Annotated in this window: 54 protein-coding genes and 1 other RNA gene (1 of these 55 running past the window's edge); 45 read left to right on the top strand and 10 right to left on the bottom strand. The window is 31.2% G+C overall.

Features of this window, described 5'->3' with window-relative positions:
- The 9 genes from coaBC to FD06_RS04590 form a co-directional block, all read left to right on the top strand.
- On the top strand, positions 1-750 hold the 3' portion of the coding sequence (gene coaBC, locus FD06_RS04630) for a bifunctional phosphopantothenoylcysteine decarboxylase/phosphopantothenate--cysteine ligase CoaBC (RefSeq protein WP_056966391.1). 450 nt of this gene lie to the left of the window's left edge; 750 of the gene's 1,200 nt are visible here — the last part of the coding sequence; its start codon lies off the left edge, out of view; its stop codon occupies positions 748-750.
- A 12-nt stretch (positions 751-762) separates the two neighbouring features.
- Positions 763-3,183, top strand: coding sequence for a primosomal protein N' (gene priA, locus FD06_RS04625; RefSeq protein ID WP_082605297.1), 2,421 nt, complete (start codon positions 763-765; stop codon positions 3,181-3,183).
- A 15-nt stretch (positions 3,184-3,198) separates the two neighbouring features.
- Positions 3,199-4,155 (top strand): methionyl-tRNA formyltransferase, encoded by a 957-nt coding sequence (fmt, locus tag FD06_RS04620; protein ID WP_056966389.1) that lies wholly within the window; start codon positions 3,199-3,201, stop codon positions 4,153-4,155.
- Positions 4,145-5,479, top strand: a complete 1,335-nt coding sequence (gene rsmB / locus FD06_RS04615; protein WP_056966492.1) for a 16S rRNA (cytosine(967)-C(5))-methyltransferase RsmB — start codon at positions 4,145-4,147, stop codon at positions 5,477-5,479. The genes fmt and rsmB overlap by 11 nt, the downstream gene beginning before the upstream one ends.
- A 16-nt stretch (positions 5,480-5,495) precedes the next feature.
- Complete coding sequence (locus FD06_RS04610; RefSeq protein WP_056966387.1) at positions 5,496-6,245, top strand: Stp1/IreP family PP2C-type Ser/Thr phosphatase; 750 nt, start codon at positions 5,496-5,498, stop codon at positions 6,243-6,245.
- Positions 6,238-7,719 carry a Stk1 family PASTA domain-containing Ser/Thr kinase gene (gene pknB, locus FD06_RS04605; protein ID WP_056966386.1) on the top strand — a complete coding sequence of 494 codons (1,482 nt, stop codon included), beginning with the start codon at positions 6,238-6,240 and terminating at the stop codon, positions 7,717-7,719. Before FD06_RS04610 ends, pknB begins: the two co-directional genes overlap by 8 nt.
- A 77-nt stretch (positions 7,720-7,796) precedes the next feature.
- Positions 7,797-8,690: a ribosome small subunit-dependent GTPase A gene (gene rsgA / locus FD06_RS04600; RefSeq protein ID WP_056966384.1), complete on the top strand. Its 894-nt coding sequence runs from the start codon at positions 7,797-7,799 to the stop codon at positions 8,688-8,690.
- Positions 8,691-8,700: 10 nt separating this feature from the next.
- Positions 8,701-9,351 (top strand): ribulose-phosphate 3-epimerase, encoded by a 651-nt coding sequence (rpe, locus tag FD06_RS04595; protein WP_054657118.1) that lies wholly within the window; start codon positions 8,701-8,703, stop codon positions 9,349-9,351.
- Positions 9,352-9,353: 2 nt separating this feature from the next.
- Entirely contained in the window at positions 9,354-9,998 is a 645-nt protein-coding gene (locus tag FD06_RS04590) for a thiamine diphosphokinase (RefSeq protein ID WP_056966382.1), read from the top strand.
- A gap of 49 nt (positions 9,999-10,047) precedes the next feature.
- Here FD06_RS04590 and rpmB read toward each other — a convergent pair whose 3' ends face one another.
- Positions 10,048-10,233 carry a 50S ribosomal protein L28 gene (gene rpmB / locus FD06_RS04585; protein ID WP_054657116.1) on the bottom strand — a complete coding sequence of 62 codons (186 nt, stop codon included), beginning with the start codon at positions 10,231-10,233 and terminating at the stop codon, positions 10,048-10,050.
- 231 nt (positions 10,234-10,464) lie between these two features.
- On the opposite strand from rpmB, the gene FD06_RS04580 reads away from it, so the two are divergent.
- From FD06_RS04580 to rplS, 18 genes are all read left to right on the top strand, one after another.
- Positions 10,465-10,830: an Asp23/Gls24 family envelope stress response protein gene (locus tag FD06_RS04580; protein WP_054657114.1), complete on the top strand. Its 366-nt coding sequence runs from the start codon at positions 10,465-10,467 to the stop codon at positions 10,828-10,830.
- Between the two features lie 16 nt (positions 10,831-10,846).
- Complete coding sequence (locus tag FD06_RS04575) at positions 10,847-12,532, top strand: DAK2 domain-containing protein (protein WP_056966381.1); 1,686 nt, start codon at positions 10,847-10,849, stop codon at positions 12,530-12,532.
- A gap of 57 nt (positions 12,533-12,589) precedes the next feature.
- A complete protein-coding gene (gene recG, locus FD06_RS04570) occupies positions 12,590-14,620 on the top strand; it encodes an ATP-dependent DNA helicase RecG (RefSeq protein WP_056966379.1) in 2,031 nt (676 codons plus the stop codon).
- Between the two features lie 14 nt (positions 14,621-14,634).
- Positions 14,635-15,675, top strand: coding sequence for a phosphate acyltransferase PlsX (gene plsX, locus FD06_RS04565; RefSeq protein ID WP_054657242.1), 1,041 nt, complete (start codon positions 14,635-14,637; stop codon positions 15,673-15,675).
- Positions 15,676-15,729: 54 nt separating this feature from the next.
- Entirely contained in the window at positions 15,730-15,978 is a 249-nt protein-coding gene (acpP, locus tag FD06_RS04560; protein ID WP_054657112.1) for an acyl carrier protein, read from the top strand.
- Positions 15,979-16,046: 68 nt separating this feature from the next.
- Positions 16,047-16,736 carry a ribonuclease III gene (gene rnc, locus FD06_RS04555; RefSeq protein WP_054657110.1) on the top strand — a complete coding sequence of 230 codons (690 nt, stop codon included), beginning with the start codon at positions 16,047-16,049 and terminating at the stop codon, positions 16,734-16,736.
- A gap of 19 nt (positions 16,737-16,755) precedes the next feature.
- A complete protein-coding gene (gene smc, locus FD06_RS04550; RefSeq protein WP_056966377.1) occupies positions 16,756-20,286 on the top strand; it encodes a chromosome segregation protein SMC in 3,531 nt (1,176 codons plus the stop codon).
- 3 nt (positions 20,287-20,289) lie between these two features.
- Positions 20,290-21,699, top strand: a complete 1,410-nt coding sequence (gene ftsY, locus FD06_RS04545; RefSeq protein WP_056966375.1) for a signal recognition particle-docking protein FtsY — start codon at positions 20,290-20,292, stop codon at positions 21,697-21,699.
- A gap of 20 nt (positions 21,700-21,719) precedes the next feature.
- Complete coding sequence (locus FD06_RS04540; RefSeq protein ID WP_056966374.1) at positions 21,720-22,061, top strand: putative DNA-binding protein; 342 nt, start codon at positions 21,720-21,722, stop codon at positions 22,059-22,061.
- 14 nt (positions 22,062-22,075) lie between these two features.
- Complete coding sequence (gene ffh, locus FD06_RS04535; RefSeq protein ID WP_056966372.1) at positions 22,076-23,518, top strand: signal recognition particle protein; 1,443 nt, start codon at positions 22,076-22,078, stop codon at positions 23,516-23,518.
- 72 nt (positions 23,519-23,590) lie between these two features.
- A complete protein-coding gene (locus tag FD06_RS04530) occupies positions 23,591-24,739 on the top strand; it encodes an ATP-binding protein (protein ID WP_056966368.1) in 1,149 nt (382 codons plus the stop codon).
- Positions 24,736-26,004, top strand: coding sequence for a DUF2201 family putative metallopeptidase (locus tag FD06_RS04525; protein WP_056966367.1), 1,269 nt, complete (start codon positions 24,736-24,738; stop codon positions 26,002-26,004). The genes FD06_RS04530 and FD06_RS04525 overlap by 4 nt, the downstream gene beginning before the upstream one ends.
- Before the next feature lie 41 nt (positions 26,005-26,045).
- A complete protein-coding gene (locus FD06_RS04520) occupies positions 26,046-26,342 on the top strand; it encodes a hypothetical protein (protein WP_054657088.1) in 297 nt (98 codons plus the stop codon).
- A 102-nt stretch (positions 26,343-26,444) separates the two neighbouring features.
- Positions 26,445-26,720, top strand: a complete 276-nt coding sequence (rpsP, locus tag FD06_RS04515) for a 30S ribosomal protein S16 (protein WP_056966365.1) — start codon at positions 26,445-26,447, stop codon at positions 26,718-26,720.
- A 16-nt stretch (positions 26,721-26,736) separates the two neighbouring features.
- Positions 26,737-26,994 (top strand): KH domain-containing protein, encoded by a 258-nt coding sequence (locus FD06_RS04510; RefSeq protein ID WP_056966364.1) that lies wholly within the window; start codon positions 26,737-26,739, stop codon positions 26,992-26,994.
- A 57-nt stretch (positions 26,995-27,051) separates the two neighbouring features.
- Positions 27,052-27,576 carry a ribosome maturation factor RimM gene (gene rimM, locus FD06_RS04505; RefSeq protein ID WP_056966362.1) on the top strand — a complete coding sequence of 175 codons (525 nt, stop codon included), beginning with the start codon at positions 27,052-27,054 and terminating at the stop codon, positions 27,574-27,576.
- Positions 27,566-28,321, top strand: a complete 756-nt coding sequence (gene trmD, locus FD06_RS04500; RefSeq protein WP_054657240.1) for a tRNA (guanosine(37)-N1)-methyltransferase TrmD — start codon at positions 27,566-27,568, stop codon at positions 28,319-28,321. The genes rimM and trmD overlap by 11 nt, the downstream gene beginning before the upstream one ends.
- 117 nt (positions 28,322-28,438) lie before the next feature.
- A complete protein-coding gene (rplS, locus tag FD06_RS04495; protein WP_056966361.1) occupies positions 28,439-28,795 on the top strand; it encodes a 50S ribosomal protein L19 in 357 nt (118 codons plus the stop codon).
- A gap of 54 nt (positions 28,796-28,849) precedes the next feature.
- On the opposite strand, the gene FD06_RS04490 is transcribed toward rplS, so the two are convergent.
- On the bottom strand, positions 28,850-30,265 hold the full coding sequence (locus tag FD06_RS04490; RefSeq protein ID WP_056966359.1) for a C69 family dipeptidase: 1,416 nt from the start codon (positions 30,263-30,265) through the stop codon (positions 28,850-28,852).
- 128 nt (positions 30,266-30,393) lie between these two features.
- Here FD06_RS04490 and FD06_RS04485 point away from each other — a divergent pair, with 128 nt between their 5' ends.
- Positions 30,394-30,582 (top strand): 2-hydroxymuconate tautomerase, encoded by a 189-nt coding sequence (locus FD06_RS04485; protein ID WP_054657086.1) that lies wholly within the window; start codon positions 30,394-30,396, stop codon positions 30,580-30,582.
- 23 nt (positions 30,583-30,605) lie between these two features.
- Entirely contained in the window at positions 30,606-32,105 is a 1,500-nt protein-coding gene (glpK, locus tag FD06_RS04480; protein WP_056966356.1) for a glycerol kinase GlpK, read from the top strand.
- Positions 32,106-32,153: 48 nt separating this feature from the next.
- Here the strand turns inward: glpK and FD06_RS04475 are convergent, their stop codons facing one another.
- Positions 32,154-32,942 carry a Cof-type HAD-IIB family hydrolase gene (locus FD06_RS04475; RefSeq protein WP_237757237.1) on the bottom strand — a complete coding sequence of 263 codons (789 nt, stop codon included), beginning with the start codon at positions 32,940-32,942 and terminating at the stop codon, positions 32,154-32,156.
- A gap of 122 nt (positions 32,943-33,064) precedes the next feature.
- Here FD06_RS04475 and FD06_RS04470 point away from each other — a divergent pair, with 122 nt between their 5' ends.
- Positions 33,065-34,408 carry an RsmF rRNA methyltransferase first C-terminal domain-containing protein gene (locus FD06_RS04470; RefSeq protein ID WP_056966352.1) on the top strand — a complete coding sequence of 448 codons (1,344 nt, stop codon included), beginning with the start codon at positions 33,065-33,067 and terminating at the stop codon, positions 34,406-34,408.
- A 26-nt stretch (positions 34,409-34,434) separates the two neighbouring features.
- Here FD06_RS04470 and fni read toward each other — a convergent pair whose 3' ends face one another.
- From fni to mvk, 4 genes are read right to left on the bottom strand one after another with little or no spacing between them, the layout of a single operon-like run.
- Positions 34,435-35,472: a type 2 isopentenyl-diphosphate Delta-isomerase gene (gene fni, locus FD06_RS04465; RefSeq protein WP_056966350.1), complete on the bottom strand. Its 1,038-nt coding sequence runs from the start codon at positions 35,470-35,472 to the stop codon at positions 34,435-34,437.
- A 21-nt stretch (positions 35,473-35,493) separates the two neighbouring features.
- Positions 35,494-36,570: a phosphomevalonate kinase gene (locus FD06_RS04460; protein ID WP_054657238.1), complete on the bottom strand. Its 1,077-nt coding sequence runs from the start codon at positions 36,568-36,570 to the stop codon at positions 35,494-35,496.
- Between the two features lie 25 nt (positions 36,571-36,595).
- On the bottom strand, positions 36,596-37,576 hold the full coding sequence (gene mvaD / locus FD06_RS04455; protein WP_056966348.1) for a diphosphomevalonate decarboxylase: 981 nt from the start codon (positions 37,574-37,576) through the stop codon (positions 36,596-36,598).
- Positions 37,577-37,591: 15 nt separating this feature from the next.
- Entirely contained in the window at positions 37,592-38,536 is a 945-nt protein-coding gene (mvk, locus tag FD06_RS04450; RefSeq protein ID WP_056966347.1) for a mevalonate kinase, read from the bottom strand.
- 172 nt (positions 38,537-38,708) lie between these two features.
- Here mvk and FD06_RS04445 point away from each other — a divergent pair, with 172 nt between their 5' ends.
- Genes FD06_RS04445 through FD06_RS04435 form a run of 3 tightly spaced genes read left to right on the top strand, consistent with a single transcriptional unit; the run spans position 38,709 to position 42,552 of the window.
- A complete protein-coding gene (locus FD06_RS04445) occupies positions 38,709-41,249 on the top strand; it encodes an exonuclease domain-containing protein (RefSeq protein ID WP_056966345.1) in 2,541 nt (846 codons plus the stop codon).
- A gap of 19 nt (positions 41,250-41,268) precedes the next feature.
- Positions 41,269-41,772: a cell wall elongation regulator TseB-like domain-containing protein gene (locus tag FD06_RS04440; RefSeq protein WP_056966343.1), complete on the top strand. Its 504-nt coding sequence runs from the start codon at positions 41,269-41,271 to the stop codon at positions 41,770-41,772.
- A 54-nt stretch (positions 41,773-41,826) separates the two neighbouring features.
- Positions 41,827-42,552 (top strand): DnaD domain protein, encoded by a 726-nt coding sequence (locus FD06_RS04435; RefSeq protein ID WP_056966341.1) that lies wholly within the window; start codon positions 41,827-41,829, stop codon positions 42,550-42,552.
- A 162-nt stretch (positions 42,553-42,714) separates the two neighbouring features.
- On the opposite strand, the gene FD06_RS04430 is transcribed toward FD06_RS04435, so the two are convergent.
- Both FD06_RS04430 and recU read right to left on the bottom strand, forming a co-directional pair.
- Entirely contained in the window at positions 42,715-45,051 is a 2,337-nt protein-coding gene (locus FD06_RS04430; protein ID WP_082605294.1) for a PBP1A family penicillin-binding protein, read from the bottom strand.
- 1 nt (position 45,052) lies between these two features.
- Positions 45,053-45,670, bottom strand: a complete 618-nt coding sequence (recU, locus tag FD06_RS04425) for a Holliday junction resolvase RecU (RefSeq protein ID WP_056966339.1) — start codon at positions 45,668-45,670, stop codon at positions 45,053-45,055.
- A gap of 94 nt (positions 45,671-45,764) precedes the next feature.
- Between recU and FD06_RS04420 the strand changes: the two genes are divergently transcribed.
- From FD06_RS04420 to FD06_RS04405, 5 genes are all read left to right on the top strand, one after another.
- Positions 45,765-46,325: an SLOG family protein gene (locus tag FD06_RS04420; protein ID WP_054657064.1), complete on the top strand. Its 561-nt coding sequence runs from the start codon at positions 45,765-45,767 to the stop codon at positions 46,323-46,325.
- Between the two features lie 75 nt (positions 46,326-46,400).
- Positions 46,401-46,769, top strand: coding sequence for a cell division regulator GpsB (gene gpsB, locus FD06_RS04415; protein WP_056966337.1), 369 nt, complete (start codon positions 46,401-46,403; stop codon positions 46,767-46,769).
- A gap of 15 nt (positions 46,770-46,784) precedes the next feature.
- Positions 46,785-47,163: RNase P RNA component class B (rnpB, locus tag FD06_RS07515), an RNA gene on the top strand.
- Between the two features lie 86 nt (positions 47,164-47,249).
- The gene (locus FD06_RS04410; protein WP_056966335.1) at positions 47,250-48,380 is read left to right on the top strand and encodes a THUMP domain-containing class I SAM-dependent RNA methyltransferase; all 1,131 of its coding nucleotides are present in this window, start codon (positions 47,250-47,252) and stop codon (positions 48,378-48,380) included.
- Positions 48,381-48,389: 9 nt separating this feature from the next.
- A complete protein-coding gene (locus FD06_RS04405) occupies positions 48,390-49,511 on the top strand; it encodes an NAD(P)/FAD-dependent oxidoreductase (protein ID WP_056966333.1) in 1,122 nt (373 codons plus the stop codon).
- Here FD06_RS04405 and FD06_RS04400 read toward each other — a convergent pair.
- On the bottom strand, positions 49,508-49,897 hold the full coding sequence (locus tag FD06_RS04400; RefSeq protein WP_056966331.1) for a ribonuclease HI family protein: 390 nt from the start codon (positions 49,895-49,897) through the stop codon (positions 49,508-49,510). The genes FD06_RS04405 and FD06_RS04400 overlap by 4 nt on opposite strands.
- A gap of 38 nt (positions 49,898-49,935) precedes the next feature.
- Between FD06_RS04400 and FD06_RS07675 the strand changes: the two genes are divergently transcribed.
- Genes FD06_RS07675 through FD06_RS04365 form a run of 7 tightly spaced genes read left to right on the top strand, consistent with a single transcriptional unit; the run spans position 49,936 to position 57,575 of the window.
- On the top strand, positions 49,936-50,316 hold the full coding sequence (locus FD06_RS07675) for an EbsA family protein (RefSeq protein WP_056966329.1): 381 nt from the start codon (positions 49,936-49,938) through the stop codon (positions 50,314-50,316).
- Positions 50,317-50,345: 29 nt separating this feature from the next.
- Positions 50,346-52,004, top strand: coding sequence for a formate--tetrahydrofolate ligase (locus tag FD06_RS04390; RefSeq protein ID WP_056966327.1), 1,659 nt, complete (start codon positions 50,346-50,348; stop codon positions 52,002-52,004).
- Between the two features lie 17 nt (positions 52,005-52,021).
- Positions 52,022-52,465 (top strand): signal peptidase II, encoded by a 444-nt coding sequence (gene lspA / locus FD06_RS04385; RefSeq protein ID WP_054657058.1) that lies wholly within the window; start codon positions 52,022-52,024, stop codon positions 52,463-52,465.
- Positions 52,466-52,481: 16 nt separating this feature from the next.
- Positions 52,482-53,396: an RluA family pseudouridine synthase gene (locus FD06_RS04380; RefSeq protein WP_056966325.1), complete on the top strand. Its 915-nt coding sequence runs from the start codon at positions 52,482-52,484 to the stop codon at positions 53,394-53,396.
- A 20-nt stretch (positions 53,397-53,416) separates the two neighbouring features.
- Positions 53,417-53,950, top strand: a complete 534-nt coding sequence (gene pyrR / locus FD06_RS04375; RefSeq protein WP_054657054.1) for a bifunctional pyr operon transcriptional regulator/uracil phosphoribosyltransferase PyrR — start codon at positions 53,417-53,419, stop codon at positions 53,948-53,950.
- 42 nt (positions 53,951-53,992) lie between these two features.
- Positions 53,993-55,066: a carbamoyl phosphate synthase small subunit gene (locus FD06_RS04370; RefSeq protein ID WP_056966323.1), complete on the top strand. Its 1,074-nt coding sequence runs from the start codon at positions 53,993-53,995 to the stop codon at positions 55,064-55,066.
- 7 nt (positions 55,067-55,073) lie between these two features.
- Positions 55,074-57,575 carry a carbamoyl phosphate synthase preATP-grasp domain-containing protein gene (locus FD06_RS04365; RefSeq protein ID WP_056966321.1) on the top strand — a complete coding sequence of 834 codons (2,502 nt, stop codon included), beginning with the start codon at positions 55,074-55,076 and terminating at the stop codon, positions 57,573-57,575.
- The last annotated feature ends 96 nt before the right edge of the window (positions 57,576-57,671 follow it).

The following is a 57,671-nucleotide window of genomic DNA, read 5'->3' as shown; positions in this document are numbered from 1 at the left end:
GATAGTGGTGAATTAGCTGAAGGCTACAGTGGAAAGGGTAGAATGCCAGAGCCTGAGGCCATCTTAGAGTTTATAATTGGTAATAAAAATAATCATAAATTAAATGGTAAACACTTCGTGGTGACTGCTGGTGGAACTAGAGAACCAATTGATCCGGTAAGATATATAACTAATAAATCTTCTGGTAAAATGGGGTATGCCATAGCAAGATCACTTATTAAACAAGGGTGTGATGTAACTTTAATTAGTGCCCCTACTAGTTTAGAAATTCCAAAAGCAGTTAAATATGTACCAGTGCAATCTAGTTCTGACATGGAAAAAGCGGTCTTAAATCATTTTAAAAAAGCCGATGGTTTAATAATGTCGGCGGCAGTGTCAGATTTTAAAGTTGCTAAGGTAGCTAATCAAAAAATTAAAAAAACATCATCAGACGACTTTGAACTACATCTGATTAAGACACATGACATATTAAAAGAAGTTGCTAAAATCAAGCAAAATCATCAAATAACAGTTGGTTTTGCTGCAGAAACTGAAAACTTAATTGATAACGCAAGTAAAAAATTAAGAACTAAAAAATTAGATTTATTAATTGCAAATGATGTTTCCAGAGAAGACGTTGGATTTAATAGTGACTTTAATCAAGTAACGGTTATTAATGATGATAATACAAAAATAGCTATACAAAAGTCTACTAAAGAAGAAATAGCTGATCAAATCGTTCAAATAATATGTAAAAAGATTAACAAGTAAGGTGGTTAAAGATTGAAACTAGCCGAAATAATAGTTGATGTTCCAACGATGCAAACAGACAAGCCTTACACATACATGATTCCAAAAGATTTAGAAAATCAAATTAGCGTGGGTTCACGGGTGGCAGTACCTTTTGGTCGTGGTGCTAGAAAAGTTCAGGGAATTATCGTAAGCATTGTTGAAAAGTTCAGTTTGCCAGATAATTTTAAATTAAAGGAAATATCTAAAGTGATGGATTTGAACGCCGTTTTAAACGATGAACTTTTAAAATTATCAAAATGGTTAGCTCAAACAACTTATTCTTTTCGTATAAATTGTATTGATACAATGCTACCTAGTGCCATGCACGTCAAATATAAACGAGTTGTTAATCTAATCGATGATAATATAAATGATGCTGAGATTTTGCAACTATTTAAAAAATCAAAATCAATTGATTTTGACGATATTGATTCGGACAAGCATTTGGTTAATAAATTAATGCAGCTCAAGAAAAATAATCAGGTATCTTTAGAATATTTGGTTAATGATAAAGCTATTTCAAAAAAAGAATTATTTATAGAAAAAAACATTACCGATGAACAAATCAAAGATATAATTCCTAAATTACGCAAGAATTCTACTAACCAACTAAGGTTATTAAAAGTCTTATTGGATGAAAAAAGTTTAAATATTAAGCAAACTGAATTGACTAAAAAATATAAAATATCGAATTCTACAATTAATACGGCTATTAAAAATCAATGGATAACTAAAAAGCAAGTAGAAATATATCGTAATCCGTATAAGAGACCGGTGACTAGAAATTATCCACTAAAGTTAAATGATGATCAATTTGTTGCGGTAAACACAGTTGCTAAATCAGTTAAAAAACATGAAAATAAAGTCTTTTTGCTAGAAGGAGTTACTGGTTCTGGTAAAACAGAAGTTTATTTACAAACTATACAAAAAGCGTTGGTTGACGGTAGAAACGCTTTAATGTTAGTTCCTGAGATATCTTTAACACCACAAATTGTCAATCGAGTAAAAGGGAGATTTGGTGAATTAGTTGCGGTTTTACACAGCGGTTTATCAAAGGGTGAACGATATGATGAATGGCGAAGAATTCATGAGGGAAAAGCTCAAGTTGTAGTTGGGGCTCGCTCAGCTATTTTTGCCCCTTTACAAAACATTGGTGTAATCATAATGGATGAAGAACATGACCCTAGTTATAAACAAGATGACAATCCACGCTATCAAACGCGAGAAGTAGCTAAATGGCGAGCTAAATACAATAATTGTCCAGTTATATTAGGTAGTGCAACTCCATCGTTGGAATCACGAGCACGAGCTTCCAAGCATGTTTATGATTTAATAAAATTACCCCATCGAATTAATAATCAAAAACTGCCAGCAGTAAGTATTGTTGATATGCGTGAAGAATTAGCTAACTCAGGTCAAGAAGATTTTTCAGCACCATTAATAAATGCAATTAAACAAAGAATTTTAAATAATGAACAAGTCGTTTTAATGTTAAATCGTCGTGGCTTTTCATCATTTGTAATGTGCAGGGATTGTGGCTTTGTTTTGAAATGTCCTAATTGTGATATATCTTTAACTTTGCACATGGATACTTTTAGCATGAAATGTCACTACTGTGGACATGAAGAGGCCATTCCTAAAATTTGTGCAAATTGTAGAAGTCGAAAAATTAGGTATTATGGTACAGGTACACAAAAAGCACAAAAAGAGTTACTAAAACTAATTCCAGAAGCTAAGGTACTTCGTATGGATGTTGATACTACTCGTAAAAAAGGGGCACATGAAAAATTATTACGCCGTTTTGGGAATCATGAAGCTAACATTTTATTAGGTACACAAATGATTGCTAAAGGATTGGATTTTCCAGATGTAACTTTAGTGGGAGTCTTGAATGCAGACACTTCACTTGATTTACCAGACTTTAGAGCAAGTGAACGAACTTTTCAGTTATTAACGCAAGTGAGTGGGAGAGCTGGACGAGCTGAAAAATCTGGGCAAGTATATATTCAAACTTTTAATCCGGATAATTATGCAATTCAGTTAGCTAAATCGCAAAACTATGAGCAATTCTATGTTAAGGAAATGGGTATTAGACATTCAATGAATTATCCACCCTATTATTTTACGATTAAAATTACTGCTAATGGGAATCAAGAGCAACAGGTAGCCAGCAAAATACTTGAAATTAGTAGGTATTTAAAGGCTAGACTAAATAGTAATGCCATCTTCTTAGGCCCATCACCTAGTAGTATTGCTAAAATTAAAAATCAATATTATTATCAAATTATTATTAAATATAAAAATGAGCCTAAGATGCATGAATGTTTGGAGTTTATTTTAAATTACTATCAAAAAGATGCCCAAAAAGGCTTATATGTAAATATTGATTCAGAACCATTAAGTTTTATGTAGGAAGGAATTAAAAAAATGAAATCTATTGTTTTTATGGGAACTCCAGGCTTTGCAGTTCCAATTTTAAAGAGTTTAGTTGAAAATGCCGAATATGATGTTAAATATGTAGTTACACAACCTGATCGACCATTTGGTAGAAAGCGAAAATTAAAGCCATCACCGGTGAAAGAAACCGCTTTAGAATTAGACATTCCAGTTTTACAGCCTGAGAAAATCAGTGGTAGCCCAGAAATGGATAAGATTGTTGAGTTATCACCAGATTTTATTATAACGGCAGCTTTTGGCCAATTTTTACCAGTTAAACTTTTAAATGCTGCTAACATTGCTGCTGTGAATGTGCACGGTTCATTATTACCTAAATACAGAGGTGGCGCACCGGTTCAATATTCAATCATGAATGGCGATGAAAAAACGGGTGTATCTATTATGTATATGGTTAAAAAAATGGATGCAGGGGATGTTTTAGCACAAAAAGAAATAAAAATTGAACCAGATGACGATACAGCTTCTATGTTTGAAAAACTTAGCTTAGTTGGTCGTGATTTATTACTTGAAACTTTACCAAAAATTGAGAATGACAGTGTTAAACCCATTGTTCAAGATGAAAATAAAGTTGTTTTTTCACCTAATATTACTAGAGAACAAGAATTACTTGATTTTAGTAAAACCGCTTTTGAAATTGATTGTAAAGTTAGAGCATTAAGACCAGATCCAGTAGCATATACTACTATGCTTGGTAAAAGAACTAAAATATTAAAGACTAAACCTTTAGCTACTAATACAGAAATGAAACCGGGAATGGTGGTCAACAAAACTAAGCATGCGTTGGAAATTGCTACGGGTAACTCTGATGTTATTGCAATTTTAGAACTACAACCATCTGGTAAACCTAAGCAGTCTATTACGGATTACTTAAATGGAGTTGGAAAAAATATAAAAGTTGGGGATATGGTAATTGATAATGCAGAATAATCCAAGACTATTAGCAGTTAAAACTTTAAGTAAAATTTCAAATGGTGCTTATTCTAATTTACAGTTGAATCAAGTTATTAATAACAGTAATATGAGTAATCTTGATATTAGATTAATGACCAACATTGTGTACGGAGTTGTTCAACATCGATTAACTTTAGAATTTTATTTAGATGCGTTTGTAAGTAATCAAAATAAGTTAGATGCGTGGGTAAGGGAATTATTGTATTCGGCAATTTATCAAATGGAATATTTAGATAAAATTCCTAATCGAGCTATTTTGAATGAAAGTATCAATATAGCTAAGCAATTAGGACACGCTGGAATTCGTAAGATGGTTACAGGAGTCTTACATGCAGTTATTAATAAGGGCTTACCAAGTTTTGATAAAATTAAAGATAATGTTAAAAAATTATCTATTAAGTATAGCGTTGCTGAATGGATCATAAATGAACTTACTCAGCAGTTAGGATTAGATAAGACTATTTCTATTTTAGAAAGTATTAATTCCCCATCAAAACAGTCAGTACGCTTTAATAGTACTCTAACGGATAAAAATACTATTAAAAATGAATTGGAAAGCGAAGGCTATGAAGTAGAAGACAGTATAGTTTCTAACAATGGATTACTGGTCAGCAAAAAATCAGCTGCTAAAAGTGAACTATTTAAAAACGGCAAAATTACTATTCAAGACGAAAGTGCGATGTTGCCAGTTGATTCAATGCAATTTAAACCATCCGACTGTGTACTGGATGCTTGTTCTGCACCAGGCGGTAAAACCATTCAAATCGCAGAACAATTAGATAATAAGTTGGGCGGTAAAATATATGCTTTTGATTTACATGAAAAACGTTTAGTTAAAGTTAAAGAAAATGCTAAACGTATGCATGTAGATGCAGTTGTGCAGACTAAAGCTCTAGATGCTCGTAAAATTGACAAAGAATTTGATGATGAATATTTTGACAAAATTTTAATCGATGCACCATGTTCTGGAATTGGATTAATCAGAAGAAAACCAGAAATTAGATATGAAAAGCAGTTATCAGATGTTAAACATTTAGCTTCGATTCAATTAGATATTTTAAATGCAGTAGCTTGTAAGTTAAAACACAAGGGTGTTTTAATTTACAGTACTTGTACTATTTTGAATCAAGAAAACGTAGATGTTGTAAACGCATTTTTGGAAAAGCATCCTGAATTTGAGCTTTTACAAACTGATAAACATTTAATTATCAATAATAAAAATCAAGAAAAATGGTTGCGAGTTTTTCCAGATGATTTTAATTCTGATGGCTTCTTTGTATGCAAACTAAGAAAGATATAGTTGGGAATGGCTGTTTATGAGAGTTGCTTATAAGTCTATTACAGGTAAAGTAAGAAGTAATAATGAAGATTATGTAGGTGTTTTTACTAATAAGAAAAACATTAAGCTGGGATTATTGGCTGATGGCATTGGTGGAAATCGCGGTGGAGAAGTAGCTTCTAAAATGGCGGTTTTAAATATGGGCGAAGAATTTAAACATACTGATTTTGAGGATTACGATAGTGCATACAGCTGGCTACGTTCACAAATAGATTTAGCTAATGCTCAAATTCTAAATACTTCTAAGAAATTTGATAGTCTCAAAAATATGGGAACTACCGTGGTTGCAACTATTATATTTAACAATCGTTTTTTGATAACTAACTTAGGTGATAGTCGTGGATATTTAATGCATGGCAATAAATTTATTCAGTTAACTGAAGATCATTCCTATGTTAATGAGCTAGTAAAAAGTGGTGAATTAACACCGCAAGATGCTATTAAGTCGCCACTAAAAAATGTAATCGTTAAAAGTCTAGGTATATCAAATGATTCAGAAGTTAAAATTAGAGATTTTCCATTTAATTTAGAGGACCAAGTATTAATTTGTAGCGACGGGTTAACTAACATGTTATCCGATAGCGAGATAAAGAAGCAACTTGCTCTAAAAATAGGTGTTTCGGAAAAGTGTGAGCAGTTGGTGAATTCAGCCAACACTAATGGTGGAACCGACAACATTAGTGTTTTGATTGTTCATAATGAAAAGGGGAGATTACAAGATGCGTAAGGGATATATTTTAGACTCACGCTATCGAATTATTTCCTGTATTGGCGAAGGTGGCATGGCAGATGTTTATTTAGCTGATGATTTGTTAAAACACCGTAAAGTCGCTATCAAAACATTACGATTAGATTTCCGTGATAATCCTCGAGCTAAAAAACATTTTAAATATGAGCAACTAGCAATTACTAAATTACATGACTCTCACGTAGTACAAGTTTTTGACATCGGTAAAAGTGAGGGAATTCAATATATTGTTATGGAATATGTTGATGGTATGAACTTAAAAGAATATATCAAAAAAAATTACCCCATAAGCAATAGTCGAATTGTTAAAATTATGCGCCAAATTTTATTAGCAGTTAGAGAAGCGCACTCTCATAACATTATTCATCGAGATTTAAAGCCGCAAAATATTTTAATCGATAAAAAAGGCCATGTTAAAATAACTGATTTTGGGATAGCAGTAGTTTTATCCAAATATTCAATGACTCAAACTAACTCTATTGTTGGATCTATTCATTACTTATCACCTGAACAAGCGATGGGTGAGATGGCTACTAAAAAATCAGATATTTATTCTTTAGGAATCATATTATATGAGCTTTTAACTGGAGATGTACCCTTCCATGGGGATACAGCAGTTTCTATCGCATTGCAACATTCGCATACTCCAATCCCATCACCAAAAGGATTAAATAACAAAATTCCACAGTCATTAGAAAATGTAGTTTTAAAAGCCACTGCTAAACAACAAGAGTGTAGATATAACTCAGTACACGATATGTATAACGATGTAAAGTCATCGCTGTCGGCTTTTCGTAGACACGAAAAAAAGGTTATAAATAGTTTAGACAAAAATAGTGATTACGATGAAGAAGATGATGCTACTAAGGTACTTAATTTAGATGATATTGGCATTAAAAGTAACGATACTCAGCATGCCGGCGAAAAAAAATCTCATGATAATAATCGTCGTAAAAAATTAATATTTATTTACGGTTCTTTAATTTGTTTCATAGCAATAATTGAATGCTTTATATTTTTCTTTTTCTTTTCTAGAGTCAATGTTCCCAATGTTAATAACCTGACTAAAAATCATGCTGAAAAATTAATTAAACGTAAGCACTTATTTGTCAGCAAAATAGAGTATAAAAGAGATAGTTCTGTTGAATATAACCATGTGATAAAGACTAATCCAGGAAATGGAAAGTCTATTTTTAATAATTCAGGGGTTAAGTTGATTGTTAGTAGCGGTCCTAAAACTATAAGCGTTAAAAATTATGTTGGTGAAAACATAATTTTTGCTAAAAAAGAACTAAAGCAAATGGGTTTTAAAGTTAAAATATTCTATGATTACAATAGTGATATTGGAATAAATAAAATTGTAAAACAAAGCATTAATCCTAATACCCCTGTAGCGGACTTTAATAAAACTATGGTTTTTATAGTGGCTAAAAAAAGTTCATCTATGATGTAAGTGTGTTTAATAATGAATTTATGTAACATTTCTTTTATAATGATAGTTGAAATATATGAAACTTGAGAGGTGATTTATTGAAAAAAGGTAAAATTTATCAATCACTAAGTGGTTTTTATGATGTTTTATGTGATGAAAAGATATACAGAACTAGGGCTCGCGGAAACTTTCGTAAGAAGAAGATAACGCCTACAGTTGGTGATGATGTTGAATTTCAAACTACCAATGAAAATGAAGGGTATTTACTTAACGTATTGCCAAGACGAAATTCATTGGTCAGACCTCCAATAGCTAACATCGACCAGGCTTTGTTAGTGACTTCGGCGGTTGAACCTGATTTTTCATATAACCTTTTAGACAGGCAATTAGTTTCGTTAGAAATAAATAACATTAAGCCCATTATTTACTTTACAAAGTTGGACTTATTAGATGATTCTAAAATGGAAAATTTCAAGAAAATTCAACAAAGTTATGAGAAAATTGGATATCAAACTATTCTGCCAAGTTTAATGGATAAAGAGAAATTAGATTCATTATTCCATGAAATTTTGAAGAATAAAGAGACTGTTTTCATGGGGCAAACTGGGGCTGGTAAGTCAACGTTGCTAAATCAAATTTCTCCAGGCTTACAATTGCAAACTGGCGAAATTTCTAAAGTTTTGAATAGAGGTAAACACACCACTAGGAAAGTAAGCCTTATGAAAGTTAATGGCGGGTTGGTAGCTGATACACCAGGATTTTCTTCGTATGATGTATTAAATATAGATGCACAATATTTAAGAAATTATTTTCCAGAATTTAAAAACAATGCTCATGAATGTAAATTTAGAGGTTGTGTGCACATCAATGAACCTAATTGTAAAATAAAAGAATTGTTGTCTGATGGTTTGATTGAACAGACTAGATATGACAATTATTTAAATTTATATAATATAATAAAAGACAGAAAACCTATTTATAATAAAAAGTGAGGAATTAGAAATGATAAAATTAGCTCCATCAATTTTAAGTGCAGATTATGTAAATTTACAAAGAGACATCGAAAAAATAGAAAAGGATTCAGAATATCTACATATTGATATTATGGATGGCTCATTTGTTCCATCAATTTCATATGGTCCAGGCTGGGTTAAAGCAATTCGTCCAATTTCTAATTTGATTTTAGATGTTCATATGATGGTTCAAAATCCAGAAAGATATATTAATGACTTTGCTGATGCTGGTGCTGATTTAATTGGAGTGCATGTAGAAGCTACTCCACATATTCACAGAGCGCTACAAATGATTAAGAATAAGGGTGTTAAAGCTGAAGTAGTTATTAACCCAGGAACTCCGGTTGAAGCAATTAAACCTGTACTTTACATGGTAGACCAAGTATTAGTTATGACAGTAAATCCAGGTTTCGGTGGCCAAAAGTTCCTACCTGAAACTGTTAAGAAAATTAAACAACTGGATGATTTAAAGAAGGCTAATGGTTGTAATTTTGATATTGAAATTGATGGTGGAGTAAACAATGAAACTGTTAAGTCTGCATACGAAGCTGGTGCAACGGTAGCGGTAGCTGGTTCATATGTATTTAATGCTGACAATCCTTCTGAAAGAATTGAAGCTATCAAACAAGCTACTAAATAATTATGAAAGTAGTTAATGTTCTGCTAGGTGGCCCGACAAATTTATGGCCTGACCATTTATTAATTAATAAAAAGTCTGAAACGTGGATTGGTGTTGATCGTGGAAGCCTTAGACTAATTGAAAATGGTATTAAGCCTGCTATAGCAATTGGCGATTTTGATTCATTGAAAAAAAACGAGTTAGAGTTGGTACAAGCTAAAGTTGATAATATTAGTTATTTTGATCCTATAAAGGACTATACAGATTCTCAACTAGGTATTAAGGTGGCTGGTGAACAATTTAATGCTGATGTTATTAATGTTTATGGCGCTACGGGTGGTCGACTTGATCACTTTTTTACCAACTTTTTGATGTTTTTGTCGAGTGAATTTAAAACAATTGCTCCTAAGGTTAGAATAATAGATCTTCAAAATGATATTAGATATTTTTTACCCGGAAGCTACACTCTAAACAAAATTAATGATAAAAAATATTTAGCATTTATACCTTTAAATGAAATGAACTTAACGTTGAATGATGAGAAATATACTTTGGATGATTATCATGTTAACTATCCAATATCTTTCTCTAGTAATGAATTTGTTGGCAATGTTGGTCATTTCAACTTTGACAATGGCCTTTTATGTGTAATTCAAAGTAATGACTAAATAAAAAAGACTCGATTATTTAATAATCGAGTCTTTTTTATTAATTAAATTAGGCACGTGTTACTTTACCTGATTTTAATGTACGGGTACTAACCCAAACTTTCTTAGGTTTTCCGTCAACTAAAATGCGAACTTTTTGTAAGTTTGGCTTCCAGCTACGACGTGAAGAATTCAAAGCATGGGAACGTTTGTTACCATAATGAGTTCTTTTACCGTTAATGAAATCTTTAGCCATTGGTAAATTCCTCCTTTGTAATCTTATTGCTTAAAAAGCGCTGCTTTTATATTAAATCTCACTCTAATAATTTAGCATACTAATTGTGATTTTGCAATATTTTTCTTTCAAGTAATAATACTTGACACCTTTACAATTATTGTAGTATCAATACTTTAGCTTTTTTTGATGTTGTGGTAATATTATATACCGATACTGCGTAGATCTTCTAATTTAAGGAGGCTTAATTATATGGCTGTTAAAATTAAAACTAAATATGGAATTGTTGATATTAAAAATGATGTTATATCTACAGTTGTTGGTGGTGCAGTTACTAATAACTACGGAATTGTAGGTATGGCCAGTAAAAATCAAATTAGAGATAATGTTAATGTTATTTTAGGTAAAGATAATTATTCTAAGGGTGTAGTTGTTAAACAAAACCATAATAATGAAATATTTATTGAAGTTAATGTAATAGTTATATATGGTATAAAAATATCCGAAGTAAGTCGTAGTGTACAATCAAAAGTAAAATATAATCTAGAAACTATGTTGGGCATTAAAGCCAGTTCTGTGAACGTTATTGTTCAGGGAGTAAAAGTTATTAACGAATAATTGGAGGACTTATAAATTGGTAGTTAAGCAGATAACTAACGTTGAATTTAATGAAATGGTTCAAGCTGCTGCTCATAACTTAAAACAAAACGTTGAGTTTATTAATTCACTAAATGTTTTTCCTGTGCCAGATGGTGATACTGGTACCAATATGAGCATGTCTTTTGAAAGCGGTGCAAAATACGTTGCTAAAGACGATAGTAACTCTGTTGGTGATTTAGCTCAATCACTTGCTAAGGGATTATTAATGGGTGCTAGAGGTAACTCTGGAGTCATCTTATCACAAATATTTAGAGGATTTTCTAAATCAGTTGAAGGTAAAAAAACTTTAAATGTCTCTGATGTCACAGAAGCATTTTTAAATAGTGCAAAAGTTGCCTACGGTTCAGTTATGAAGCCTACTGAAGGAACAATTCTAACTGTAATTAAAGGAATTGGCCAGGTTGCTAAAGATTGCAATGACACAGAAGACATCGCTGTACTAATGGATAAATGTTATGAATCAGCAGAAGTTGCTTTAAAATCAACTACTGAATTACTTCCAGTACTAAAACAAGTTGGAGTAGTTGACTCAGGTGGACAAGGATTAGTATTTGTTATTAAAGCATTCGCTGATATTCTAAATAATCGTTTTGACGCTAATAATGAGCCTCATCAACCTAATAACCATGAAATGAATGAAATGATTGATGCTAGTCATGAACAAGGCCGTGAAAGCGTACAGGGTAAATTAGATCCGAATGACATAGTTTATGGATACTGTACTCAAGTTATGGTTAGAATTGGCAAAGGTAAGCAAGTAGAACATGAATTTGATTATGATTTTTTCTACGACTATCTAAGTAAATTAGGCGATTCTTTACTAGTAATTAATGATGATGAAATTGTTAAGGTACATGTGCATACTGAATTTCCAGGTAAAGTTTTATCTTGGGCTCAAAAATTTGGAGATTTATCAAACATTAAAGTCGATAACATGCGTATGCAACAAGAAGATATCATTGAACAAGATGATAAGCCAGAACCTGCTGCTGACGAAACTCCTAAAGATGTCGCAATTATTGCTGTAACCTCTGGTGACGGTTTAGGTGAATTGTTTAAGAATCTAGGGGCAACGGACCTGATTAAGGGTGGTCAAACAATGAACCCTAGTACGGAAGACTTATTAAACGCAATTAATGGTAGTAATGCTAAATCCGTAATTTTGTTACCTAACAATGGAAATATATTCATGGCAGCGGAAGCAGCTGCAAAAGTAGCCGATGTTCCTACTAAAATAGTTCATAGTAAAACCCTTGCCCAGGGAATGACTGCTATTATTTCATTTAATCCAGAACAAACAATAGATGAAAATTGTAATGTTATGGAGGAAATGTTGGATACAGTTAAAAGTGGTGAACTAACCAATGCGGTTAGGGATACCACAATTAGCAATCTATCAATAAAGAAAGATGATTTTATTGGAATTGTTGATGGTAAAATCAAAGTTAACGGAACAGATTTAATTGATACTGCTACTAATATGGTTAAGTCTATGCTAGACGAAGATAGTGAAATTGTAACTATTATTTATGGAGAACAAGGCAATCAAGATACGGCCAATAAAATTAAGGCAGCTGTTCAACAATTAGATGAAGATTTAGAGATAGAAATTCATAATGGTGGGCAACCTGTTTATCCATTTTTAATTTCAGTTGAATAATAAATCGGAGAGCAATCTCCGGTTTTTCTTTTATTTATTTTATTAGGGGGAATTAATTTGAAAAGTCTTAATGACTCGGTATTAAATTTGCCAGGTGTTGGACCTAAGAAGGCTGAATATTTAAATCAACTAGGTATAGATAATATTAATAGCCTCTTAAATTATTTCCCTTTTAGATATGAAAACTTACAAATAAAGCCTTTAAATGAAATCAAAGACCAAGAAAAAGTCATTTTAAAGGGTCAAGTGGCACTTGAGCCAACTGTTAACTTTTTAGGTAGGAAAAAAAGTATTTTAAATTTACGTTTGCTAGTAGAAAATAATGTAGTGCCAGTTAGTTTTTTTAATCAACCTTGGCTTAAAAAAAATGTCAAAGTTGGCGAAATAATTTTAGTGTATGGAAAGTTTAATAATATAAAGAAATCATTAGCTGGCATTAAAATTTTATCCAATAGTGAAGCTTTAAACTCTATGCAACCTATTTATTCAGTTAATAAAAATATTGGTCAAAAAGAACTTATAAAATTAATTCATTTAGCTTTTGAACAATACCGTGATTTGATTCAAAACGTCGTACCATCAACGCTCATTCAAAAGTATAAGTTATTGAATTTAGTAGATGTAATTAATTGGATGCATTTTCCTAAATCTAAACAAGAAGCATATCTGGCTTTACGAACTGCAAAATTTAATGAATTTTTTTTATTTCAAATGAAGTTGCAAAGTATTAAGAAAAATGATTTTAGTAGTGGTATTTCGATTAAATATAATAAAGATGATGTTAACAGTTTTATCGACAAATTACCGTTTAAATTGACTAGTGCTCAAGTAAAAGTGGTTAATGAAATATTATTTGATATGCATGATGACAAACAAATGAATAGGCTGCTGCAGGGGGATGTTGGTTCCGGGAAGACGGCAGTTGCAGCTGTGGCTATGTATGCGGCCATTAATGACGGCTATCAAGTATCCTTAATGGTTCCAACTGAAGTTTTAGCTGAACAACATGCTAATAAGTTGGCTAGCTTATTTGAGCCGCTTGGAATCAATGTAGCTTTATTAACCGGCAATACGAAGCCTAAGCCTAAAATTTCTTTGTTAGATGGTTTATCGAATGGTGATATTGACATATTGATTGGAACGCATGCTTTAATTCAAGATAATGTTATCTACAATAATTTAGGTTTGATTATTATTGATGAGCAACATCGTTTTGGGGTAAATCAAAGAAGACAGCTAAGAAATAAGGGAAATCATCCCAATGTTTTATCAATGACAGCGACTCCAATTCCAAGAACTTTAGCAATCACCGCTTATGGTGAAATGGATGTTTCAATCATTGATGAATTACCAGCTGGCAGAATGCCAATTAAAACGACTTGGATACGAAATAATCAATTTCAATCAATTTTACCTTTTTTACAACAAAGATTAAAAAGCGGCGAACAGATATACATTGTGACACCTTTGATTGAAGATTCTGAAACGTTAAATATGAGAAATGCTGAGTATATCTATCAACAATTTACAGAGACTTTTGAACCTGATTATAAAGTTGGTATTCTACATGGTAGAATGAAAGATAGTGAAAAAAATTCTGTAATGAGTGATTTTAAGAATAACCAATTTCAAATATTAGTTTCTACAACTGTGATTGAAGTTGGAGTTGATGTTTCTAACGCGACTGTTATGATTATATTTGATGCTGAACATTTTGGATTGGCACAATTACATCAGTTAAGAGGCCGTGTGGGTAGAGGAAAAAGGCAGTCTTATTGTATATTAGTTGCAAACCCAAAAAATGAGTTGGGTGCTAAACGCATGAATGTAATGGTTGATAGCAATGATGGATTTGTTATTTCTCAAAGGGATTTAGAATTAAGAGGTCCTGGTGATATAGTGGGTAATAAACAATCAGGAGTTCCAGAATTTAAAGTTGGCGATCCAATTAGAGATATGACGATGCTTAACATTGCACAGCAAGAAGCAATTCAAATTGTTTCTAATAATGATTGGCAAAAAAGACCAGAAAATAAGAATTTAGCTATATTTATTGAAAAAAGTTTTTCAGAAAAGATTTTAGATTAGAGAGGATTTTTAAAATGAAAATTGCTATTGATGCAATGGGTGGAGACTATGCACCAAATGAGGTTGTTAAAGGAGTAGAACAAGCCAGAAATGCTTACAGTGATATTGAATTTCAATTATACGGACAAATTGATAAAATTAAGCCACTGTTACAAAGTAATGAAAGAATTGAATTAGTTCAAGCTGATGAAATTATTGAGATGGGTGAAGAACCAGTTAAAGCCGTAATGAAGAAGAAAAATTCTAGTTTGGATATGGCAGCACAAGCAGTAAAAGATAAAAAAGCGGATGCATTTTTCTCAGCTGGTAATACTGGAGCTATTTTAGCAGCCGGACTATTTATTATTGGTAGAATTAAAGGTATTGACCGTCCAGGATTAGCCACTACGTTACCAATCGTAAATGATCCTGAACATGATAATTTTGTAATGCTAGACGTAGGTGCCAATGCTGAATCCAAATTATTTAATTTATATCAATATGCATTTATGGGTAAATATTATGCTGAAAACGTTCGTCATATTGATAACCCTAGAATTGGTTTATTAAATAATGGGACTGAAGCTGATAAGGGTGACAAATTGCACAAAGCTGCCAATGAATTGTTTGCTAAAAATAGTGATTTGAATTTTGTGGGGAATGTTGAGTCCAGAGAATTATTGAATGGTGCTGCTGATGTTGTTATCACTGATGGATTTACTGGAAATGCAGCCTTAAAAGCAATTGAAGGAACTGCCTTATCAGTATTAGATTTAATTAAGGGTGAAATTATGCAAGGTGGTGCTAAATCAAAATTAGGTGCTTTAATGCTTAAACCTACCTTTAAAAAAATTGCTAAAGAAATGGATTATTCACAATATGGTGGTGCAGTGTTAATGGGAACTAAAGCCCCTGTAATTAAAGCCCATGGTAGTAGTAAAGCTAACACAATTAAAAACACTATCTATCAAATTAAAACAATGATTGATTCACATATTATTGATGATGTCGTTGAATATTTTAATGCTCATGCTCAACAGATGGACGATATTAAACGAGATGCCAAAAATAACTAAAATTTGATATAATTAACTTATAAATTAAATTATGACATAGTGAGGAATTCAATTATGACAAAAGAAGAAGTTTTAACTAAAATTTGTGATATGGTTGCCGACCAATTTAGTGTTAATCGCGACAAAGTTAACGGTAAGCTTAATTTTCAAAATGATTTAGACGCTGATTCAATTGATTTTGTTGAATTTGTTTTATCACTAGAAAATGAATTTGGTGCAGAAATTTCTGATGAAGCTGCTGAAAAGATACAAACAATCGATGAAGCCGCTGATTTCGTTATTGCTAATGCAGACAATAAATAACAAAAAAGCGATTATCTAGATGGTAATCGCTTTTTATTCATAAAATATACCTTGGAGGAAAATAGAACTTGATTGCAGAATTTGATAAATTATTAAAAGATAAATTTAATATAGAATTTAATGATGAAAGCCTTTTGGATGAGGCTTTTACGCAAGCTTCATACGTTAATGAACATCCCAAAGAAAATTTAAAATTTTACGAAAGAATAGAATTTTTAGGCGATGCTGTATATGAATTAGTCGTTTCAGAATATATTTTTAAGCGTTATCCTAAACTTCCCCAAGGAAGATTAACTAGGTTAAGAGCTGCCATGGTCAATGAACATAGTTTTAGTAGTTTTGCCAGAGAATGTCATTTTGACAAGTACATTCGACTCGGTAAAGGTGAAGAAAAAGCTCACGCTAGAGAGCGTGATTCTCTGTTATGTGATATTTTTGAATCTTTTATTGGCGCTGTATATTTAGATCAAGGGATGGAACCAGTAATTAGATTTTGTCATCAAGTAATTTTCCCTAAACTAGATGAAGGTTGGTTTGATGAATTCTTTGACCATAAAACAGAGTTGCAAGAATTGGCTCAGCAAAATGGTCCAGTGGATATTGAATATCATTTGCTAGATGAAAATGGTCCAGATAACGATCGTAAGTTCAAAGTTTCAGTAAGTATCGATGGCGAAGAATGCGGTATTGGAACTGGTCATTCTAAGAAAAATGCTGAACAAGGTGCTGCTAAAGTAGCTTTAAAGAAATATTTATAGTTAGAATGGAGCAATCACTGTGAGATTAGAGTCACTCGAGCTAATCGGTTTTAAATCTTTTGCTCAAAAAACTGAATTTAATTTTCATAAGGGGTTAACTGAAATTGTTGGCCCTAATGGTAGTGGCAAAAGTAACATCATTGAAGCAATTAGATGGGTTTTGGGTGAAAAATCAGCTAAAAGCTTACGTGGTGAGAAAATGTCAGATATTATTTTTTCAGGTTCCGATGGACATCATTCACTTAATCGAGCAATTGTAAAATTAACTTTTGATAATTCTGACCGTTATATTGACATAGATTATACTGAACTTTCTATTTCTAGAGAGATATTTAAAAATGGTGAAAATAATTATTATATAAACGGTAAATTATGCCGCTTAAAAGACATCAATAATTTATTTATGGATTCTGGAATTGGACAGGGGTCCTTTTCTATTATTTCTCAAGGAAATGTAGAGAATATTTTTAATAGTAAACCCGAAGATAGACGATATATCGTTGAGACGCTTGCTGGAATATATAAGTATAAAAACAAAAAGCAAGAAACCAATGCTAAATTAAATGAAAATAAAAACAATTTAATTAGAATTAATGACATTATTTTGGAATTAAAAAAACAAGTTGAATCGCTACAAGAACAAAGTAAACATGCTAGTAATTATTTAGAGTTAAAAAAACGGTTGTCATTGTTGGATAAAAAGTTTTTGTTTGCTAAACATAATGAGATTTTAGCTAATGTTAAAAAAAGCGATTTAGCAATATCTCAATTGAACTTGAAAATTGAAAATTTAAAACAAACTATAAATAGCACTAAATCAAATATAGATAATAATCAGAGTGCTTTAAATGTAAAAGCTAGCGAGCGATATGCTTTACAAAAACAATTACTATCTTTATCTAAGCAAAAAGAGATTATCTTGGGGCAAAATAATTTGTCACAACAAGAAATTAAGTTCAGTAAAGAACAAATTAAAAAGTTTAATGTCACTTTAACTAAAAATAAAAAAGAAAAAGAACAAATAACTAAAAACATTGAAATTCATTCTAATGATATTAGTAATTTAAATAAATTAATTAATAAAAATAATTTACAAGATATGCAACAACAACTTCACTCATTAGATGACGAAATAAGTATATTACAACAAAAACGTGAGAACCTAAAGAATGATTATTTTAAAATAACTAATCAGATAACGGATTCAAAAAATGAGTATAAGTATTTAACTAAAGACTATCAAAAAACAGAACAAATCATTTCTGAAAAACGTAAGAATTTAGCTGACATGCTTGCTAAGCATGATAAACTAAGTCATCTTTTAAGTCATGATAAAGATAATTTAGAAAAATGCGAAAGTAAAGTTAAGGTATTTAACAGGGAAATAACAGCTTTAAACCAGTTAAACTCTGAAATTGACTCCAAAATAAATACAACTAAAGATAATTGGTATAATTCAATTAAAGTTTTTCAAAGTAAAAAAAGTAATTTAGAGAATTTACAGGCGAATGCAAGTCATTTAAAAAACATTGCTAAACATTTAATTAAAAACAATGATTTAAACGGCATCATTGGTATAGTAGCTGATTTTATAAATGTAGACACAAAATATGTGAGAGCTATTAACAATTCACTAAACAATAAAATGAGAAATATAATTGTTGAAAATGCTAATAGTGCCAAAGCTGCGATTGACTTTTTAACTAAAAAAAAATTAGGCAGAACTACTTTTTTACCTAAAGATGAGTTAAAAAAACATCGTGTAGATTCGCAAACAATGAGTAAAATAGCTGACGTGCCTGGATTTGTAGGGATGGCAGCTGATTTAGTTTCTATGCCCAAGAGTTTAAACTTAGTTAAGCAATATTTATTAGGTAATATATTGATTGTCAACAATGTAGATAGTGCTACTAAAATCGGCCGGATAATTAGTTATCGATATAAGATAGTTACTATAAATGGAGAAATAATTAATACGGGTGGATCGATTACTGGTGGACGTGTTAAGCACGAAAATAATAGTCTGCTGGATTTAAAATATAAGATTAACAATGGTGAAAAAGAAGTTAGTGCCGCTGAAAATAAAATGTTGAACTATGAATCAAGTATCACTAACTTAAATAAAGATTTGAAAAATAATGAAAAATCAATTATTAGCCATCGCGAACTATCTAATAAAATTTCCAAAAAAATTATTACTACTAAAGCTAGCATAAAAAACACAAATGACTTAATGCAAAATTTAAATCGTGATGTAGATGCAACGAAATTGTCTATTAAACGTTTAAATAATGATTTGAAATCTAAACTTAGGTTAAGTAATAATTCTAAAATGCATTTTTATGAAGACAAACTTAATTCTAAAGATTCAGCAATAAAAGAGTTGAATCAAAAGTTAAGCTCAATTACTTCTAAGCGTAAGGAGTTATATGACAGTATAAGTAATTCAAAGTCAGATGAACTAATATATCGCGAAAAAATTATTAATCATAAGGAACAACAAACACAACTTATAGCCCAGTTAAAAAATATTGAGCAAAACATTTTGGAAGTTACTAGTGATAGAGATGAGTTAAGTAAGAAAATAAGCTTAAGTTCTAATTATAATGACGAAAAATTAAAAAAGGTTGTTCAGGAAATCGAGTTAGTTAATACTAATATTAATGAATGCATCAATGATTTAAATATGTTGAATCATAATTTGTCGGACGAAAATGCAAAACTGGCTAAACTAAATGACTTGCTTTTTAACAATAATATTAACTTAAACAAGTTGGAATTGAATCATAATAACTTAAATAACCAATTATCAAAAAGCAAACATATTTTATCCGTCAAATATAACCTAAAACTACCAATCGATGATGCTGAACAAATTGACTTAAAATTATTAGAGCTAAAAATTAAAAATATTAAAGCTGAATTAAATCAGCTTGGTCCAGTTAATATACATTCGATTCAAGAATATAAAAATGTTTTAGAACGTTTCAAATTTTTAAAAGAACAATCAAATGATTTGAAAGTCTCACGAAATCAACTAAAATCAACCATGTCCAAGATTGATAAAGAAGTTGTAATTCGGTTTAAAAATAACTTTGATGAACTAAATGAATCTTTTTCAAATGTCTTTAGAGAAATGTTTGGTGGCGGAAAAGCTAAACTATTATTAACTGAACCTGATAATATGTTAAGTACTGGAATAGACATTATGGTGCAACCGCCTGGCAAAAAATACCGCAATATTAACTTGCTTTCGGGTGGAGAAAAATCTTTAGCTGCAATTGCTTTATTATTTGCGGTGTTAAGAGTTAAAGCAGTACCATTTTGTATTTTAGATGAAGCTGAGTCATTTTTAGATTCTAGTAATGTTAATTGTTTTGCCCAATACATTTGCAAGTTAAAAGATAAAACACAATTTATAGTTATCACGCATCGTAAAGAAACTATGATGTATGCTGATACTTTAAATGGTATTACAATGCAAAAATCAGGAATTTCTAAATTAGTGTCAGTGGACTTTAATAGCATAGCTAATAAAAAGGAGAAATAGTATATGGGATTATTTGATATATTTAAAAGAAAAAAACATAAGGATAAAGTTAGTGAAGAAAAACAACATTCTGAAAATGTTGAAAGTAAAAAATTAAATTCTGCTGAAAATAACGTTAACGATGAAGTTAAAGACGAAATTTCAAAGGATAAAGTTCAAGAGCCATTAAAGAATGAAGAATCCGAACAAGATTTAGATTCTAAAGAGGAAAAAGAAACTAGTTCAATTTTAGACAACCAAGCCTCAGTCAATGAAGAAATTGACGATGAAACTGCTGTCCAATCAAATCAGCTTACTGAACAAGAATCTGCTGATATTAAAGTTAACGAAGAAAACATTGAAAAAAGAGAAAATGAAAAAGCTGCTGAGGTTGAAGAATCTCAAACTAAAGAGCATTCAACCGATAGTGATTTATCGGATGATGAGAATTCAGTTGAGGAAGAATCATCAAATGATGTAAATAGCATTGAATACTCAGAAAATGAAGAAGATAAGTACGATAAAGGATTGGAGAAAACACGTTCTTCATTCATGGATAAGATTAACCGATTGTTTGCTAACTTTAGAAGTGTTGACGAAGAATTTTTTGAAGACTTAGAAGATACATTAATTGAGTCCGATGTTGGATTTGATATGGCCGTTAAATTAACTGATGAGCTACGTGATGAAGTAAAATTACAAAATGCTAAAGACTCAGAAGCCGTTAAAAATGTAATCATTAAAAAAATGATTGATATTTACGATGAAGCTGGTAACGGAGAAAATAACAGTATCAATTTAGTATCTGATGGTTTAAGTGTCATTATGTTTGTTGGAGTTAATGGAGTAGGTAAGACAACTACAATCGGTAAAATGGCTAAGTTATATAAAGACCAGGGTAAAAAAGTGCTTTTAGCTGCCGCAGATACTTTCAGAGCTGGTGCCATTCAACAATTAGACGTTTGGGCTCAACGTGATGGTGTTGATATTGTTAAAAAAGAAGAAGGCAGCGATCCTGCTGCAGTTGTATATGAAGCCGTTCAAAAAGCTAAAAAAGATAATTATGATATCTTATTTGTCGATACAGCTGGACGTTTACAAAATAAAGTTAACTTAATGAATGAATTAGCTAAAATGAAAAAAGTTTTAACTAGAGAAATTCCTGAAGCTCCACATGAAGTATTATTAACTTTAGATGCAACTACTGGTCAAAATGCACTTAATCAAGCTAAACTATTTAAACAAGTCACTGACGTTACTGGAATAGTGTTAACTAAACTGGATGGTACCGCTAAGGGTGGCATTATTTTGGCCATCAGAAATGAATTGCATTTACCAGTTAAATATGTTGGATTAGGTGAAAAAGTTACTGATTTAAGTAAATTTAACCCTAGTGAGTATGTATATGGTCTATTTAAAGATTTGGTAGACTAATTTTATTATCAGGAGAATCTATGGAAATAGAAAAAAATTATCGAATTAATTCTTTATTCGAATTTTATCGACCATTGTTGACTAAAAAACAAGAGAATTATATGCAGCTTTATTATGCTGATGATTTTTCTTTAGGAGAAATTTCTGAAGACTTTGACGTGAGCAGGCAAGCAGTTTATGATAATATTCGTAGAACCGAAGTTATTCTAGAAAATTATGAAAAAGAGTTACACCTTTACAGTAATTTTGTTATTAGAAATAAAAAAACTGATGCAATTAGAGATTATGTTAATAATCATTATCCCGATGATAATAATTTATTGACTTTAGTTGACAATTTAGAAAATATAGAAGAAATTTGAAAGTGGTGAAATGAATGGCTTTTGAAGGCTTAACTGAAAGACTACAAAAAGCGATGCGTTCTTTAAGAGGTAAAGGGAAGGTTTCAGAATCTGATTTAAGAGAAACTATGCGAGAAATTCGCCTAGCTTTATTAGAGGCTGACGTTAACTTTACAGTTGTTAGAAAATTTGTTAAAAACATACGAGAAAGAGCTAAGGGAGCAGATGTGCTGGAAGGTTTAAACCCAGCTCAGCAAATTGTTAAAATTGTTAATGAAGAATTAACTAAGACAATGGGTGAAACTGACGTTCCTTTGAATAAATCTGATAAAATACCAACTATCATCATGATGGCTGGTCTACAAGGTGCTGGTAAAACTACCACTGCTGGTAAATTAGCATTAAAGCTCAAAAAAGATGATAATGCTAGACCACTTATGATAGCTGCAGATATATACCGTCCTGCCGCGATTGACCAATTAGAACAAGTAGGTAAACAAATTGATGTACCTGTTTTCCAAATGGGCACCGATGTTGAACCTTTAGAAATTGTTAAAGCTGGTTTGGCACAAGCTAAAGAAAACCATAATGACTATGTTCTTATTGATACAGCTGGTCGTTTACAAATTGATGAAAAATTGATGAACGAACTAAAGGATATTAAAGCATATGCTAAGCCAGATGAAATTCTATTAGTTGTAGATGCGATGACTGGTCAAAATGCTGTAGAAACAGCTGAAGGATTTAACGATGCTTTAGATATTACCGGAGTGGTATTAACTAAGTTGGATGGTGACACTCGTGGTGGTGCAGCGCTATCAATTCGTGATGTAACCAACAAACCAATTAAGTTTGTTGGTCAAGGTGAAAAGATGACCGCTTTAGATGTCTTTCATCCTGATAGAATGGCTTCTCGTATTCTAGGAATGGGAGATATTCTGTCATTAATTGAAAAGACTCAACAGGATTATGACGAAAAGCAAGCGCAAAAGTTAACTGAAAAAATGCGTGAAAATACATTCGACTTTGACGATTTCTTAGATCAACTTCAGCAAATTCAAAAAATGGGTCCGTTGGAAGACATTATGAAAATGATTCCAGGGATGGCTAATAATCCTGCTTTAAAAAATGTTAACATGGATCCTAAAGACTTAGAGCACATTAAAGCTATTATTTATTCTATGACCAATGAAGAAAGAACTAATCCAGATGTTTTAAATCCATCTAGAAGACGTCGTATTTCCAGAGGATCTGGACGTCCAATTCAAGAAGTTAACCGTATGATTAAACAATTTAATTCAATGAAAAAAATGATGAATAAAATGTCTAACGGTAACATGTCAGGTATGGAAAATATGTTAAGCCAAAGTGGGATGGGTTCAGGCTTAGGTGGTAAAATGTCACAATTAGCTATGAAACGTATGAGCAGAAAGATGCGCAAAAACAAACGTCGTCGTAATAAGAAACGTCGTAAATAGTTTTTTTAGGTTTGACTACTTTTAATATGTTAGTCAGACCTTTTTTATAATCATTATGTAGGAGGTTTGTAAATGGGATTAACTTATAACGAAACTTTAAAAGCTGTTCAAATTATATTGAATGGGAATAACGTGCCAAACATTGTCGGAAATGCTGGAATTGGTAAATCCGCTTTGGTTCAAGAATTGGCTAATAAGTGTCATGCTAAATTATTTACCACAGTAGTGAGTTTGTCAGAAAAGGGTGATTTATCGATTCCAGTACCACCACTAACCAGTGACTCATTTATTCAAACTGAACAGTACGGTAAGCTAGCAGATGTTCAATATGGATATTCCCATACTTTGATAGAAATTATTACTTATGCTCAATCGCATCCAAATGATGATATATATTGGTTCTTAGATGAGTTTAATCGTGGAAGTCAGGCTGTACAAAGTGAACTTATGAATGTTGTATTACAAAGACAAGTAAATTCTTTAAAGTTACCTAGACAAGTAAAAATAATCATTGCTGAAAATCCAGATTCAACGATGTCAGGATTTGAACGTAGTAACTATAGTGTTTCCGATAGTGATGATGCAATCAAAGATCGTACTACTAGAATTATTATGGATACTAATACTGACGAATGGTTGAAATGGGCAGATAGTGCTGAAATACATCCAATGATTATTAATTATTTAGGTAATAATCCGGATATGTTAATACAAAGTCATTCAGAAGACTTACATCCCACACCAAGAGCTTGGCATCGAGTTTCAGATAATTTGAAGCAATTAGAAAAAGAAAATTTGGTTCATACTAAGCTTACTGAAAATATTATAGCTGGAGATTTAGGAGTATTAGTAGCACATGATTTTATTGCTTTTTTAAACAAAAATAGGCTTACTCTAAACTTGGATGATTTTTTAAATGACAGTGACATTGATTTAAAAAATAGTTTTAATAGTTTAGATGAAGTGGCTAAAAATAAAGTATTATTTAATTTAATCAGTCAAATAGATTCAGAAAACAAACTAAGTTCAACTATAGCTAGAAAAATATTATTGTTAATTAACTTAGTTAGTCCAGATGGTCAATATTCGTTAGTCTTAAAATTAAATAATCAAACTAAATTTATAAGTAAAGTTTTTAGTGCTTTTAAATCAACTGAAGATATCGAATATTCCAATTTATACAATAAAATTCAGGAAATTGCATTTATTGAATTTAGGTGATTAAAATCAATTTAAATCAGGAAATTTTTAATCTACGTTCTAGAAAATATTCAGAAGTTCCAAATTCTAGAGTACTTGAAATTATTAATTATGGAATTATTAATATGTTAAATACTAACGATTCTTTTTATGGAAATATATTAATTAAAATTAATAAATTATGTAATCCAGATATTAAAAGTCCATTAGCATTGACATGGCAACAAAATGATTTGATGCTAGCTTTTAATCCCAAAACATTTATAAGTTATGTCACTTCCGATGGTGAACTTTATTTTATGTTAAAGCATTTAGCAATGCATATTGCGTGGCTACATCCAATTAGATATAGTTCAGACAATAAGATTGTTAATGTTGCATGTGATATTGCTATTAATCAGTATCTTGATAAATTACCATCAGATGCGATTTCTGTTGACAAATTAAATTTTAAATACGATTTGCATTTACCACATTTTGCTGATTCTAGTCGTTATATTTCTTTATTAATGCAAAATGACTATTTTAAATCTGCTGGGAATTCTAATTCACAACAAGATAGTTCTAATTCGATTAATGATGATCATGAAGGGTGGAAACATAATCATAATGAAGATATATTAAAAACTTCAATTATTAAAAAAATAGTAAAAGATGCCATGTCAGATACTAGTATTAAAAACAGAGGAGTTATTAATAATAATTTAAAATTGTTTATCGATAGATTTTATACGGATAATGACCGTGATATTGATTGGAAAAGCTTTTTGCAGTTAGGTTCTGGAAATATTAATTTTTCAAATCAAAATTCATATTCTCGTTTTGATCGAAGACAGCCGTATCGGATGGATTTGCCGGGTAAAATTTCTAACTATGTTAAAAAAATAAATATTTTCATAGATAACTCGGGTTCAATGACTAGTTATGAAGTAAGTTTTTTATTACAACAGCTTCAAAAATTTTTAAAAAAGTATCATTTTCCAGTATATGTATATCCATTTGACACAAAAGTACATGTTGACAGTGCCTATAAACTTAATAATTATAATGATGTAAAGTTTGAAAAAATTGGTAGTGGGGGAACTACATTTCAATCCATCTTTGACTTCTTGCATTTGTATAATAAAAATGATGATATTTCGGTAGTTTTAACTGATGGTAAGGGTGAGCCAAAAGTTAATCAGTATAACTGCTATAATACTTTTTGGGTAATCACCGGACATTTGGATGAATTTTCTCTAAATGAAAAAATTATTGCCAAAACAATTTCAATCAATAAAAAGTAATTTAATAATGCAAAAAAGATATTTTAAAGGAGGTACGAGATTTGAAAAACTTATTAAATCCTTCTATTATCAACATGTTATTAAACAATGATATTAATATTAAGTTAGCTGTAGCTGTTTTAAAAGATAATTGGGATGATATTTATGATGCTAATCCAATATATAAACGTAAAATCAGCGTGCAAAATATTGATTTAGCTAAACAAATTTTTAATGCTAAAATTATTGGTAGTAAACTAGATTTTAGCAATTATGCTTCCGTTCATAAGTTTATCGTCAAAAATGATTCTTTTTTAGAAGATGCTGCTAAAAACTTGTTGTTAATTAGTTTTAAATGAATTTTTTCCAATAATTTAATGGTGTAAAGAAAAAAACCTTTACAAGCACTTAAATAACTGTTATATTAGTTATCGTTAATAAATATACAGGAGGTGTTCAATGTGTCTGTTAAAATTCGCTTGAAACGTATGGGTTCAAAAAAACGTCCTTTCTACCGTGTCGTAGTTGCTGACTCACGTAGTCCTCGTGATGGTCGTTTTATTGAAAAGGTTGGTACTTACAATCCTTTAACTCAACCAAGCACTGTTAACCTTCAAGAAGAAGATATTTTCAACTGGTTAAACAAGGGTGCTCAACCTTCAGATACTGTTCGTAACTTATTATCTGAAGCTGGTATCATGAAAAAATATCACGAAGCTAAATACGCTAAAAAATAAGTGATAAGTGTTGTTTATGACTAATTTTGATGAGCTTATTAAAACAATTGTAAAACCACTGGTAAAACATCCAGATGATGTTACTATTTCTCATAGTGAATCAAGCCGCTTTTATGAATATCATTTGCATACTAACGTCAAAGATGTTGGTAGAGTAATTGGTAAAAAAGGACATATCGCCCAAACGATTAGAACAATTGTTTACAGTGCTCGTGTCTCTGGAAATAAAAAGGTAAGGTTAGTTATCGAAGATAGTAAAAATAAGAACTCTTAAATTAAACCTTTGGGTTTTATTTAAGAGTTCTTTTATTTTAGTTAGGAGTGTTATGTAATGAATTTTTATAATATAGGTAAAATTGTAAACACTCAAGGTTTAAAGGGTGAAGTTAGAGTGAATTCGGTTACTGACTTCCCAGAAAAACGTTTTAAAGTAGGAAGTACAGTTTATGCTTTTCTAGCTAATGGTCAAAACGAAAAGTTAGAAATTGATGGATTTAGAAAACATAAAAATTTTATTTTATTACACTTTAAAGGTAAACCTAGCATTAATGACATTGAATATTTAAAGCCATCACAATTAAAGATTTCTGACAATGAACTTTCTAATGATGATTTAAAACCTGGCGAATATTATTATCATCAAATCATTGGATTAGATGTTTATGATATAGATAAAAATCATTTAGGCACAATTAAAGATATTATGTCTTTAGGTCCTAACGATGTTTGGGTAGTTGGAAGAGATAATAAAAAAGACTTATTATTACCTAAAATTGATCAGGTAATAAAAGAAGTTGATTTAGACAATGAAAAGGTAATTGTCGAATTAATGGAGGGTTTAGATGATGAAAATTGATGTTTTAAGTCTATTTCCCGATATGTTTAAAGGCCCTTTAGGCGATTCGATTGTTGGTAAAGCAGTAGATAAAGGATTACTAGACATTAATATTACCAACTTTAGAGATTTTTCTACTAATAAACATAATAACGTTGATGATTATCCATTTGGTGGTGGAGCTGGAATGCTTTTACAACCACAACCAATTTTTGATGCTTTAAGTCATGTAGAGCAAAAAGCTGCTGAGCAGGGAATTGGTCGTGGTAAAGTTATTCTACTAGATCCTGCTGGTAAAACTTTTAATCAATCAGAAGCAGAAAAACTATCTAAAGAAGACCATTTAACATTTATCTGTGGGCATTATGAAGGGTATGACGAAAGAATTAAAGAATTGGTTACGGATGAATATTCACTAGGTGATTTTGTATTAACTGGTGGTGAGCTTCCGGCGATGGTGATGATTGATTCTACCGTTAGATTACTTTCAGGCGTTTTAGGTAATAAAGAATCAGCTCCTGGAGATTCTTATTCTAGTGGACTACTTGAATATCCACAATATACTAGACCGGCCGATTTTAGAGGCCGTAAAGTTCCAGATGTTTTAATTAGTGGTAATCATCAAAAAATTGATTTGTGGAGACAAAAAGAAGCTCTTCGTAAAACATATATTAGAAGACCAGATTTAATTAATCATGATCGATTAACTTCTACTCAGAAACATTTATTAGCAGATGTCAGGATTGAAGAAGAGAATAATAAATAAACTTTACAACTTAATTTCTCTGTGATAATATTATTAATGGCTTATTTAAGCTAAAAAAAACGGTATTCCGCTGTTATATTCATCGACATGAGTGCTAGTTGAAAGGAAGATTTCGTTATGCGTCAAAATAATTTAATCGCAAAGATTAACGAGGAACAATTAAAAAATGATGTTCCTGAATTTAGAGCTGGTGACACTGTTCGTGTTGCTGTTAAGGTTGTTGAAGGTAAAAATGAACGTCTTCAAAACTTTGAAGGTGTTGTAATCAAACGTCATGGTACAGGTATTCAAGCTACTTATACTGTACGTAAGATTAGTTCTGGTGTTGGTGTGGAACGTATTTTCCCATTACATTCACCAAGAATTGCAAGCATTACTGTAATTCGTCGTGGTAGTGTTCGTCGTTCTAAACTTTACTACTTACGTGACCGTAGTGGTAAGGCTGCACGTATCAAAGAATCACGTCGTCGTTAATAAAACGAAAAAGGAACCAACATTTTATGTTGGTTCCTTTTTTATTTTGAAATATTATAAGTCTAAATTTTGTTTATAGTTTAAAGGTGAAAAATCAGTAGATTTAGATATTAATTTATATGAAAATTCTTTGTATTCGTTTAAAATCTTGTTAGCTAAAATTTTATTTTGTTCAGTGAGCCAATCATTATCGAGCTTTTTGCCTAAATATTTATTTTCAATATCAAGCATATTGTTTTTAATTGATATATTAAGTTTTGTTTGTAGAGCTTCTAAATCAGATACAAAGTATTTATAGTGAGCATCTACTAAAACCCCAGCTAATTTAAAAATCCAATATGCTGAGTCAGGACTATAATTAATTTCACCATTTTTATATGCTTCAGGAGTGTCATTAATACCTTGATAGAAGGGTACAAATACACTTTGAGATGCTACACCCATAGCAATCCATTGTAAGCAACCGATTTCCATTGGTAAATTGGGATTGATTTGTAGTATATGTGCTTCTTGGGTTTTTGCTAAACTAACAGGTCTAAACATTTTTTTGGTATTTTTATCTCCATCGCCCACAGGGTCATATTCAGTTTCTTGAAAGTGTGAAGACAGAAAGCTTTTGGCATCATCTATAGAAAGTAGTTTAGAGGCTTTTCTGATAAATGGAAGATTATGGTCAGTTGGATGTTGCTTTATTTCGGGGTTAAACATTTTTTGTCCGTACCATACTCGTGGATTATTATATTTAGTGTCAGAAACATCTCGAATACCAAATGTATCTCTAAAGTTTAATTTACCATCTTTAGATACAATTAAATGATTATTTTTCACAAAATCATATATATCTTCAGAGTACATATAGTTTTCTTTATCATTAAAATCAATTTCCTCAATAGATAATTGATTAGCAATAACAGCATATGAGTCTTCGGGAATTCTTTGAGCAACCCAATGGTGACCTGAACCAGTTTCCATGTACCATGCTTCATTTTTATCAGCGAATAAGATACCATTAGACTCGCAAGTACCGTATTTAGTAACAATGTCACCTAATCTTTGAACACCTTCGCGAGCATTTTTGACATAAGGTAATACAACGGTAACCATTGCCTCTTCACCAATTCCGTCTTCTACTAATGGATCATACCCTAACACTTGTTGATTAGCATAGGCACTTTCAGTAGCACTCATAGCGACACCAAATTCGTTAAAGCCATTTTCTTCGAACACGCCATATTTGGTAGTCCATTCAGGGGTTGCTGAGTATTTATATCTGGTTAGCGGTAATTTAATTTTGAAATTATTGTCATTAGACTTGAAAATATTTTCTTTTTCAAAACTTTTTTTATGATGAATAACAAAGTGCTTGGGCCAGGATGCCTTGCAGTCTTCATTTCTTCCAATCATAATTGAACCATCTTTCGATGCTTTTTTACCGATTATAATACTTGTACATGCAGAATATTTATTCAAAAAATCACTTCATTTCTTTATACTTATTTATTATATATAATATAACATGTGTTTTGGTTTTTAAATTGAAGTGCTGATAGTTTTCAAGTATAATCAAACTATTAATTTATTATTAAGGAGTTTAAATTATGCCAATTATAAATGTTAATTTAATTGAAGGACGTAGTGAAGAACAATTAAAAAATTTAGTAAAAGACATAACAACTGTCGTGTCTAAAGATACCGGAGCACCAGAAGAGCATATTCACGTTATTTTAAATGAAATGCGTAAAGATAGATATAGTGTTGGCGGTAAACTAAAGAGTGAAGAAAATTAGAAATAGAGAAGAACTGAATTGTTATGAATAATGAACAATATTTAATGGCTATCGATGAGGGAACCACTAGTGCACGTGCTATTATTTTTAATAAAAATGGTGAAATAGTAGAAAAATCTCAAAAAGAATTTCATCAATATTTTCCACATTCTGGATGGGTTGAACATGATGCTAATGAAATTTGGAGTGCTGTGCAGTCAGTAATCTCAGATATTTTAATTAAAACTAATATCCCACCTTATAAAATTAGGGGAATTGGGATTACTAACCAAAGAGAAACTACTGTTGTTTGGGATAAAAACACTGGTAAACCGATTTATCATGCGATAGTATGGCAATCTAAACAAACTAGTGAGATTGCAAATGAATTAAAAGCAAATGGATATAAAGATTTTATTCATAAAAAAACAGGCTTAGTTATTGATTCTTATTTTTCAGCAACAAAAATTAAATGGATTTTGGATAATGTACCTGGTGCTAGATCAAAAGCCAATTCTGGCGATTTGATTTTTGGAACTATTGATACTTGGTTACTTTGGAAACTAACCGGTGGTCATGTACATGCAACCGATTATTCTAATGCTAGTCGTACCATGTTATTTAACATTCATGAATTAAAATGGGACAAAGAGATTTTGTCGCTATTAGACATTCCAGAGTCAATGCTACCAAAAGTTAAATCCTCATCAGAAGTTTATGGTTACACAGCTGGTTACTCATTTTATGGAGTACAAGTTCCAATTGCTGGAATTGCTGGAGACCAGCAAGCCGCCTTGTTCGGTCAATTAGGTATTGAGCCTGGGACTATTAAAAATACTTATGGTACTGGTGCTTTTATTGTGATGAATACAGGCGAAAAGCCAACTTTATCGGATAAAGGATTACTGACAACTATTGCTTATGGATTAGATGGTAAAATAACCTATGCGCTTGAAGGTAGCATTTTTGTTGCAGGTTCCGCTATTCAATGGCTAAGGGATGGCATGCGAATTATTTCTGATGCTAGTGATTCGGAAAAAATGGCTCAATCAGTTAAAGATAGTCACGATATATATGTCGTACCAGCATTTACTGGTTTGGGAGCTCCGTATTGGAATCAAGACACCCGCGGTTCTGTCTTTGGTTTAACTAGGGGGACTACTAGAGAAGAGTTTGTTAAAGCAACTTTAGATTCGTTAGCTTATCAAACTAAAGACGTTGTTAATACTATGATTAATGACACTAAAATGGAATTAGGGACTTTAAAAGTTGATGGTGGAGCTGCAAAAAATGATTATTTAATGCAATTTCAATCAGATATTTTAAATGTTAATATTGAAAGAGCCTCAATCTCAGAAACGACTTCTCTAGGAGTAGTTTTCTTAGCTGGTTTAGCGGTTGGCTATTGGAAGGACATTAATGAAATTAAGCAAACAGTATCTAATAGCGAAATTTTCAAACCAAAAATGAGTGAAAATTGTCGCAATGAACTATATAATGGTTGGAAATCAGCAATAAAGGCAACACAAATATTTCATAAATAAAAAGCACTCATGAATAATTTATTTTCACTGAGTGCTTTTTATTATTTATTAAATTTTAAAATGATTTTCAAGATAGTCGGCTAATCCATCGTGATTATTATCTAAGTCTGTTACGTCGTCGGCGATAGCTTTAACTTTAGGTTGACCATTTTTCATTGCGACACCAAATCCAGCGTACTCAATCATTTCTTGGTCATTAAATTCATCGCCAAAAGCAATTACATCCTTTTGTTCGATATTATAAAAGTCTGCCAATTTCTTGATGCCAGTAACTTTATTAACGCCACCGGCTGCAATTTCTATAATACTATTAGGACCACCCCAAGGTGAAATTTGTAGTTTATTATTAAATTTATCTTTTACATAATTTATAAAAGATTGTTCTTTTTCAGGTTTTACTTCTAATGTTAGACAAATTGGATTAGTTTTTAAGCTATCGTTATTTAAGATATTTTTGTTCTCTAACTTAGTAGGGAAAAAACCTAAAGCTTCATGGGCAGCTGGTCGATTAGCTAAAAATAGATCTCTATCTTCCGCTGTAATCAGATTAATTCCTAATTCTTCACTATGATTAACGAAATGTAGAGCAATATCTCGATCAATGTTATATTTATATTCGTATTGCCATTTCTTGTTAGGGTTAAAGCCTAAGCTTCCATTAAAATTAATCATAGGTGTATCTAAGTCTAGTTGATTATAAATGTCAGTAACCAATCTGGTAGGACGACCAGTTACAATTGTAACAATATGTTTAGTATCATTTAGCTTATTGATGGCCTTAATTGTTCGATTAGTTAGTTTGGATTCACTATTTAAAGTTGTACCATCTAAATCAATGGCAATTAATTTTCGGCTTTCGATGTTTTTATCCCCCTTATAATCGCAGTATAATGTTAATAATACTAACTAAAAACATATTTTTAGTCAAATATTTAAATATATAAAAGGAGCTTACATTCTTGAAACTTCCTAGTGAATTTATCGAAAAATATAAAAAACTTTTAGGGAATGATGCAAATTCTTTTTTTGATGGATTTGATAAGCCAGTTAAACAAGGTTTTAGAGTCAACCCTTTAAAAGAAAATTTGCCGCAAGCAGAAGATTTGAATCATCCAATAAAATATTGCTCTTACGGTTACTTTGGTGCAGTTAACGGAAAGTCTGTAGATCATCAAAGCGGAGTAATTTATTCCCAAGAGCCGAGTGCTATGTATGTGGGTGAAGTGGTAGATGCACATCCAGGTGAAAAAATATTAGATTTATGTGCAGCACCAGGTGGTAAAACAACACACATTGCCAGTTACATGAAAAACGAGGGCGTTTTAGTTACAAACGAAATTGATAAAAAAAGAGCCAAAATTTTAGTTGAAAACGTAGAGCGTTTTGGTATTGAAAATGCGTTAATCTTAAATGAAACTCCTAAGATGATATCAAAGTATTTTCCTAGGTATTTTGATAAAATTGCTATAGATGCACCTTGCTCTGGTGAAGGAATGTTTAGAAAAAATCCGGATGCTACTAACTATTGGTCACAGGCATATGTAGAAGAGTGTGCAAATCGTCAAAAAGATATTCTTAAAATGGCTATGAAAACATTAAAACCAGGTGGTCAAATTATATATTCCACTTGTACCTTTGCTCCAGAAGAAGATGAGCAAATTATTGAATGGTTGTTGGATAATTATAACTTAGAAGTTGTACCCATTAAAAAATATTCAGGAATGGATTCAGGACATCCAGAATGGACTTCTAAGCAATATGAATCATTATCTGGAACTATAAGACTTTTCCCACATCATTTCGATGGAGAAGGCCATTTTATTGCAAAACTGATTAGTAAAGGCGAAGGTAAGGCTAAAAAGATAAAACAACAGGTTGATAACTTATCTGTAGAACAGCGAAAATTATGGAATAGTTTTAAAGATGAAAACTTAAATGATTTTAATCCTAAGCATTTACTTACGTTTGGCGATCAATTATTTTCATATGAAGATGGAATTCCACAATTAAAAGGATTAAAGGTAATGCGTCCAGGGTTACTTTTGGGTACGTTCAAAAAGAATCGTTTTGAACCAAGTTATGCATTAGCATTGGCTTTACATTCTAGTCAAATTAAAAATAAAGTTGAGATTAGTTTAGAAGAATGGAAAAAATACGTACATGGTGATACTATTCAATGCTCTAACAACCTAGAGAAGGGATGGTATCAATTAATTTGCGAAAATCAGGCAGTTGGTTTTGGTAAGATTGTTAATGGAACTATTAAAAACTTTTTCCCTAAGGGACTACGTTTTAATTTATAAAAAGAGAACTCGTTTGAGTTCTCTTTTTAGTATTCAATATTTCGTTGATGAATATAGTTTAGCATGTCTGTGCTTAGTATCAGTTTTTTATTTCGTAAGTCTGACAAAGAAGTACAACCTAAGATAGTCATAATTTTCACAATTCCTTGTTGCCATTCTTGAATCATTTCAATGGTATCTGTTTCACCATTTTTTAGTACAGAATGAAGAATCGGTCCGGCAACCCCGACTGCCTTAGCTCCCAATGCAATACATTTAACGATATCTAAAGCGTTTTTGATGCCTCCAGAAGCGATTATATTTAAATCATTTCGATATTGGTAAGCTTCTAATAATGACTCTACGGTACTTTGTCCCCATGAATCTAAATAGTTTAATTCTTTATGTTCTCGACGAAAGTTTTCAATTTGAACAAAATTAGTTCCACCGCGACCACTGATATTAATGTACTCAACACCGATATTTTTTAGTTGTTGGATAGTGGATTTATCCATTCCAAAACCAACTTCTTTTACAATTACCGGTATGTTTACTGCTTCAACGATATTTTTAATATTGTCTAACCATTTAAAATTACGGTTTCCTTCAGGCATTACAATTTCTTGAACAGTATTGACATGAATTTCAATAGCATCAGCATTAATTATTTCAATAGCCTTTTTAGCGTTATTCACTGAATGTGAAGCTCCCATATTGGCAATGATAATACCATTAGGGTTAAACTTTCTAAGATTAGCGAAAGATTGAACGGTTGAAGCATCTTTAATAGCAATACTTTCTGACCCACTAGCAATTGCTAAATTACATTTATTAGCAATTCTAGCTAACTTTTCATTTAATTCTCCAGCTAGTTTGCTACCGCCAGTCATAGCTTCAATATAAAATGGACATGGCAAAGAAATATTGCCTAATTTAGTTTGCATACTGACATCTTTTACACTAATTTCAGGTAAGCTTTGATGTATAAAACGTATTTTATCAAAGTCAGCCATACTATTTTCTTTATGAAATTTTTCAGCTAAAGAGATGTGTTCATTTTTTCTTTGTGCATGTTGACTATTCATAATAGCTCCTTTGTAATTTAACTAAAATTGATTCTTATGAATGTCGAGGTTTAATTGCTTAATTTGATTATTTTCCCACTCATTTAAGATCTTTTGAATATCATTGTTGTCACTGTTTACAATAGCGATTCCACAATCACCACCACCAGCACCTGATGATTTAGCAGCTCCACCATTTTTTATAGCAATATCACATAGTTTTTTTAACGATGGGGTTTCAATTATTACATTGGTAATGTTGCATAGCTTATGAAGTAGTTTTCGATTTACAATAATTTCCTTTTGGATAGTTTCTAAACTTTCATTGTAAAAGCCACTAATCATTCTTTTTATACAAGCCTTGCTATCTTGTATAAATGATTGATATTCAGCTTCTTTATTTGATTTTTCAGAAGAAACTTTATCGACCAATTGTGAAGTTGAAGCTGGTGAACCAGTCCAACCAATAAGTAATTTTAAATTTTTAGGTGGCGTAAGTGGCTCAATTCTTAAAAATGGCCATTTATGATTTATCAAATCTTTGATCGACATTTGAGAACGCATCTGTTTAAGCCATTCTCTATCAAAAGCTTCATATGCAATCCAGCCACCATAAACACTAGCAGCGATGTCACCCAGTGATCCATTTCCTTGTACATCTAAATGTGCAATAGCCGACAGTTTGAATAACTCATCTTTAGAGACGTTAATATCATATAGTTGACATAAAGCCTTAACTGTAGCGACTGTGACAGCTGCCGAAGAACCTAAACCATATTTTTTACCATCGGAGTTATCTAGTTCACTATCAACTTTTAAATGGTAAGTCACTAGTTTTTTAGATATAGACTGAGCATAGGTTTCAACAATGTTAATAGCAGCCAATATATAATGAAAAGGATTATCACGATTATCAAAAATTATTTTATTGTCAATTCTTTTCCAATAGATTGAATTTTCACTGTATTGTTTAGATACAATACTTCCGTAGTCATTACTTTTTTCAATGTTTACCGTTATAAATTGATTTAAGGCGACTATTATTGATGGAGTACCTTTTTCAACTACTGCATATTCTCCGGCAATATATAATTTACCTGGTGCTTTCACCGAAATCAAAGAATCATTTCCCTTCAAGATAAAATTAATTAATAAATTGAACACCGCATCCAGGTTTTGAAACGACAATTTGTTCGTCGTTAAACGTTTTGGTTAGTGCTGCTTTAATTTTTTTAATGTCTTTAGATTTACAAATTATTTTTACATTAGGACCAGCATCCATAGTGAAATAACATTCAACACCGTTTTCTCTTAGTGTTTTTACAGAATTAATGACTTGAATGCTATCGTTATTGAAATACATAAATGCGGGTTCAGCACTCATTGTTAAGGCGTGCATGCGCATTGCGTTACTTTCAGATATTTTACCTAGAGTATTAAAATCATTTTCTTTAATTGCTGTTTTTGCTTTAATTAAATCAACTTCACATTGTTTCACCCATGCATTGTAGTAGGGGGATGTTTCTACGGAACGTTTCATACCAACACGACTACTAATTTTTTTAGGTTGATCATTTAAAACTACTGCAATCATGTTTATGTCCATTGTAACTGGATTTTCAATTTCAACACCATATGAGTCGTTATCAGTATTACCTTTAATCCATTCAGCAAAACCACCAAAAATTGATCTAGTTGCAGAACCCGAACCTCTACGAGCTAACTTCGAAAGTTCCTTTGAAGTTAGTTGTAATCCAGCTGCTTTACTGGCTGCGGCAGCTAGGGCGGCAAAACCAGAAGCAGATGAAGCTAAACCAGCTGATGTAGGTACGTTGTTGTAACTTTTAACGTAGGCATATTCACTAATACTAGCTTTTTCCCTAATTATATCTAAAAAGTTTACAATTTTCGTAGAATTTGAAATGTCTACGTCATCTAAAAAAATGGAATCTTTAGATAATTCGTTACTAAACTTAACGCTAGTGTCAGTATAAAATTCATCTAAAGTAAGTGATAAACTGTTGTTGTTAGGGATGATTAAATCGTCATTTTTTTTACCCCAATATTTTATTAAAGCTATGTTCGTATGTGCTCTTGCTGTAATGAAACCATTCGATAAATGCATAAAAAATTCAATCCTTTACTTATTTATTGAACCTAGTTGTTGAGTCCATATATCTGATATACCTTGTTTTTTTAAATTATTTATTATTTTATTAGTCGTATCTAAACTGTCAGCGATTGAAATTACACAACCACCAAGTCCACTGCCAGTTAATTTAGCACCTAGCGCACCACTGAATTTAGCTGTTGACACCATTTTATCTACTAGTGGGTGACTAACTTGAATATTTTGTAGTTGTGTATGTGCAAAATTCATTAAGTTCCCTAATTTTTTAATATTACCTTTTGCTAAGCATTCCTTAGCTTCAATGGTGGCTTTGCCTAGATTATTAATTGAATCAATGGCCACTTTATTTTTATTATTGACTAGTTCTCTGACATAGTTAACTGCAATATCAGTTCTGCCGCGGATTCCACTGTCAGCAATAATTAAATATCCATTTATATTAAATGGAATCTGTTCATTTTTTTTACCATGAATGAACCAAATTGGATAATTAGAACTCACAGTAGCAGCATCTAAGCCGGATGGATTACCATGGGTTATTTTTTCTTCAACATCGCTTAGCTTTAGGAGTTCCTCACGATTAATAGGTTGATTAAAATAATTACAGATGGCTTTTATAATACCAATAGCAGTAGCAGCTGAAGAGCCCATGCCTCTTTCAGATGGGATATCGCTTTTAACGAACATCTTAAAATGTTCGTTTTCTTTATCGATTTTTTTTAAAGTTTGATGTATTAGTTTTTTTACACCTAACATATTAACTGGTACATTATTTAATTTACCGCGGTAATAATCACTATCAATCAATATGCTGTTTTCAATATTCGGTTCAATTTCTACTCTTAGAGCAACCGATGTAACAGGTAGGGCGATAGCCGGTTTATTATACACGACACTATGTTCACCCATCAAGATTATTTTGGCATGACTCATACCAATATTAGATTTTTTCAATGTTTCTTTTTCACTTCCTAGCCATGTTAAATACTATCATATATTATACACAATAAAAGTAGTACTAACTTTAAACTTCAAGATATGCTTAAATTGTATATGCATGGTATTATTTTAAGTAAGCTTACATAATACGTATGTATGATTAATTTATAAAAGTTTGGTGAAAATAATGAAAAATTCTATTTTTTCGGTAGTTGATATAGAAACTACAGGCAGTGACATGTCTGAAGATGCAAATAGAATAATACAGTTTAGTTGTACATTTATTAAAAATAACAAAATTACGGATTCTTATAATGTATATATAAATCCGCAGATGTCAATTCCTAGTAGGATAACTGATTTAACTGGTATTGATAATGATAAAGTATCAACAGCAGTTTCTTTTGAAGATGTGGCACATAAAATATATGAAATGTTGAATGGTACTACTTTTATAGCACATAACATTAATTTTGATTTACCATTTTTAAATAAGGAATTTGCTAGGGTAGGATATAAGCCTCTAGACGTAAAGGGATACGATACGGTAACTTTAAGCCAAATTTTAATGCCAACGATGGAAAGTTATCGGCTTAGAGACTTAAGCAATACTTTGGGAATAGTTCATAAACATCCACATTCATCAGCTAGCGATGCTTTTGCGACTGCTAAGATATTTATTTTATTATCTAACTACGCTAGAAAGCTTCCTAAATCAGTAATTAGTGGAATTTTAAAAATTAAGCCAAGTTTACCAATGAATACGCTAGATTTTTTTGAAAGTTATAAAGATTTTGAAAAAAGTTGCAATAATAATTTATGTGTAAAAAATGGATTTTACTTACAAAAAGTTGATAATTCATTTAATAATAGTCGTGATAAATTTGATAAGTGTAAAAAGACCTATACAGATAAAGTTAGTCAGCAAGATAATTCTTTAGAAAGCTCAATTTTAAAGAATATCAATCGTAATCAAATATTAATTGATGCAGATTCAGTTGACTACGATAAAGTTTTGCAACCCATTATTTACGGTAATAAAGTAGTTTTTTCCACTAACAATATTAAATTATTACAAAAACAAATTTTACAATTGAATCTGCCTGCTAATATCGTTTCTCTACATTCGCCTAGTGAATATATTGATTTGTACAAATTTAAAAGTAGCTTAAAATACGATAGTAAATCTAAGAAGACCAAATTTATTAAATGCCAGGTTTTAGTTTGGCTGACTGTTACCAAGACAGGGTTACTTAGTGAAATTAATGCTAATTACAATGACATAGATTATTTCAGAGAAATCAGTAGCAACTACGCTAATGGAAATTACTATTTAAAAAATTTTGATCGAAAATTGAAACAGTCAAATGTTGTTTTAATTAGTCACGAATATTTAATTAATAATCGTGATCAGTTATTAGAAACGATAGGTTCAAAAAATTATAATTTAGTTATAAATAATGCTACTAATTTCAATGCTACCTTTTTAAATAATTTAAGTGCTAATTTTCAATTTAATTATGTATTTACATTAATTAGAAAAGTTCAAAGCGACTTACATCAAACACATTATACAAATCTATACGATGTTTTTAAAAATTCTAAATATATTTCGAACATCAGAGTTATTGATAAAGGTATCAAAAAAATTAATCGTAATTTTGAAATTGTTTTTACTGCATTTAAGAAATTATTTATAACTAAAAGTAACTTAATTGCTAATGAAGATGGTTATAAGTGTATTTTTTCTAATAGATCATTAATTAATTTTTTTAATGACTATAAAGCTACGATTAATGAAATTGAAGAGTTAATGTCATACGTTGCGAATAAAACATTTAATGTTAAAAGTAATAGTGTAATTATGAATAAATTTATTTGTAATTTTATGGATTTATCTGAATTTATTGGTAAAATTAGAAAAATCAGAAAACTATTAGGAGAATATGAAGATGTATTTCAATGTATGCTAACGGTTAATAAGGATAAAAATATAGACAACGCTATATTTGAAACAGAGATGATTAGTTCCAGTGGCTTAATTAAACAAAAAATATATGATAATTATAAAAATGTAGCATTTATTGATTGTGATTGGCTAATTGCTAGTTGTTATGATTATGTATATAAACAGCTTGAGTTGAATGGTAAGCGCGTTAAAAAAATGATTTTTAAGAATAAGTTTTCTGGTGATAATAAATTTCTAGTATTTAAGGGTTATAATGATAGTGGTAGTAAGGTTAAGTTTATTAATAAATTGACTGAAGAAACCGATTTTAAAACTTTTGTGTTGACTGATTCTACTTGTAGCACTGAAAAATACTTTTTAGGATTGCATGATTCAGAACTGTCGGATTTATATTCTATTTATGCACGTGATATAACTGGTAATAATTATAAAATTTTAAAAAAGATGTCTAATCATTCCAGGTTTGTGACTATTGGCAACAGCCGTTTAGAACATATGCTAAGTTCTGAAAATAACGCTGATATATTGATTATTGATAGTATTTCTGACTATTTTAAAAATAATTATTTAAAGGAAAATAGTGTCAACGTTGCTAGATATACGCTACACTTATACAATAATATAATGCATTTTATTAACACTAATCCCAATGGAACTGTAATCGTATGGGATGATATTAATTCTAATATTAACTTCAGTAAATTTTTTCAAAAATATATTCCTAATTTTAAAACTGTTAATTCTTACATAGAGAATTAACTTGAGGAGACATTAAAAAATGAGAAGAGAATTTTCTAGAAAGCGTAAGTCAAAAAAATGGATAAAGTGGCTATGCCTTTGTGTATTTTTATTTGTAGTTGCTACTTTTGCTTTTTTCATATTAGCAGATAAGCCAATTAAGTCTGTCAAAAAGGATGCTATTAATATTTCACGTAAATATGCTAATATTAAAAAAGTTGATGATTTCTATATTTCTAATTTGACAAATACTTATTACACAGTTTCAGGAGTTAATAGTGATAATGAATCTGTTTTTGTTATTATATCCAAGAAAAATGGGCATGTTTTAGTTGTTGGTCAAAAGGATGGCATTAATAAAAATACTGCCATTGCTTTGGTTAAGCAAAGTGGAGATGTTAAAAAAATAATAAAAGCAGTTCCGTCTATCTTTAATAATAAGCCTGTTTGGATTGTAAGTTATTTCAACAATAAAAATAAGTTATGCTATGAGACTTTATCATATAAAAATGGGAAATCTTTACAATTAATAGCTAATATATAAAAAGTCAGCAATCAACTGCTGACTTTTTATTTAATTTATAAGGAGAATTATACTATGGACAATTTTGCTAAAAATTTAATATCAGAAGGGAATACAAGTATTCCTAATTTATTATTATCAAAATATACTGAAATAGGGATGAGTAATGAAGAATTCATAATATATTTACAAATCAAAAGATTTATTGATACGGGAAACAGATTTCCAGATATAGGTTTAATAGCTCACAATACAGGTTTAAATAAAAATAATATATATGAATCGTTACATAATTTAATAAAAAATAAATTCATGCAAATTAAAACTATAAACTTGCCTAATGGGAAAAGTTCTGATGTTTATGATTTTTCTTTGTTGTATGAAAAGTTATCAAATTTAGATTATGAAAAAGTAAATGAAAACATTTCTGAAGAAAAGCATAATAGAGTTATTGATACAAAAAATGATAATTTAGAACGCAAAGACGTTTTTCAAAAGATAGAGCAAGAATTTGGAAGATCTTTATCACCAATTGAGTTGGAAACAATTAGTCAATGGATGGATAGTGATAATTATAGCTTTGAAATGATTTTATTAGCTTTAAAAGAATCAGTGTTGAACCAAGTTAGAAGTTTGAAATATATGGATAGAATTTTATTAAATTGGGAAAAATCTAATATTAGAACACCATACGAAGTTGAAGTAAACCGTAAGCAGCGTTATAAAGGAAATTATCAGGGCAATTCAAATAAAAATCATACAGAAAAAGGTCCAGAAATACCAATATTTAAACTGGATTAATAGTGCTAAGTTACATTAACTAAAAATAAATAAAATAAAAAAATAAGTATAAAAGATAATGTTTTCCAATTTATTTATTATATATATAATTAATGCCCGTTGAAGTTTAATTTCAACGGGCATTAATTATTGGTTTTTTATATCATATTAAATTTTATTACTTTAATTACTAGAATTAGAAGAACTTTCTGAAGAATTATTTGATTGAATAGAACTGCTAGAAGTATTAGAAACACTGGAACTAGAACTGTTAGCAGAAGATTCAGATGATTCTTGAGAAGAACTATTAGCTGATTCATGTTTATCAGAAGAAGATTCTTGTGATGGAGCACTTGAACTGCTATTTCTTTGATTATTAGATTCAGCTGATGATGCATACCTGGATTGATTTCCAGAACTAGTGGATGGTTGATTATTATAAATAGCTGATGAACTAAATCCTCCAGAAGTTTTATCTGGTTGAATGGCTGAATACCCATTAATATAATAATCTGTTAAACCATTATTACTTACCTGAGTTAAATTGGCTGGCTTAACCCAATCTTCATTACTTAAATTCTGTGAAATGTACTGCATTTCATATTTGTATATTTTTTGTGCAATAGATAAATCATTTGCGGAAAGATAATTGCCAACTTCCATTGGACGATCATAACCAGTCCAAATAGACAATGAATAGTTTTTAGTGTATCCAGTAAACCAACTATCCATAGCAGCGTATCCAGGAAGCACTCCCTTATAACTATTATCAGGATACTGTGTAGAACCAGTCTTACCAGCTTCGTATAGTCCTGGTACTTTAGCTTCTGTACCTGAACCCATTTGATTATTCATAACACCTTTTAACATTGAAGTAATCATAAAAGCAGTTTCTGGAGACATGGCAGTTACCGGTTTAGTTTCATAATTTGTAGATTTACCATCTGGGAAAGTTATCTTATTAATCAAGTATGGTTTATGATAAGTACCACTATTAGCGAATGCAGCATATGCCGCAGCTTCTTGTTCGGAAGATATATAAGCACCAATACCATTTTGTAAGTTAGGAGTATCATTAAAAGTTATTCCTAAGTTACTTAAAAACTCTGTTGCTTTATTGATACCGACATTCTGTAAGGTTCTAATTGCAGGAATATTTCTAGATTCAATCAATGCTTTATGCATAGTAATAGTTCCTTGATACTTATAATCAAAATCCTTAAGAGAAGTAGATGTTCCTGGATAAGTGTATGGAGTATCATTAACTAATTGATAAGTAGGATATTTCAAATACTCTATTGCTGGACCGTAATCCATTAATGGTTTCATGGTTGAACCACTTGAACGGTCGGTTTGAACAGCTCGATTCAAACCAAAAGCTACTTTATTATTTTTTCTACTACCTAGCATAGCCTTAACTTTTCCAGTTTGTGAATCTACTAAAGTAGCACCAATTTGCATACGGTTATTAGGAAAACCAACTTCAGGACTATTATTTGCTAGTTTATATAAGTGCTTTTGCGCTGATAAATCTAAGTTAGTATAAACTTTAAGTCCACTATTAGTTTTAAGACCTTTAGATTTTAATTCTTGAATTACTTGTTTTAAGTATGAGTCGATATATTTTTGCTTTACAGTACTCAACTCTGTTTTCTTATGAGTTTTAGTTAATCCTTTTTTGACGCTGACGCTCTTAGCTTTTTGAGCTTGCTCACTACTAATAGTTTTAGTTCTAACCATGGCATTTAGAACTTGGTTTCTCCTCTGTGTAGCGTATTCAGGATATAAATAAGGGTTATATCCTGATGGTGATTGTGGCATACCTGCCAATAACGCTAATTCAGGTAATGATAATTTAGATAATGGTTTCCCATAATAATATTCAGCAGCTGTTTGCATCCCATAAACATTATTACCCATGTAAACTTTATTAATATAAAATTCTAGTATTTTATCCTTAGAGTAGGTTCTTTCTACTTTAAGTGCTAACCAAGCTTCTTGTGACTTGCGTTTTAAAGTTCGATCAGAATAAGCAGTTGAGAATACTGATAACTTAACTAATTGTTGAGTTAGAGTACTCCCACCTTGTAATCCTAAAGAAGAACCGGTAACGTTTGAAGCGGCTGCACCTAAAATTCCAATCGGGTCAACTCCTTTATGTTTATAAAATCTGCGATCTTCAATAGAAGTAACAGCTTGTTTTAACTGTGTAGGTATCTTATTATTCTTAACATAGTCTCTGTTTTGAGCACCTAATCTTGAAATAACATGTTTTTTATCGTCATATATTTTAGTAGAATTATCACTAGATAAAGATTGGTAGGTTATTTGTGGCGAAGTTGATGCAAAATAAGCAAACAATCCAGTTCCTAAAATAATCATTAATGATATAAAAGCTAAAATTCCTAATATGGTCTTTTTAACTGGAAATCTACCTTTTTTATATTTGTTTTTATTCTTATCGACTCTAGAATTAGATGAACTTCCATCAGAAGTATCTATAGAAATATTCTTTGACATTTCAAATCTCCTTGTACTTTAAAATAATTTTGCGTACAGCATTTAAATATGGAATTATGGGATTAAGGCTATAATCTATTTTATAACCCAATTTGTCAATAGTTGGCTTTGAAATTGATTTTTTGCCACCTTTAAATTGTTCATCCCAATAATAAAATAAATCATTACTTTCTAATACGTATATTTCATTGGTTAACGTGAATTTAATTAAGGCAAAACAAATTCCTCCCTGTTCAACACAAGCTTTCATATGATCAATTTGATGCTGATGAAAATTACTAAGTGGAAAAGATGTTTTATTTTTAGTTTCTTTAGCATCAAAATCGATATAGTACCCATCGTATACACCGTTATAGTCGGTTGTAGAAGCTTTTCTAAAATAGGCTTCTTTTATCATAGCAGCACTTCTTTTGGGATAATCAACTTTGACAATTTGAATAGGGGTTGGTTTTTTATGTATTACGGCCATCCCTTTACTTAGATAGTATTGATTACTTTCGTTAATCTCATGCTCTAAGGTCATTCCTCTATCGCCATACCTAGTAAAATGATTATTTCTATCATGCATATTTCCCTTATGATTGACAAAATTACTACCATTAGGATAATTAAATTTCACCAGCAACACCTCATATTAAAAAATAGAATATACCAACAACATATTATAACATTTTAATAAGAACAGAAATTAACAATCAAGGGGGGAAAATCTATTGAACAGAATATGGATTACAGGATACAGAAACTATGAATTAGGTATTTTTAAAAATGATGATGCAAAAGTAAAAATAATAAAACAAATAATTAAGCGAAAAATATTGGAGTACGTAGAAGATGGCTTAGAGTGGGTGATTAGCGGCGGAAATCTCGGAGTGGAACAGTGGGCAAGTGAAGTCGTTTGTGATTTAAAAAATAATTATGAAGACCAGATGATTAAAAATGCAATTATCTTGCCATTTGAAGATTTTGGAAATGCTTGGAAGGAAAACAATAAAGAAAACCTATTTAAATTATTGAATGAAGCTGATTTTCATTTATCTCTTTCGCAAGATGGCTACAAGTCCCCAATTCAATTTAAAAATTATCAAAAATTTATGCTTAAGCATACAGATAAAGCTTTATTAATATACGATTCAGAACACTTAGGTAAAAGTCAATACGACTTAAATAAAATAATTGAATATAATAAACAAAATCCTAGCTATGACTATGAGATTATAGATTTTTATGAGTTACAAGAGTTAGCCAACGAGATTCAATATAAAGAATATTGAAAAAATCATTGGATTTATTATAAGTTTTTGATATAATAATATTTGTTCGTAATAACGAGTTACGAGGTGTAAACTATGAACAATATGCAACTTAATCCTACAAATATTTTGCAAAAAGAGTTTAAACAAAAAATGCGTGGTTACGATCCAGCAGAGGTCGACAATTTTTTAGATGAAGTTATCAAAGACTATGAAAATTTTGATAACGTATTACAAAACTTAAAAAATGAAAATAACCAGTTAAAAAGCAGAATTACAGATTTAAATAATCAATTAGCTTCTGCTCAAAACGCTAGTGGTAGTAGAGAAAGTTATAATTACTCTGCTACACCAAATTATAGCGAGCAAAATACCAATATCAATGACAATGTTGATATTTTAAAACGTTTATCTAATCTTGAACGTAAAGTTTTTGGTGGTTCAGATAATATGAATCGCTATTAAATTTTTACTGGTGTAAATTCCGAGTAATCGCGGCTAACTTATGTTAGCTGAGGAAAGTCCACTCTCGCACAAACTGAGATGTTTGTAGTGTTCGTGCTTGGCGAAAAAATAAGCTGAGGAGCTATCTTTGATAGTTATGGCGAAAAAAAGGGCTAAGGTTTTCTATGCCTGAGTATTTCTGAAAGTGCCACAGTGACGATACAGTTTAGGAAACTTTACTGGTGGAACGCGGTAAACCCCTCGAGCGGGAAACCCAAACTTTGGTAGGGGAGCTTCACACACGGGAATTGAACTAAGTGTGGGGGGGAGATATAAATATCTCTCAGATAGATGATTACTACTTAAATATTAACGTCCTGAGTTCTTATTTAAGCACAAAACATGGCTTACAAGAATTTACACCTTTTCAGGGAATTGAGTGGAAGTTTTCTTCCACTCTTTTTTTATACAAATAAAACTAACGTATCAAAAAGGAGAAAAATGGAAAAATTTAAGTTAATGGCAACTGCTGCTGCCGGAATTGAAAGTATTGTTGGTCAAGAACTGAGAGACTTAGGATATGAAACTAACGTCGAAAATGGAAGAGTTCGTTTTGAAGGTACAATCGAGGATGTAATCAAAGCTAATTTATGGTTAAGAACGGCTGACCGCATTAAAATTATTGTTGGCGAGTTTGATGCATACACCTTTGACGAATTATTCGAAAAAGTAAAAGCTCTACCATGGGAAAAAATATTGCCTATGGATGCAGAATTCCCTATGAACGGAAGATCACATAACTCTAAACTACATAGTGTTCCTGATGTTCAATCAATTGCTAAAAAAGCAGTAGTTAGTAAATTAAGTGACTTCTATCATCGTAGAACTAGACTTCCAGAAACTGGTAACATGTATCAATTAGAAACAATGATTAACAAAGACCATGTAATAGTAACTTTAGATACTACTGGTGACAGTTTATTCAAACGTGGCTATCGTGTTGCAAAGGGACCTGCTCCTTTAAAAGAAAATATGGCAGCTGCCTTAATTATGCTTACTAATTGGTATCCAGATATGTCTTTCTTAGATCCTATGTGTGGTTCTGGTACTTTACCAATCGAAGCGGCTATGATGGCTAGAAATATTGCACCTGGATTTAATCGCGACTTTGCTTGTGAAAAATGGGATTGGGTAGATGCTGATTTATCACAAAAAATTCGTGACGAAGCTGATTTAAAGGCTGACTATGATAAAGAAGTTGACATTATGGCTTATGATGTTGACGGTAATATGATTGATGTTGCTAAAATAAATGCTCAAGAAGCTGGTTTACTTCATGATATTCAATTTAAACAACTAGCAGTTCAAGATTTTAAGACTGATAAAATTAATGGTGTTGTGGTTTCCAATCCACCTTATGGTGAACGTTTGGAAGACAAAAGAAGTGTTGAAAAATTATATAAAGATTTAGGTAAAGTCTTTAAGCCACTTACTAGTTGGTCAAAATACTTTTTAACTAGCGATTTAGAATTTGAAAAATTTTATGGTCAAAAAGTTACAAAAAAACGTAAGCTATATAATGGATACTTAAGAACAGATTATTTCCAATATTGGGGAAAAAAGATTAGATAGGGTGTTTTTATGAAAAAAGTAGCAATTATTGGTGGCGGCATAGTAGGGTCTACTTGTGCATATTATCTAAGTAAAGTAAGCGACGACGTTCAGGTTACTATGTATGATTATGGAGTCGGTCAAGCTACTAAAGCCGCTGCTGGAATTATATCTCCATGGCTTTCTAAACGTAGAAATAAAAAATGGTATAACTTGGCCCGTTATGGTGCTAAAACTTTATTTGATATCGCTCAAGAAACTAATATGTCTAGCGATATATATAATCAAAGTGGAACTATTGTCACTAGAGATAATATTGAAGATGTCAATGAATTGTATGATTTAGCGGTTAGCAGGCATGCTGAGGCTAAAACAATGGGGCAAGTAATCAAATTAACTGACGATGAAGTTAAACAATGCATCCCTATTATAAGTCATGCATTACCAGGTGTTTTTGTATCTGGCGGAGCTAAAATTGATGGCGATAAATACGTTAATAAATTAATTAATATTGCTAAAAAGGTTAATTTAAATGTAGTTTCACAAAGAGTAAGCATTAATATAGATGGCAATATAATTGACGGAAATGGTAATGTCCAACATTATGATAAAATTATTGTAACCACTGGAGCTTGGATGAAAGAAACTTTGTCCAATTTGCCATTTGAAGTGGATGTAAGGCCACAAAAAGGACAACTTATAGAGTTGTCCTTAAATACTGACTATAATCAAGAAACTCAAGATATGCCTGTACTCATGCCTGAAGGTGAACGTGATTTCATCCCATTTAGTAATGGTCGAGTAATAATTGGGGCTACCCATGAAAATGACAAAGGTTTTGATTTAGAACCAAGTCATGAAATTATTGATGATTTATTAAATAGCGCTAAAAACGTTGTTGATAATATTAGTGAAGAAAATATCATTAAGGTGAAAATAGGGACTAGAGCATATACTTCTGATTTTGCACCTTACTTTGGCAGTGTTCCTGATTATGATAACATCCTAGTTGGGGGCGGATTAGGCTCATCTGGACTAACAACCGGTCCAATCATGGGTAAAATATTATCTGAAATTGCTCTAGGAATTAATCGAGACAATTTAGAAGAGCTTAGAAAACCAATTAATAACTATATTAAAAAAAATAATTAGTAAAATTTATGAAGGGCCTGCTGTGCTAATTTGTGGGCACCTTCATTTTTTTTATCAGGAATCCAATTATTAATAACTATTTGATATTTTGCTTGAGATAATTTGATTGCATCTACTTGTGACTGATAGTGTTTGGCATAGTTTTTTTCTAAACTTTGATAGACAATTTTACTATCAGTATAATAGCAAACGATTTCTTTAGATGAACGGTATTGATCTAATAGTTTAAATCCTAAGCTACAAGCTTCAAATTCAGCTGAATGATTATCTGTAGCTTCTAATGGGGCTTTTATTTGGTGTTGTTTACCATCTATAATAATTAAAATACCAGCCGCACTTTTTCCAGAAATATTCATAGTAGCTGCATCGGTGTATAATTTAATCATGTTAATATCTCCAATCGAAAGGATGTGTAATGTAAAATATGATACCGCAAAAAAGAAGTTTTTTATATCAGCCAGATTTACTTACTTCGCTCATATATTGGAGCTGGGTAGTTGTTTTATTTTTTATTGGACTAATTTTTTGGCTTGAAGTAACCCATTTTCAATGGATTACACTAATGTTTTTCATTGCTTTTGTTTTTTTTACCTGGTGTGGAATTTTTTTCAGAAAAATAAGTATTAATGATAACTTCTTGATTATTAGTACTATCTTAAATCCACAAGGGCATCAAATGAAATTAGACGAAATAACCGATTTAAATGCATCGAAAAGAAAGATTTCGTTCGTGTTTAAAGGAAAAAAGCACGAATATTTACTCCCATCGAATTCTATTATTGAAATATTGGCTCTAATCAAGTAAATTATTCAGTAAAGGGGAGTGGATTATTAATGAAAACAGATATTGAAATTTCACAAAATGCTAATCTCGAACATATAACTAAGGTTGCTAATCAAATTGGAATTGAAAATGAAGATTTGGAACAATATGGTAACTATAAAGCTAAAGTTGATTATAGTGATGCTGACATTCCAGCTAATCATAAATTGATTCTAGTTACCTCAATTAATCCAACTGCAGCTGGTGAGGGTAAAACAACTTTAACAATTGGTTTGGGGGATGCATTTAAACATATTAATAAAAAATGTGCAATTGCCTTAAGAGAACCTTCCTTAGGACCAGTAATGGGTATTAAAGGTGGCGCAACTGGTGGTGGATATGCTCAAGTTGCACCAATGGAAGACATTAATCTTTTCTTTACAGGAGATTTTTCAGCTCTGACCGAGGCACATAATACCTTATCTGCTTTAATTGATAATCACATTCAACATGGTAACAAACTAAATTTAGATCCTCGTCAAATCACTTGGAAAAGAGTGTTAGATATAAATGACCGTGAACTAAGACAAGTAGTCATTGGATTAGGTGGCAGAACCTCAGGTACTCCTAGACAAGATGGCTTTGATATTACGGTTGCTAGTGAATTAATGGCTATTTTATGCCTAAGTAAAAATTTATCAGATTTAAAACAAAGAATTAGTAAAATTTTAATAGGCTATACCTACGATAAACAACCGGTAACCGTTAAAGATTTAGGTGTGACTGGTGCTTTAGCTTTACTATTAAAAGATGCCTTAAAACCTAACTTAGTACAGACCTTGGAACATACACCTGCTTTTGTACATGGTGGACCATTTGCCAACATTGCTCATGGCTGTAATAGTATTTTAGCAACTAAAGCAGCATTAAAATCAGCTGATTATACTATTACTGAAGCTGGTTTTGGGGCTGATTTAGGTGGTGAAAAATTCTTAGACATTACCGCACCTAAAATTGGTAAAATGCCTGATAGTGTTGTCATCGTAGCAACTGTCAGAGCTTTAAAATTAAATGGTGGCGTAAGCAAAGACGAACTAGATAAAGAAAATGTTACAGCATTGAAAAAAGGTGCTGATAACTTAGGTCGTCATATTGAAAATATGAAACAATATGGAAAGCCAGTAGTAGTAGCTATCAATAAATTTGTTAGCGATACTCCATCAGAAATACAAGCCTTAAAAGATTATATATCTGAACATAACGTCAAAGGCATCTTAGCTGATGTTTGGGCTAAGGGTGGCGCTGGTGCAACTGAATTGGCTAGTGAACTAGTAAATACTTGTGATCAAAAAGCTGAGTTCAAGCCTCTTTATAATCAAGATGATGATATTTTGGACAAGCTAACTAAAATTGTTACTAACATTTATGGTGGTAATAAAGTTGAATTAAGTGGTAAAGCCCAACGTCAACTAAAAAATTATCGCAAACGTGGCTGGAATAAATTGCCAATTTGTGTAGCTAAAAATCAATATTCATTTACTGATGATGCTAAAAAATTAGGTGCTCCTAATGACTTTACAATTCATGTTAGAGAATTTCAGCCTAAATTAGGGGCTGGATTCATTGTTGCATTGACAGGTAAAGTATTAACTATGCCTGGTTTACCAAGTCATCCTGCTGCGTTAGATATGGATATCGATAATGATGGTAAAATAACTGGTTTATTTTAAGAGGAGAATTGAATTTAATGCCAATTTTGTTAATTTTTTTATGTATAGCTTTAATTGGAATTGACCAGTTGATTAAATTTTGGATAGTTAACAATATAGATCTAGGAACATCGATTTCTTTTATACCAGGCGTTTCACTAACGTATTTACAAAATACTGGAGCTGCTTGGAGCATATTAGAAGGTAAACAAGTGTTTTTTTATGTTATCAGTGTTTTAGCAATCGTAGCGATTATCTATTTTTGGATTAAATCGAAGCATAATTTAATGCTCCAACTAGGCTTATCAATAGTTTTAGCTGGCACAATTGGTAATTTTATTGACCGAATCTTCCATAGCTTTGTAGTAGACATGTTTCAACTAAACTTTATTAATTTTCCAATTTTTAACTTTGCGGATGCTTGTTTGACGGTAGGCTTTGTATTTATTTTTATTGGATTTATAAAAGAAGAAAATAACTAGGATGGATATATAATATATGTGTGAACAAGATAAAATTTTCAAAGTTAAAGCAAAAACTGGGCGTTTAGATAAAGTGATTTCAGAAAATTTAGAAGATGTTAGTCGTTCTAGAGCTAATACGTTAGTTAAAGATGGACAAGTTTTAGTTAATGGTGAGCACAAAAAGCCTAAGTACGAAGTTAAAGTAGACGATCAAATCAAAGTCAAAATCCCTGAACCCACTAAACTTAATGTAGATCCAGAAAACATCCCCTTAGACATCGTCTATGAAGATGATGATGTCTTGGTGGTTAACAAGCCGCAGGGGATGGTTGTTCATCCATCCCCAGGTCATCCTGATAAGACGTTGGTAAATGCATTACTTTATCACACTCCCTTATCAAATATAAATGGGACTTTTCGTCCAGGAATTGTACATCGTATTGATAAAGACACATCTGGTTTACTTATGGTTGCTAAGAACAATCATGCCCATGAATCACTTTCTAAACAACTAAAAGATAAAAGTAACATTAGGGAATATTTAGCTTTAGTGCATGGCAATATAAAAGAAAATCAAGGAACTATCAATGCTCCAATCGGACGTTCTGAAAAAGATCGTAAAAAACAAGCAATCGTTTCAAACGGGCGCAATGCAGTTACTCATTTTAAAGTTATCGAGAGATTCCATAGGGAATATACATTAGTTACTTGTGTATTAGAAACGGGACGTACACATCAAATTAGAGTCCATATGAAATATATTGGGCATCCATTAGTAGGTGACCCTTTATATGGACCTAGAAAAACTATTAAAGGGCATGGACAATTTTTACATGCGATGAAGTTAGGGTTCAAACATCCCGTAACTAATGAATTATTAGTTTTTGAAGCACCGGTACCTGAAATATTTGAAAAAAAAATTAAAAATTTAAGAAATAATAATTTATAAATAATAAAGGAGTAAATATCATGGGAAAAGTTGTTGTAGATCAAATGGCAATGCAACGTGCATTGACTAGAATTACTTATGAAATTATTGAAAAAAATAAGGGAATTGATAATTTAGTAATTGTCGGAATTAAAACTAGAGGAGTATATCTAGCTAAAAGAATTGCCAATCGTTTGGAAAAGTTAGAACAAAAACATGTTGATGTTGCTGAAATTGATATCACTAAATATCGTGATGATGTTGATCATTCTAAACAAGCTGATCCTAAAGTAATTGATAATAGTGTTGATGTTAGTGTTGATGGTAAAAACGTAATTTTAGTAGACGATGTACTTTATACTGGTAGAACTATTAAAGCTGCTTTTTCGGCTATTTCTGAATTAGGTCGACCTAACAATATCAGATTAGCGGTTTTAGTTGATCGTGGTCATCGTGAATTACCAATTCGAGCTGATTTTGTAGGTAAAAACATTCCTACATCTAGAAAAGAAAAGGTACATGTTTCAGTGGCAGAAATTGACGACTATGATTCTGTAGAAATTACAGATGATTAAAGTTATCAATTTAAATTCATTAAGGAGATAGGCTGAATAGTAATGACAACTCGTTATTTAATATTAGAAGATGGCGCTTCATATAAAGGTGTAAGCTTTGGTTCAGAAGCTACTACAACAGGAGAAGTAATCATAAATTCAAATATGTTAGGATATCAAGAGGTTATTACTAACCAGATATACCACAATCAAATTATTGTTTTTACTCAGCCATCAATTGGAAATACTGGTATTAATCATAAGAGCTTTGAATCAATCGTAACTAACGCTAAAGGCGTAATTGCAAAAGAATATTCTAATATTTCTACTAATCGTTTAGGAAACTTGTCAATCGATAAGTTTTTGAAGCAAAATAACATTCCTGGAATTGCTGGGATTGATACTAGAGAATTAGCTCGTCACATTAGAATCAAAGGCTCCATGAAAGGTAGCATTGTAGATATGGATGATGAACACGCTTATGACCAGTTAAACGCTTCAGTTTTAACTAATCAACAAGTAGATCAAGTTTCTACAAAAGCTCCTTTTCCTAATCCTGGGGATGGATATAATATTATTGTCATTGACTTTGGCCTAAAATATAGCATTTTAAGACAACTTTCAGAACGTCATTGTAATGTTACAGTTATGCCTTGGAATACTAGCAGTAAAGAAATTATGGACTTAGATCCTGATGGAATTGTACTATCTACTGGGCCAGGTTCACCACTTAATTTGCCGGAATCAGTGTTAGATATGATTCGTACAATTCAAAAAAGTGTTCCTATTTTTGGTATGGGGTTAGGCCATGAATTATTTGCCTTGGCTAATGGTGCCAAAATTTATCAAATGGACATTGAACATCATGGAAGTAATCATCCCATTAAACAAATCATTACAAATAAAGTGATTTACGCTTCACAAAGTCAAGGATATGCAGTTGACCCTAAATCAATTAGTCATGATAATCTGATTGTGACATATGTTGATTTGATTAATAAAACTGTGCAAGGTATTAGACATCGTGATTATCCTTCGTTTTCTATTCAGTTTTCGCCAGATGGTGGTCCTGGTCCTATTGATAGTGTTGATTTATACGATGAATTTTTAGAAAACGTTAGCTCACAAAGGAGATAACTCTAAAATGTTAAATAAAGATATAAAAAAAGTATTAATTTTAGGCGGTGGTCCTTCTAAAATTGGACAAGAAAACGAATTAGATAATGCATCATTTGAAACGGCCTTACTTTTTCAAAAGCATCATATTAAAACTTTTATTATTGATAATAATCCCTTCTCATTAACTGCTAGTGCTATTAAAAATAAATATGTATATACAATTGAAGTTAATGTCAAAAATGTTAAAAAAATTATAGAAAACGTAAAGCCTGATGCTATCATTGCAACATTAGGTGGGTTAAAGGCCATTAACGTAGCCCAAAGCCTGGTTACAAGCGGTTTTTTGAAGGATCATAACGTTCAGCTGCTGGGTATGAATGATAAAGCACTTAAAATGATTAATAATCCATACCATATAAAAAAAGTGATAAGGACTGTTAATGAACCAGTGGTTCCATCTGATATTGTTTCTTCTGAACATGAAGCTTTCTCCATTGTTAGAGAAATTGGGTTTCCAGTTATTGTTAAGTCAATTGCTGCACATGAAAATACCCATAGACAAATATGTCAAAATTCAGAATCATTATCCGATGCTTTGGTTGATGGATTTAATAATTCATCTGTCAATAAATGTGCTATTGAAAAAAGTGTTGTAGGATATAAACAAATTGAAATGGTTGGTGTGCGTGACAGTGAAGATACTAAGATACTGATATCTGGTTTAGAAGATATTGACCCAGTTGGTATTCATTCAGGCGATTCCATTGTCGTAGCACCAATTCAAACATTAACTGACCCTGAGTATCAGGCTCTTCGTAATGCTACGTTTAAAATAATGGAATTTTTACAAGTAGTGGGGTCTTGTCATGTAGAATTTGCTTTAGACTCTAGTGACGGTAATTATTTCATTACTAAAATAAATTTAAATTATAATCGTAATATGGCATTGGTCGAAAGAGCTACCGGATACCCCTTACAATATGTAACCACACTGTTGTATTTAGGCGTTAATTTAAGGAAAGTTGAATTACCAGCAGAATACCACCGTTTAACGGCAATTATGGAGCCTACAATTGACCATGTTGTGGTTAAAATGCCTGTTTGGCCATTTGAAAATGTAAAAAATGCGGATGAACATTTAAATACTATCATGAAGTCAGTTGGTTCGACTATTGGTGTCGGGCGTAGTGTAGAAGAAGCAATGCTTAAAGCGTTGCGTAGTTCGCAGTTTAGTCCTAAAGATATTTTACCTAGCATGCGTGAGATTTCTAATGATGAATTAATTAGTCAATTGATTCATCCCCAAATAAATCGATTTTTAGTTTTAATTGAAGCTATTCGTCGAGGGTATCAAGTTGAAGATTTAACTGAATTAACTAAAATCGACCAATTTTATTTTTATAAATTAAAGCAACTTTTAATTACTGAAGAAAAAATCATTAATCATCCCTTAAAATTAGAAACAATTGAAGCAGCTCATCAAAATGGTTTTGGAGATGGGATGATGTCTGAAACTTGGGATGTACCAATTGATTATATTAAGAAATTATCTATGCAAGCAAAGTCTGTTCCAACGTACAAAATGATTGAGCCTTCAGCTGGTGAATTCGACGAAAATATTCTTTCTTTTTATAGTAGTTATGAAATTGAAAATGAATCTAGTCAATTCTCAAGTAAAACGGCTTTAGTAATTGGTCGTGGGGGTAATAAATTGGGCCCTAATACGGCAGCTGATTATTATACCGCAGAAATTTTAATTCAATTAAGAGAAGTGGGATATAAAACTATTATTATAAATAATAATCCAAATTCATTATCTCTAAATCCTAATCTGAGCGATAAACGTTATATCGAGCCAATTCAGCTAGGTGACATTTTAAATATTATCAGAACTGAAAAACCAGTTAGAGTGTTCGTTCCGGGAAATCGTCACTACTTGATGAAAGAAATTAAAAAGAATCAAAATTTAAATGTCCAAATACTACCACCAGACCAAGAAACTGGTGTAATGTTACCTAAAAAGGTGACATATGCTCTTAACTTTTTTGTTACACAGCAAAGTAGTTACTTTATCACTACTGAAAAGTTAATTAATAATAAATCCAATGGTGATATTAATTTTATTACCAACTATCAGATACCATTCTTTATTAATGATGATCAACTGGCTAAAGACATCAAAATATCCAAAAATTGCATTTCTAAGTCGAATTGGATTGGCTTAGTGCAGATTTTATTTAATAAAGAAGATGGAATGTCTGAATACGTAGGAATTCGTCCACTTAGATTAACAGAGACTATTTTCATGAGTCATGCTACTGGTATTAATTGGATTCGTGAGTTAGTAAAATTTTATACTAATAAGTTAGACGAATTGGAATTGAAAAATAATATTAACAATTTAAAAGTTAGCAAAGTATTTAATATGCAAGCTAATTTTCCATTCAAACAGTTACGTATTAATAAAAAATATGGTGATAGCTCCCAAGAAGTAGGGGCTAGAATTTCTTTTAATGAAATTAAATAAAAAAAGCAAATCTGATGTGAACCCCAAAAGTTGGACAACATTTACTAGGATATTAATCCCAAATATTGATTTGGAGATTGGTATCCTAGTTTTTCT

It is taken from the genome of Apilactobacillus ozensis DSM 23829 = JCM 17196, assembly GCF_001435995.1.
Taxonomy (GTDB): Bacteria; Bacillota; Bacilli; order Lactobacillales; family Lactobacillaceae; genus Apilactobacillus; species Apilactobacillus ozensis.
Note: the sequence above shows the minus strand (reverse complement) of the source record. Positions and strands in the feature narration are given on the sequence as shown.

Coding starts and splice junctions, on each gene's coding strand:
- FD06_RS04540 (WP_056966374.1), top strand. CDS start 21,720: ATGGAAATAGAAAAAAATTATCGAATTAATTCTTTATTCGAATTTTAT.
- FD06_RS04510 (WP_056966364.1), top strand. CDS start 26,737: ATGACTAATTTTGATGAGCTTATTAAAACAATTGTAAAACCACTGGTA.
- fni (WP_056966350.1), bottom strand. CDS start 35,472: ATGAATAGTCAACATGCACAAAGAAAAAATGAACACATCTCTTTAGCT.
- FD06_RS04390 (WP_056966327.1), top strand. CDS start 50,346: ATGAAAACAGATATTGAAATTTCACAAAATGCTAATCTCGAACATATA.
- rplS (WP_056966361.1), top strand. CDS start 28,439: ATGCGTCAAAATAATTTAATCGCAAAGATTAACGAGGAACAATTAAAA.
- mvaD (WP_056966348.1), bottom strand. CDS start 37,576: ATGCATTTATCGAATGGTTTCATTACAGCAAGAGCACATACGAACATA.
- FD06_RS04410 (WP_056966335.1), top strand. CDS start 47,250: ATGGAAAAATTTAAGTTAATGGCAACTGCTGCTGCCGGAATTGAAAGT.
- FD06_RS04435 (WP_056966341.1), top strand. CDS start 41,827: ATGGACAATTTTGCTAAAAATTTAATATCAGAAGGGAATACAAGTATT.
- gpsB (WP_056966337.1), top strand. CDS start 46,401: ATGAACAATATGCAACTTAATCCTACAAATATTTTGCAAAAAGAGTTT.
- ftsY (WP_056966375.1), top strand. CDS start 20,290: ATGGGATTATTTGATATATTTAAAAGAAAAAAACATAAGGATAAAGTT.
- rsmB (WP_056966492.1), top strand. CDS start 4,145: ATGCAGAATAATCCAAGACTATTAGCAGTTAAAACTTTAAGTAAAATT.
- rpe (WP_054657118.1), top strand. CDS start 8,701: ATGATAAAATTAGCTCCATCAATTTTAAGTGCAGATTATGTAAATTTA.
- FD06_RS04440 (WP_056966343.1), top strand. CDS start 41,269: ATGAGAAGAGAATTTTCTAGAAAGCGTAAGTCAAAAAAATGGATAAAG.
- ffh (WP_056966372.1), top strand. CDS start 22,076: ATGGCTTTTGAAGGCTTAACTGAAAGACTACAAAAAGCGATGCGTTCT.
- glpK (WP_056966356.1), top strand. CDS start 30,606: ATGAATAATGAACAATATTTAATGGCTATCGATGAGGGAACCACTAGT.
- pknB (WP_056966386.1), top strand. CDS start 6,238: ATGCGTAAGGGATATATTTTAGACTCACGCTATCGAATTATTTCCTGT.
- FD06_RS04370 (WP_056966323.1), top strand. CDS start 53,993: ATGACAACTCGTTATTTAATATTAGAAGATGGCGCTTCATATAAAGGT.
- FD06_RS04405 (WP_056966333.1), top strand. CDS start 48,390: ATGAAAAAAGTAGCAATTATTGGTGGCGGCATAGTAGGGTCTACTTGT.
- FD06_RS04590 (WP_056966382.1), top strand. CDS start 9,354: ATGAAAGTAGTTAATGTTCTGCTAGGTGGCCCGACAAATTTATGGCCT.
- trmD (WP_054657240.1), top strand. CDS start 27,566: ATGAAAATTGATGTTTTAAGTCTATTTCCCGATATGTTTAAAGGCCCT.
- FD06_RS04400 (WP_056966331.1), bottom strand. CDS start 49,897: ATGATTAAATTATACACCGATGCAGCTACTATGAATATTTCTGGAAAA.
- FD06_RS04580 (WP_054657114.1), top strand. CDS start 10,465: ATGGCTGTTAAAATTAAAACTAAATATGGAATTGTTGATATTAAAAAT.
- fmt (WP_056966389.1), top strand. CDS start 3,199: ATGAAATCTATTGTTTTTATGGGAACTCCAGGCTTTGCAGTTCCAATT.
- rpmB (WP_054657116.1), bottom strand. CDS start 10,233: ATGGCTAAAGATTTCATTAACGGTAAAAGAACTCATTATGGTAACAAA.
- FD06_RS04610 (WP_056966387.1), top strand. CDS start 5,496: ATGAGAGTTGCTTATAAGTCTATTACAGGTAAAGTAAGAAGTAATAAT.
- pyrR (WP_054657054.1), top strand. CDS start 53,417: ATGGGAAAAGTTGTTGTAGATCAAATGGCAATGCAACGTGCATTGACT.
- FD06_RS04445 (WP_056966345.1), top strand. CDS start 38,709: ATGAAAAATTCTATTTTTTCGGTAGTTGATATAGAAACTACAGGCAGT.
- FD06_RS04530 (WP_056966368.1), top strand. CDS start 23,591: ATGGGATTAACTTATAACGAAACTTTAAAAGCTGTTCAAATTATATTG.
- acpP (WP_054657112.1), top strand. CDS start 15,730: ATGACAAAAGAAGAAGTTTTAACTAAAATTTGTGATATGGTTGCCGAC.
- FD06_RS04365 (WP_056966321.1), top strand. CDS start 55,074: ATGTTAAATAAAGATATAAAAAAAGTATTAATTTTAGGCGGTGGTCCT.
- FD06_RS04485 (WP_054657086.1), top strand. CDS start 30,394: ATGCCAATTATAAATGTTAATTTAATTGAAGGACGTAGTGAAGAACAA.
- lspA (WP_054657058.1), top strand. CDS start 52,022: ATGCCAATTTTGTTAATTTTTTTATGTATAGCTTTAATTGGAATTGAC.
- rimM (WP_056966362.1), top strand. CDS start 27,052: ATGAATTTTTATAATATAGGTAAAATTGTAAACACTCAAGGTTTAAAG.
- FD06_RS04430 (WP_082605294.1), bottom strand. CDS start 45,051: ATGTCAAAGAATATTTCTATAGATACTTCTGATGGAAGTTCATCTAAT.
- FD06_RS07675 (WP_056966329.1), top strand. CDS start 49,936: ATGATACCGCAAAAAAGAAGTTTTTTATATCAGCCAGATTTACTTACT.
- FD06_RS04380 (WP_056966325.1), top strand. CDS start 52,482: ATGTGTGAACAAGATAAAATTTTCAAAGTTAAAGCAAAAACTGGGCGT.
- plsX (WP_054657242.1), top strand. CDS start 14,635: ATGAAAATTGCTATTGATGCAATGGGTGGAGACTATGCACCAAATGAG.